The organism is Pseudarthrobacter sp. RHLT1-30-1, from assembly GCF_059383415.1.
On sequence record NZ_JBWZCG010000004.1, the window covers coordinates 112,872 to 168,252 of the forward strand.

Below are 55,381 nucleotides of genomic sequence, written 5' to 3' on the forward strand. Positions count from 1 at the left end.
GTGTGCAGCTCCTCCAGCGAGGTGTCCGAGACCAGATGCGAGAAGTGTGTTCCGTGCGCGGGCCAGAGCGGAGGATCAACATAGATGGCCATGGGGGAATTCTAATCCGGCCGCGGACGGCGCCGGATCAGCCCTGGCCGGCGTCGCTGGCGGCGGTCTCGGACTGCTCCTCCTGCTGGCTCCGGGCCTGGTGCGGCGTGGAGCGCACGCCTTCGCCTATTTCATTCAGCCGGGTCTCATGCTCGGCCGCCGCGATGTGCGCGGGAGTGATGCCGTTTGCCGAGTTCCAGGCCTTGATCGCGGCCCAGCCCACCGCCACGAGGGGGACCGCAAGGATCGCACCGACGATGCCGGCAAGGATGGTGCCGGCCGTCAGGGCCAGCAGGATAACTAGGGCGTGAACGTTCAGCGCCTGCCCCATCACAACGGGCTGCAGGAAGTTGCCCTCCAGTTGGTTCACGACGATCACGACGATGATGACGATCAGGGCCGCGAGCGGGCCGTTGGCGACGAGTGCGACGAGCGCCGCGAGGATGCCGGCCAGGGTGGCGCCGATCAGCGGGATGAAGGCGCCGATGAACGTCAGCGCGGCCAGTGGCAGGGCGAGCGGGACCCCCATGACGACGAGCGCCAGGCCGATGAAGAACGAATCCACCAGGGCCACAATGGAGGTGCCGCGCACGTAGCCGCCCAGCACGTTGAGGCTCCGCTCCCCGGCGCGGCGTGCCTTCACGAGCTTCTGGCCCTTGAACGCCCTCAGCACAAAGGCCCAGATGCGTTCGCCGTCCTTCAGGAAGAAGAACAGGATCACGGCCATCAGGAGGGCGCCGGTGATGAAATTGCCGGCCGCGCTGAGCCCGGAGATGGCGCCGGCGCCGACCGTGCTGGACGTGGCAAAGTCGATGGCGGCGTCGCGCGCCTGCTGGATCTGCTGGTCATCGACCGGGATGGGGCCGGTGAGGATGAAGTCGTAGACCCGGTCGAAGCCCTCCGTGGCCTTACTCGCCAGTTCATCGGCCTGGCTCATGACGGCGACGACGATGCCGGTGATCACGGCACCGAACGCCAGCAGGAGCGCCACGAACGAGAAACCCGTGGCTGCGGTGCTCGGCCAGCCGCGGCGGCGCAGCCAGTGGACGAAGGGTGCGATCGCGGCGGCCAGGATCAGGGCCAGCAGCGCGGGAATCACCACGAGCCGGACCTGGATCAGGGCATAGACCACCACCACCGTCAGGACCAGCAGCAGCAGGACCTGCGCGGTTCTGATGCTGGCTCGGCCCAGGCTGTCGCCCCAGGGGGTGGTCTTCTCGGGACTGCCCATGCTTGTTTGTCTCCCACTCTCGGATGGTCATGCTACTTACCAACCGTCTCACAGCAGGAGGTGCAGGCCCCGGAGGGACAGGCCCGCCGCTTACGATGCGGCGGGCCGGATGTTCTGGTTGCCGCGGAACGTGTTCTCCGGATCGAACTCCCGTTTCACCCGCGCCAGCCGGCTGTAGCTCTCCTCGCCGAAGGCGGCCCGGACCCGTTCCTGGCCTTCGTCGCCGATGAAGTTCAGCCACACGCCGCCGGTCGCGTAGGGCGCGATGTCCTGGCGGAACCTTTTCACCCAGGACTTCGCCTCCTGGCCGCCCTGTGGTGTGTCGCCCAGCCCGAACGGATGGGTCACCCAGCTGGCGTTCCGGTTCAGCAGCGGGGTGGTGGCTGCGCCGTCGCCTCCCACCGCGCCGCCCCAGTGGGGCACCAGCATCTGGGAACTGGGGCCCGGCAGGTTGCGGGCGGAGTCGATGATGACGTCGAGGGCATCGTCAGAGAGCTCGTCATGATAATCCGCGCTCCAGTAGTTGTACTTGCCCGGCGGGTCGTCGAGGGAGCACTGGAAGTCTGCATACCCGGTGTCCCCGAGGAGGTCCACGGCGGGTCCCAGCGCGCGGTAGGGCTTGGCATGCTCGGCGCCTTCCGCGGCGTCCCCGGCGTAGACGTAGACGACGCCGACCGCCATCTTGCCGACCATCTCCGGAGGCACGAACGGTTCGGGCGGGGCGGTGAGGTAGGCAATCGTTGCGGACACCTCGTTCGGCGCCGTGAGCGCCAGTTCCCGGTAGCCGCGGCTGACCTCGGGGGCTGCGTCGCCGGGCCAGAGCATGATGCCCGCATGGACCGTCGGCCCAAGCCGGTGCAGGCCAAAGGTAAAGGACGTGGCGACGCCGAAGTTCCCGCCGCCGCCGTGCAGCGCCCAGAACAGCTCGGGGTTCTCGGTTGCACTGGCCGTCACCGGTTCCCCGGAAGCGGTCACCAGGTCCACGGAGATCAGGTCATCGCAGGCGAAGCCGAAGGCCCGCTCGAGCCAGCCGGAACCCCCGCCGAGGGTGAAGCCGGCCAGGCCGGTGGTGGAGACGCGGCCGCCGGTGAGCGCGAGGCCATGCTGCTGGGTGGCCCGGTCGAATTCGCCGCAGGTCAGCCCGGCCCCGGCCGTGACCGTGCGGGCCTCGGGGTCCACACTGACGGACTTCATCGGCCGCACGTCGATCACCAGGCCGCCGTCGTTCAGGGACATGCCGGCGACGGAGTGGCCGCCGGCGCGGACGGCGACGGCCAGGCCCTGGTCCTTGGCGTATTGCAGCGCTTCGGCCACTTCTGCCGGCGTGCTGCAGGGTGCGATCACCGCGGGTCGGCGGTCGATCATGGCGTTAAACAGCGTCCGGGATTCGTCGTAGCCCGGGTCTTCAGGTTTGATCCACTGCACAGCGGCGCTCCTAGGCCACCGAGGCTCCGCCCCTCGCAGAAAGTTTAAGTCGAAGGACCTATCCGGGGCTACAACAATCGGGGCGGGGCCGGCCGGGCGGCCCGGGGCGGGAGCCAGCAGCATCTTTCCGATTTGCAGGTCAGAAGACCAAAATCATCCGCGGATGCGGGCTACAGTTTCCCTATGCCTAATATTCGCGTTTCCGAGGCGGCCCGTCTGCTGGGCGTCAGCGACGACACCATCCGGCGCTGGACCGAGAACGGCAGCCTGACCCCGCACCGTGACGACGCCGGACGGCTCGCCGTCGACGGGCTGGAACTCGCCCGGCTCGCCCGGGAGCAGGCCCAGCTCCCGGAGGACCCGGCCAAGGCAGGCAGTTCGGCCCGCAACCGCTTCGTCGGCCTGGTCACCGCCATCACCGCGGACACCGTGATGGCCCAGGTGGAACTGCAGTGCGGGCCGTTCCGGGTGGTGTCCCTGATGAGCAGCGAGGCCGTGCGCGAGCTCGGGCTGGAACTCGGCTCGGTCGCGACCGCCGTCGTCAAGGCCACCACGGTGATCATCGAAACTCCCAAAGGCAAGGGCATCATATGAGGCCCGGCCTGGGGGTGGGCCGGAGGGCGGGCGCCCGGCTGGCAGCGGGCTGCCTGGCTGCCGCCCTGGCCGTCGGCCTGGCCGGCTGCGGCGCGCCGGGGGAAGCCCGCAGCGACGGCAGGGCCATCACGGTCTTTGCCGCGGCCTCGCTCAAGGCCCCGTTCACGGCGCTCGCCGAGCAGTTCGAGGCCCGGAACCCGGGAACCACCGTGACCCTCAGCTTCGCCGGGTCCTCCGACCTGGCCACCCAGATCAGCCAGGGCGCACCGGCGGACGTTTTTGCCTCCGCCGATGCCCGGAACATGGCCAAGCTCTCCGCGGCCTCGCTCGTGGAGGGATCGCCCCAAGACTTCGCCACCAATGTGCTGACCATCGCGGTGCCCCCGGTGAACCCGGCGTCGATCGCCGCTTTCGCCGATCTCGCCAGGCCGGGGGTGAAGGTTGTCATGTGCGCGGCCCAGGTTCCGTGTGGCGCGGCCGCGCAGACGGTCGAGAAGGAAGCCGGCATCACGCTGACGCCGGTGAGTGAGGAATCGTCCGTCACCGATGTCCTGGGCAAGGTCGTTTCCGGCGAGGCCGACGCCGGGCTGGTCTACGTCACGGACGTTCTGGCCGCCGGCGGCAAGGTGAAGGAGATCCCCTTCGCCGAGTCCGCGACGGCAGTAAACACCTATCCGATCGCCGCGCTGCGGACCAGCAGGAACAAGGACCTCTCGGCCGCCTTCATTGCGGCGGTCACGGGCCCCGCAGGCCGGCAGCTCCTCAGCGGCGCCGGCTTCGGAACCCCCGGAAACCCATGATGCACCGGAGTCGCAGTGCCTACCACGGCGTCCCGCGCTGGGTCATGGGCGTGGCCGCCGTCGGGGCGCTGCTGGTGCTGCTGCCGCTCGCGGCCATGGTTTCCCGGGTCAACTGGCCGCAATTCATCCCGCTGGTCACCTCCGAATCCTCCCTCACGGCCCTGGGCCTGAGCCTGCGCACCGCCGCTGCGAGCACCGCGCTGTGTGTGCTGTTCGGAGTGCCGCTGGCGCTGGTGCTGGCCCGCGCCGACTTCCCGGGCCAGCGGCTGCTGCGTTCCCTCGTCCTGCTGCCGCTGGTGCTGCCCCCGGTAGTGGGCGGCATCGCGCTGCTCTACGCGTTCGGCCGCCAGGGCCTGCTGGGCCGGACCCTCGAGATCGCCGGGATCCAGATCGCGTTTTCAACGACGGCGGTGGTGCTCGCCCAGACCTTCGTGGCCTTGCCGTTCCTCGTGGTCAGCCTGGAAGGGGCTCTGCGCTCGGCCGGAAGCCGGTACGAAGCTGTCGCGGCAACGCTCGGCGCGAGGCCCAGCACCGTGCTGCGCCGGGTCACGCTGCCGCTGGTCTTGCCCGGGCTCGCGTCCGGGGCGGTGCTGTCCTTTGCCAGAAGCCTCGGCGAATTCGGCGCCACCCTCACCTTCGCCGGAAGCCTGCAGGGCGTCACGCGCACGCTGCCGCTGGAAATCTACCTGCAGCGCGAGACCGACGCCGACGCCGCCGTCGCGCTCTCCCTGCTGCTGGTCGTGGTCGCCGTCGTCGTCGTCGGACTGTCCTACCGGGGACCCGGGCCGGGCAGTCCCGCCCGCAGTAAGGCCCGGGCCGGCACGCCCGAACGGGCGCCGTCATGACGTTCACTTTCGACGCCTCCCTCGCCGACCGCCGCTTCGAGGTGTCGCTGAGCCTGGCGCCCGGCGAGACGGTCGCCGTTCTCGGCCCGAACGGCGCCGGAAAATCCACCTTGCTCGCCGTGATCGCGGGCCTGCTCCGCCCGGACACCGGCCGCTCCGAGGTGAACGGCCGGATCCTGTTCGAACTTGGCGCAGGCGTGCACAGCTGGACCGCGCCGCACCGCCGCGGAACCGCCCTGCTGGCCCAGGATCCGCTGCTGTTTCCGCACCTGAGCGCACTGGAAAACGTTGCCTTTGGGCCCCGGAGCGCGGGGGTTCCCCGACGGGAAGCGCGGGAGTCCGCCCGGCATTGGCTGGCCGAGGTCGACGCCGCGGACCTCGCCGAGCGGCGGCCGGGGGAGCTGTCCGGCGGGCAGTCGCAGCGCGTCGCGGCCGCGCGTGCCCTGGCCGTGAACCCGGACGTCCTGCTGCTGGACGAGCCGCTGTCCGCGCTGGACATCCATGCGGCCCCCCTGCTGCGCCGGCTGCTCAAGCGGGTCCTGGCCGGGCGGCGTGCCATCATCGTCACGCATGACGTGCTGGACGCCTACATGCTCGCGGACCGGGTGATCGTCATGGAGGAGGGCCGGATCACCGAGGACGGACCCACCCGTGACGTCCTCCGGCGGCCGCGCAGCCGCTTCGCCGCCGGGCTGGCCGGCCTGAACCTGGTGTCGGGGACCGCGACGTCGGCCGGGATCCGGTCCGCCGAGGGTCTTGAGTTCGCCGGCCAGCATGACGCCCCGTTGCTCGCCGGTCAGGCGGGCGTGGCCGCTTTCCCGCCGTCGGCCGTGTCGGTGTTCCTGAGCGAGGCGCATGGCAGCCCGCGGAACTCTTTCCGTGTCAGGGTGACCGACCTCGAGCCGCACGGGGACCAGATCCGGGTCCGGGCCGGCGAGCTGTCCGCGGACGTCACCCCGGCCGCCTCCGCCGACCTCGGCCTGGTTCCCGGCCTGGAGGTCTACTTCGTGGTCAAGGCGGCGGCGGTGTCGATCTACCCGGCGTGACGGCGTCAGGGGTGCAGGGCCGGGCCGGGCGGGCTAGCCGCGGTCCTTGCGGACCGGGTGCTGGCTGACGATGGAAACGCGGTTGAAAGCGTTCATGGTGATCACCAGCCAGCTGACGGCCGAGAATTCACCGTCCGTGAGGTGCCTCCGGGCTGCGGCACCCTCGTGCTCGCGGGCGGTGGCGTCCGAGATGTTGGTGATGGCCTCGGCCAGGGTCAGGGCGGCTCGTTCCTTTTCGGTGAAAAGGTCGGTGTCCCGCCAGGCCGGGAGAACGGCCAGACGCTGGGCGGTTTCACCATTCTTTACGGCGTCCCCCACGTGCAGGTCCAGGCAGTACGCGCAGCCGTTGATCTGCGAGATGCGGACATTCAGCAGTTCGATCAAGGTCCGGTCAATGCCGGCCTCTTCCGCGGCCTCTTTCGCTTTCAGGCCCAGCCCGTTGAGGGCGCGCCAGGCGGCCGGGTGCTCCTTGTCCAGAAAGACGGATCGGGTGGTGGGGTGCTGCGCTGCCGCTGTCTCGTTCATGATCAAAGACTACCCACGGGAAACATTGCGAGAGCGCGTGACAGATTTGTCATATGTGTGACATGATGCACGAACAGCTAAATTCCCTGCAGGAGCGGTCTCCCGACCGCTTCGTGGAGTTGGTCCGCCGACATCGGACCGGCACCCATCATTCGACGGTCGGCTCCTTGGGGGGGCCGACCGTCGAATGGGTTTAACGGGACATGTCCACTCCTGCGCCCCACCCCCCGGGGGACATGTCCAGTCCTGGGCCCCGCCCCCGGCCCCCGGGGGACATGTCCAGTCCTGGGCCTGCGCAGTGGGCATATTTGGACTATGTCCAGTGCTCCACGGGAGCGGAGGGCATGTCCAGCCTCGCGCCGCCACCGCGCCCGCGCGAGCGGAGGGCATGTCCCCGGGGGGATGCGCCGGCCGCCGCGGGGACTCCGGCCCTAGACAGCCGTTTCGCTGTCGGCAAACATGGAGCCAAAGGGCCCACCTGCAAAGTTGAGCGGAGTAGACTCAACTTTAGTATCAGCATGTTCCCGGAAGGAGCTCTCTTTGGACGCCAAATTCACCACCAAGAGCCAGGAGGCGCTTGCGGCTGCCGCCATGAACGCCTCGACGGCGGGCAACCCCCAGCTCGAGCCTGCCCATCTGCTCAAGGCGCTCATGGACCAGCGCGAGGGCGTCGCCGTAGCGCTCCTTCGTGCCACGGGGGCGGACCCGGATTCCGTCAGCGTCCAGGCCAGCACCGCCATCAAGGCCCTCCCGGCCACTTCAGGCACTTCGGTGCAGCAGCCACAGATGTCCCGCACCGCGCTCCAGGCACTCAAAAACGCCCAGAATGAGGCCGAGCGGCTCGGCGACAGCTACGTCTCCACCGAACACCTGCTGCTGGGCCTCGCGTCCGGAAGCGACGCCGTCGGCAAGCTGATGCGCGAATCCGGCGCCTCGCACGAGGCCCTGCTCGCCGCCCTGCCGGGTGTCCGCGGCGACCGCAAGGTCGACAACGCGGACCCCGAAAACTCCTTCCAGTCACTGGAGAAGTACGGCACCGACCTCACCGCGATGGCCCGCTCCGGAAAGCTGGACCCGGTCATCGGCCGGGACGCCGAGATCCGCCGCATCATCCAGGTGCTGAGCCGCCGGACCAAGAACAACCCGGTCATCATCGGCGAGCCCGGCGTTGGCAAGACCGCCGTCGTGGAAGGACTTGCCCAGCGGATTGTCGCCAACGACGTCCCCGAGAGCCTCCGCGGCAAGACCCTTATCGCCCTGGATCTGGCCTCCATGGTGGCTGGCGCCAAATACCGCGGCGAATTCGAAGAGCGGCTCAAGGCAGTCCTCGCGGAAATCAAGAGCTCCGAAGGCCAGATCGTCACCTTTATCGATGAAATCCACACCGTCGTCGGGGCCGGCGCCAGCGGGGACAGCTCCATGGATGCCGGAAATATGCTCAAGCCGATGCTGGCCCGCGGCGAGCTCCGGCTGATCGGCGCGACGACGCTGGATGAGTTCCGCGAAAATATCGAGAAGGATCCCGCGCTGGAACGCCGCTTCCAGCAGGTCTTCGTCGGGGAGCCGAGCGTGGAGGACACGATCGGCATCCTGCGCGGACTGAAGGAGCGCTACGAGGCGCACCATAAAGTCTCCATCTCGGACTCGGCCCTCGTCGCCGCCGCCACCCTCTCCAACCGCTATATCTCCGGCCGCCAGCTGCCGGACAAAGCGATCGACCTCGTGGACGAGGCGGCGTCCCGGCTGCGGATGGAAATCGATTCCGCCCCGGAGGAAATCGACCAGCTCCGCCGCCAGGTGGACCGCCTGACCATGGAGGAGCTGGCCCTGACCGGCGAGAGCGATCCCGCGTCGGTGGAGCGCCTGGCCGCCCTTCGCGCGGACATGGCGGACAAGAAGGAAGAGCTGGCGGCCCTCAACGCCCGTTGGGAAACCGAAAAAGCCGGCCTGAACCGGGCGGGCGACCTCCGCGCAAAGCTTGATGAACTGCGGTCCCAAGAGGAAAAGGCTGAACGAGAAGGCGATCTGGACAAGGCATCACGGCTGCTCTACGGCGAAATCCCCGCCCTGGAGCGGGAACTGAATGCTGCCGCCGCGGCAGAGGCAGCGGTGTCGGACAAGTCCGGGCAGATGGTGGCCGACCAGGTGACCGCCGACGACATCGCCGAAGTAATTTCGGCCTGGACCGGCATCCCCGCCGGCCGCATGCTGCAGGGCGAGAGCCAGAAGCTGCTGGAAATGGAGCAGGTGTTGGGCCAGCGGCTGATCGGCCAGAGCAAGGCTGTCACCGCGGTGTCCGACGCCGTCCGCCGCGCCCGGGCCGGGATCAGCGACCCCAACCGGCCCACCGGCTCCTTCCTGTTCCTCGGCCCCACGGGCGTCGGCAAGACCGAGTTGGCGAAGGCTCTGGCGGACTTCCTGTTCGACGACGAACGGGCCATGGTCCGGATCGACATGTCCGAATACTCGGAGAAGCACTCCGTGGCCCGCCTCGTCGGTGCCCCTCCCGGCTACGTGGGCTACGAGGAAGGCGGCCAGCTCACCGAGGCCGTCCGCCGCCGCCCGTACTCCGTGTTGCTGCTCGACGAGGTCGAGAAGGCCCACCCCGAGGTCTTCGACATCCTCCTGCAGGTGCTCGACGACGGCCGGCTCACCGACGGCCAGGGCCGCACGGTGGACTTCCGCAACGTGATCCTGGTCCTGACCTCCAACCTGGGCAGCCAGTTCCTGGTGGACCCGCTGCTGGACGCGAACGCCAAGCGTGAAGCCGTGATGGCCACCGTGCACGCGTCCTTCAAGCCGGAGTTCCTGAACCGGCTCGATGAAGTGGTGTTGTTCGACCCGCTGAGCGTCGAGGAGCTGTCCCGGATCGTGGAACTGCAGGTCAAGGAGCTGGGCGAACGGCTGAAGGGCCGCCGGCTCAACCTGGAGGTGACTGAGGGTGCCCGAGCCTGGCTCGCGCTGACCGGATTCGACCCCGCCTACGGCGCCCGGCCGCTGCGCCGGCTGGTGCAGCGCGAAATCGGCGACCGGCTGGCCAAGGCCATCCTGGCCGGCGAAATCGTGGACGGCGACACCGTGCTCGTGGACACCGCCCCGGACCTCACGGAACTCACCATGGGCGGCGCGCCGGCGACGGACCGGCCCGACGGCGGCGCCGCTACCGGCAGCGGGCTTTCCGTCAGCCGCAAGGGGTAAGGGGCCCCACGTCAAATACGAAACTGCCAGCCGGACGATTGTCCGGCTGGCAGTTTCTTTGGTGCAGAAATCCGAGGGCTCGCCGGCACGTCCTACGAAACCAGCGATTCCATGATGACGTTACCGGTGTCCGCGGTGACGTAGCAGTCCACCCGGCGGTCGCCGTTATCCCAGCTCGAGGAGCTCGGGTAGGCGAGCTTGTAGCTCAGCACGTAGTCTGCGGACTTGTCCGTCAGCGGCGCTCCTTTGCACACGTCCAGGGCCTTCTCTTTGAGTGGATCCCGGCCGGGGTACGAGTCGGCCGCGGCGTAGCTTTCGATCGCTATCAGCTGCGCCGAGTGCCCTGCGGTGCAATCCACGATGGTGGACTGCGGCGCCTCCGGGTCAAAATCCTTGAAGCAGTCGCCGAGCTGGAAGTCCAGTGGGCCGACGCCCTCCAGCGGTAGCGGCCCGCGGCTCGCGGGAGCGGACGCCGGCGCGGCGGCAGCGGGGGAGGCGTTCGCGGCAGGCTGCGTGGTGCTGCCACCGCCCAACGACGTCAACCACCAGATCAGTAGACCCATTACGACGACGCCGGCGACGGCGCCGATGATTCTGGTAGGTGTCTGGCGGCGGACCAGACCGCCAAGCTGCGAGGCCTTTTCGGAAGCTGCCTTCGTGGCCCCCGCCAGGGCAACGCCGGCGGCACCCGTGGCGGCCCCCGCTGTGGCTCGGCCGCCTCGACGCTCGCGGGTGCCGGGCTGCGCGGCGTCGGGCCGGACAACGGGAGGGATGGACGGGCGAACAGGCCGCGGGGCGGCTGGGGTGACCGGCGTGGCAGGCTTGGCCGGTGTAGTCGGTGTAGTCGGTGTAGTCGGTGTAGTCGGTGTAGTCGGTGTAGTCGGGGTGGACGGGGCGGCCGACGGCACAACCGGCGTCGCGGACGTCGGCGGCGTCGAAGGTTTCGGCGGGACGGCAGGCGGCTCAACGGGCCGTCCTGCCGGGGCGGACCGCTCGCCGGATCCGCCGGCAGGGCGAACCCCGGGCCAGCGGGTACCGCCGGGCCTCTCGTTCTCTTCGGTCACTGGGACTTCACCACTTCCGTGCATTTTTCCGCGGCTGAGCGCCCGCCGGAGGGACCCTTTTCCGGGGGTCCACTACGGAACTCTATCGAAGATGCCGGGCGGGCCGCACGCCGCGGCGACGCCGTCCCGGGCAGTGCCGCGTGCGACTCTGCCCACAGCGGCCGTCCCAGGGAGCAGTTACCGCTGAAAGCATGTAATCTAGGTGTACGACAAATTGACCAAACATTCCGGGGCCTCACTAACGCCAATGGTGACCACCTCCGGTCCGAGTACAAAAGGGGGTCACGCCATGGGGCGCGGCCGTCAAAAGGCAAAAGCTACCAAGCAGGCTCGGGACATCAAGTATTACTCCCCGAACACTGACTACACTGCGCTTCAGCGTGAGCTCAAGAGTTCTGAGCTTCGTGCACCGAGCCGTTTCTCGAGCGAGCCGGTTGAGCCAGATTATTCGGCTTATGTGGACAAGTACGCGGACGATGTGGAAGAGGACGACGACGAGGTTAATTCCCGTCGGATAGGTTAGTCGGACTTCTTCCCGGCATGTTCTTCCGTTAGCGGATTGCCGACCACATGATTTCAGGCCCGCCGGCCGCTCCCGATTCGGGCGTGGACGGCGGGTTTTTTGCTGCCCGCGGATCACCGCCCGGCCAATCACCCGCAGCTGTCCAGTCCGTCCGGAGATCAGGCCGACCGCAGTTGTCCCGGCCGGACCCTCAGGCTAGGTTGAAGCTGCCGGATTCACCGGCCCGCACCAACTTTCCGGAGGGATGGCCATGACCACGCGCACGGGGTTCACCGAAGGGGAGGTCTGCTGGACGGACCTCCAGACCAGCGACGTCGGGGCGGCCAAGACCTTCTACTCCGCCATCTTCGGCTGGCGCTACGAGGACCTGCCCACCCCGGACGGAGGAAGCTACGCGCAGGCCTTCCTGGGTGCGGACCTGGTCACCGTGATCGCGCCGCAGAATCCGCAGCAGACGGCCGCCAGAGCGCCCGGGCAGTGGAACGTCTACCTCGCCTCCGCCGACGCCGAAGGGCTGGCCGGGAGCCTGGCGGACGCCGGCGGCACCCTGGAATTCGGCCCGGAGGACGTGGCCGGCACCGGAGTGATGGTCTTCTTTGCCCCGCCCGGAGGCGGTACCACCGGCGCCTGGCAGGCCGGAAGCCACTTCGGCACTGCCCGCAGCGGGGAACCCGGGTCCCTGGCGTGGGCGGAACTGCTGACACCCGACCCGCAGGCCGCCGTCGGGTTCTTCCAGCAGCTCTTCGGGCACGACGTGACGGAATACCCGCAGGACGACGGCGGAAAATACACCACGCTGGTGGTGGACGGCGCGGAAGTGGCCGGGATCGCGTCGGTCCCCGGGGAGGCCGAAGACACACTCAAGCCGGGATGGCAGGTGTACTTCGGGGTGTCCAGCGTCGCCGACGCGGTCGCGGCCGCGGTGGCTGCCGGTGGTACCGTGCTGATTGAACCGGACGAGGACGAGGAAGCCGGCACTATCGCCACCCTCGAGGACCCGCAGGGCGGCGTCTTCAGCGTGCTGGAGGTCTAAGCCGGCTGAAACACAGATCGAGTGCTCCACAAGCGCCGTTTTGACGCTTCAAAACGGCACTTATGGGGCACTCGATGAGGGTTGCGGGAGGGGTCAGGCGTAGGCGTTGACCAGCCGGACGGCACCGCCGTCGACGCCCTTGGCGCCCTGCACGTAGTCCGGGCCGGTCTTGATGATCGAGTCGGAGTTTTCCTCCACCGTACCCATGACCCAGGCCGGCAGCCCGCGTTCGTTCAGGCGGTCCACGGCGGCGTCGGCTGCCTCGGGGGAGACGATCGCGACCATGCCCACGCCCAGGTTCAGGGTGCGCTCCAGGTCGGCCAGCGGCACGTTGCCCAGTTCGGCGACGAGCCGGAAGATGGCCGGGAGCTGCCAGGTGGCGCGGTCCACGGTGGCGATCAGGCCCTGCGGCAGGACCCGGGCCAGGTTGGCGGCGAGGCCGCCGCCGGTCACGTGGCTGAAGCCGTGCACGGCCCGGCCGCCGGCGGCGCCGTTCACCGGGAAGGTGCGGGCCAGGTCCAGGCAGTCGGCGGCGTAGACGCGGGTCGGTTCCAGGAGTTCCTCGCCCAGCGTGCGGCTGAACTCGGAGACGTGGCGGTCCAGGGCCCAGCCGGCGTGGTTGATGACGCGGCGGACCAGGGAGTAGCCGTTGGAGTGCAGCCCGGAGGAAGCCATGCCGATCACCACGTCGCCGGCGCGGACACGGTCCGGGCCCAGCAGGTCGGCGGCTTCGACAACACCGGTGGCGGCGCCCGCGACGTCGTACTCGTGTTCGCCCAGCAGACCGGGGTGCTCGGCGGTCTCGCCGCCCACCAGGGCGGTGCCGGCCACGGAGCAGGCGGCAGCGATGCCCCGGACGATGTCCGCGATCCGCTCCGGGACCACCTTGCCGCAGGCGATGTAGTCGGTCATGAACAGCGGCTCCGCGCCCACCACCACGATGTCATCGACCACCATGCCGACCAGGTCGAAACCGATGGTGTCGTGGATGTCCATGGCCTGCGCGATGGCGACCTTGGTACCGACGCCGTCGGTGGAGGTGGCCAGCAGCGGGCGCTTGTAGGTGAGCAGCTTCGAGACGTCGTACAGTCCCGCGAAGCCGCCGACGCCGCCGATCACCGAGGAGTTGTGGGTGGCCTTGACGGCATCCTTCATGAGTTCGACGGCGCGGTCGCCCGCTTCGACGTCGACGCCGGCGGAGGCGTAGGTGATGCCGACGGTGTTCTGGGCGGCGTTCATGTCAGCGGCCGGGGAGGCGGAAGTCATACGGGCTCTTTCTTGTCGGCAGCGATGGGGCGATCAATACGATCGGCATCGGTGAGCAGTTCTTCGAATTCAGCGTCCGGACCCGGGTCACAGCCGGTGGCACCGACTTTGTCCGCCGGGTCGTCAGCCAGGGTGGTGCCGGGGTCGACGTCGGGGGCGTCCCCGGCGGGGCCGGCAAGGACAGCGGCGGCCGGGGCAGCCGCGAGCGGGGCCGCGGCGCCGGCAGTCGCGGGGAGGCCTCCCAGATCCGTGCGCTCGAGCAGGTTCTTGCCCAGCTTGTCGGCGCCCGGCAGTTCGATCGGGTACTTGCCGGTGAAGCAGGCGGTGCACAGGCGTTCGCGCGGCTGCTGGGTGGCGCCGATCATGCCTTCTTCGGAGATGTAGGCCAGCGAGTCGGCGCCGATGGCCTGGGTGATCTCCTCGACGGTGGCGCCGTTGGCGATCAGTTCGGCCCGGGAGGCGAAGTCGATGCCGTAGAAGCACGGCCACTTGACCGGCGGGGAGGAAATCTTGATGTGCACGGACTTGGCGCCGGCTTCGCGGAGCATCCGCACGATCGCGCGCTGGGTGTTGCCGCGGACGATCGAGTCGTCGACGACCACCACACGCTTGCCTCGGATCACGGATTCGAGGGCGTTGAGCTTGAGCCGGATGCCGAGCTGGCGCAGGGTCTGCGAGGGCTGGATGAACGTCCGGCCCACGTAGGCGTTTTTGACGAAGCCGTGGGCGAACGGGATGCCGGATTCCTCGGCGTAGCCCACGGCCGCGGGGGTGCCGGATTCCGGGACCGGGATGACGATGTCCGCTTCCTGGGTGTTTTCGCGGGCCAGCTGGCGGCCCATTTCCACGCGGGACTCGTACACGGAGCGGCCGGCGATGGAGGCGTCCGGGCGGGCGAGGTAGACGTACTCGAAGACGCAGCCGGCTGGCGTCGCCTCGGCGAAGCGCTGGGAACGGACGCCGTCCTCGTCGATCGCGATGAACTCGCCGGGCTCGATTTCGCGGATGAAGCTAGCGCCGACGGTGGCGAGGGCGGACTGCTCGGAGGCAACCACCCAGCCGCGTTCCAGCCGGCCCAGGCAGAGCGGGCGGATGCCGTACGTGTCGCGGGCCGCGTAGAGGGTGCCCTCATCCATGAAGACGAAGCAAAAGCCGCCCTTGATCTTGGGCAGCAGGTCCATCGCGGTCTGTTCCAGCGACTTGCCCTCTTCGCCCTCCAGCAGGGCGGTGACCAGGGCGGTGTCCGAGGTGTTGCCCTGTTTCATTTCGCCGGTGAGCTGGCCGCCGTTGCGGTCCACGATCATGGCCTTGAGCTCGGCGGTGTTAGTCAGGTTGCCGTTGTGGGCCAGCGCCACGGTGCCGGTCGCCGTCGCGCCCAGGGTCGGCTGCGCGTTGGCCCAGTGGCTGGCGCCGGTGGTCGAGTAGCGGCAGTGGCCAACGGCCAGGTGCCCGGTCAGGGTATTTAGCGTTGTCTCGTCGAAGACCTGGGATACGAGCCCCATGTCCTTATAGACGTTGATCCGCTTGCCGTCGCTGGTAGCAATACCAGCCGACTCCTGACCGCGGTGCTGCAGTGCATACAGCCCGTAATAGGTGAGTTTTGCAACCTCTTCGCCGGGAGCCCAGACCCCAAAGACGCCACATGCGTCCTGAGGGCCTTTTTCGCCAGAGAGAAGGTCATGAGAAAGTTTTCCATCGCCGCGTGCCACTGGTCGATTATCTCACGTTGTGGGCTAGGACTTTCCCGGCGGCCGGTTTATGACCTGCGGCCCGCTCAGGCCCCGTGCTGGTCGCCGGAGTCCGGGACGGAGTCCGGGACAGATTCGACGACGGCGCGCTTGGCCCGGCGGACGCTCAGACGGTCCAGAATGAGCGCCGCCAGGCCACCCAGAATCACACCGCCCGCACCGCACAGGATTATAAAGAACCCGAACACGGTGCTTGCGTCGTAGCTTTCGTCGCCCGGGAGGCCGTAGGCGAGGAAGGCCGCCACGCCGAAGCCCAGGAGCCCGCCCAGGACGAGGAACGGCACGTATTTCGGCGCCCGGCGTACGGTGACGTCGCGCCGTTCGGGGACGTGCTGCTCGCCAGCGGTGCCGGGGTTTTCGGGGGTAGACATGCCGTTAAGCCTACTGCCCCGGCAACCATTGCTACCGCCGCGGCGGTGGGAGCAAACTAGTGGGGGGAGGGCACGGAACAGCCAAGGAGCGGCCATGTCAGCCTCGGCAGACTGGATCAGGGACCAGCAGCGCACCACCTGGGATGAGTTCTCCACTGGATGGCGGAAGTGGGATGCAGAAGTCCTCGGCTGGCACGCCCCCTTTGGCGATGCGGTCATCGAGGAGGCTCGGTTGCGCCCGGACGCCGCCGTCCTCGACGTCGCAGCCGGAACCGGCGAACCGGGTCTCACGGCCGCCGCGCTCGTGCCGCGCGGCAGCGTTACCTTGCTGGACATCTCCGAAGGAATGTTGCGGGTCGCGGCCGAGAAGGCCGTTGCCCGCGGGCTGGCAAACGTGCACACCACCGTCGGCTACGCCGCCAAGCTGCCCTTCGATGACGCGGTTTTCGATGCGGTCCTCTGCCGCTTCGGTTTTATGTTCTTTCCCCGGGTGTCCACCGCGGTGGAGGAAATGACGCGCGTGGCCAAGCCGGGCGCCCGGATCAGCGCCGCCGTCTGGGGCCGGGCCGCCGAGAACCCTTGGGCCACCCTGATTCTCGGGACGATAGCCCGCCATACTGAGCTGCCGGTGCCGAAGACGGGCGCACCAGGCCTGTTCCGGTGCGCCGCGCCGGGGTACATGGCCCGGGTCTTCCGGGAGGCCGGACTCGTTGAGGTGAGCGAGCGTAAGGTCAGCACGGACCTGGTCCACGCGACACCGGAGCTCTACTGGGATTTCATGACCGAGATCGCGACCACCGTGGGTGTCGGACTGGCGGCGGCAGACCGGGAATCCCGGGAGCTGATCCGCTCCGACGTCTTCGCGCTGCTGGGCCGCTACGAACACGACGGCGCCATCCGGCTCCGCTCCACGGCCACCATCGTGGCGGGGACGCGGGTGTAGCCGGTTTTCGCGGCGCTTTCGGACCGGCGCGCCGGGGGATCTGGGGGTAGCCAGTTTTCGCGGCGGTTTCCGACCTGCGCGCCGGGGATCCGGGGCGCGTGCGACCGAAACCGCCGCGGAAATGCAGCGGCCTAGACGCCCAGTGTTTCCTTCAGCGCGGCGACGTGTCCCTGCGCCTTCACCTGGTACTGCGCCAGCTTGACCTTGCCCTCGGGGTCCAGGACCACGGTGGAGCGGACGATCGCTTCGGTGACTTCGCCGTTGACCAGTTTCTCGCCCCAGGCGCCGTAGGCCAGCGCCACGGCGTGGTCCTCATCGGCAAGCAGCGGGAAGGACAGCGAGAAGTCGCCGCTGAACCGGGCCAGCGCCTCGGTGGCGTCGGGGGAGATGCCCAGCACCTCGTAGCCGGAGCCCTGCAGGGAGGCCAAGCTGTCGCGGAAATCGCAGGCCTCGGTCGTGCAGCCCGGGGTTGCTGCCTTCGGGTAGAAGTACACAATCACGTTCTTGCCGCGGTAATCGGCCAGCGAAACCTTGTGGCCGGTTGCGTCCGGGAGGGTGAAGTCCGGGGCGGGGGTTCCGGGTTGGAGCTTGATGGTGGGGTTGAGGCTCATGGGGATCCTTCGGGTTCGTCGGAATTTAGCTACGGGTATGGCCGTCTTCCGTTGCACAACCACTGGGTCGGATGCTGTATTCCACCGGGGCCCTCAGCTTCCACCGGTCCCTCAGCTTGCGCCGAGGCGGAGCAGTCTGCCGTGCGGTGTGCGGCCGTCGATCTCCTGCCCGCGCAGGAAGGTTCTGCGGACGACGCCGGAGAGGGTTTTGCCGTCGTAGGGGGTAATGGGGTTCTTATGCTTGAGCCTGGCCGCGTCCACCACGTAGGCCTCGTCGGGCGCGAAGATGGCGAAGTCGGCGTCGAACCCCGGCGCGAGCCGGCCCTTATTAGTCAGCCGGGCCAGTTCGGCGGGCTTCCGGGCCATCCAGGACACCACCTGCTCCAGCGCGATGCCGCGCTGGCGTGCCTCAGTCCAGATCAGCGACAGGCCGAGCTGGAGCGAGGAGACGCCGCCCCAGGCCACGGCGAAGTCGCCGTGTTCCAGGTCCTTGAGGTCCAGGGTGCTGGGCGAATGGTCGGAGACGATGCAGTCGATGGTGCCGTCCTGGAGGCCCTGCCAGAGCAGTTCCCGGTTGGAGGCCTCCCGGATGGGCGGGCAGCATTTGAAGGCCGTGGCCCCGTCGGGGATTTCCTCGGCCATCAGGGTGAGATAGTGCGGGCACGTCTCCACGGTGAGCCGGACGCCGTCGCGCCTGGCGCTGGCGATCATGGGCAGGGCGTCAGAGGATGACAGGTGCAGGATGTGGGCGCGGGCACCGGTCCAGCGGGCGCGTTCGATGACCTCGGCGATCGCCTTGTTTTCGGCGCCGCGCGGCCGGGACGCCAGGAATTTGGCGTACTCGGCACCGGCCGCGTGCGGCGCCCGGTCGATCGCGCGGGGGTCCTCGGCGTGGACGATCATCAGCGCGTCGAAGGACTGGAGTTCGGCCAGGTCCTCTTCCAGCTCCTCGGCGTCCAGCTGGGGGAACTCGTCGACGCCGGAGTGCAGCAGGAAACACTTGAAGCCGAAGACGCCCTCGTCGTGCAGCGGGCGGAGATCCGCCTTGTTGCCGGGAACGGCGCCGCCCCAGAATCCCACGTCAACGAACGCCTGGTCCTCGGCGACCTCGCGTTTAAGTTTGAGGGCTTCCACCGTCGTGGTGGGCGGGATGCTGTTGAGCGGCATGTCGATGATGGTGGTCACGCCGCCGGCCGCCGCGGCCCGGGTTGCCGAGGCGAAGCCCTCCCAGTCGGTGCGGCCCGGTTCGTTGACGTGGACGTGGGTGTCCACGAGCCCGGGAACCAGGGTTTCATCGTCCGCGAGTTCAATGACCCCGGCACCGGAGAGCCCGCTGCCGAGCGGTTCGAGGGCAACGATCTTGCCGCCGCGCACCCCCATCTCGCGCGGCGCGATCCCGTCCGGCGTCAGGACGCGCCGGCCCCGGATGACAAGGTCGAAGGTCTCTTCAGGCATTCAGGCTCCTTGCTTTCCGCTGCGGTTCTGCAGCCGGGGTCCGCGCTGCCGGGCCGAGATACTGCCCGGTCCCTAGCGGTGCCGTTTCCGCTATAGATGTGTCTACCTTGCTTTCGGGCTCCGTCAAAGTATGCGCCGCGAGGACATCTGATTTGACGAGGTCGCCACGCCGGTGCGCAGCCGTGACCCGTCGACGCCGGTCCGCGGCGGTGAACTGACGGGCGGTGGACCGTCGAGGGGCACTTTGCGGGCGTCGACGTCGAAAATCAGGCTGGCGCCCGGCGTGTCCGCGGCAACGTGCCCCCGGACCGCAGTCGGGGCAGGCCCGGCGGCCGGCGGACGTGAGCAACGGTGCGGGCCGATGCCTGCTGCCTGTTGCCTGGGCTGGCGCACCGGTGCGGTGCCGTCACAAGGGCGGTCAGGCGGGCAGGCGCTCGCGGGTGATCCAGTCGAAGGCGGTCGCCGCGGGTGCCTTGTACTCAAGCGCGATGTAGCCCGCGTAGCCGAGTCGGCGGCTGTGCGCGATCCATTCGCCAAGGGGCAGCCCGCCGGTTCCGGGAGCACCGCGGCCCGGGCTGTCGGCGATCTGGATGTGGCCGAAGTCGGGGGCGTGCTTTTCGATGACCGCTGCCACATCGCCGCCGTTGACGGAGAGGTGATAGAAGTCGGCGAGGAACTTGATGTTCTCCGTCCCCGTTTCCTCCTCCACGCGGGAGATGGTCCGGAGGGCGTCCTCGGCCGTAAGCAGCGGGTACCGCGGGGCACCGCTGACCGGTTCGATCAGTACGGTGCCGCCAATGCCGGCCACGCCGGCAGCCGCGGCCGCGAGGTTGGCGACCGCCAGTTCATCCTGGGACTCCGGGGTGTGCCCGTCCTGCCGGTTGCCGTAGAGGGCGTTGAAGAACGTGCAGCCGAGCCGTCCGCCGATGCCGGCCACGACGTCGACGTTGTCCTTGAACTCGGAGCTGCGGCCCGGCCAGGACACCAGGCCCCGGTCTCCGGCGGGCATGTTCCCGGCATTGAAGTTGAGGGCGGCGAGCCGAACACCCGCATCGGTGATCGCCCGCTCGAAGCGGGTGAGCTCGGCGTCGCCAGGAACCGACGACGCGAAGGGCCACCAGAACTCGACGGCGTCGAAGCCGGCGGCTTTGGCCGCGGCGGGCCGCTCGAGCAGGGGCAATTCGGTCAGCAGGATGGAGCAGTTCACGGAATACGTCATGGCGGATTCTTTCCGGGTGTGGGCGGCTTGGTCCTGGACTTACCCCTTGGTGGGGTCCTTCCGGGCCGCCAGGCCCACCAGCGCGCCGACGGCAAGGCCGATGAACAGGCCGGTGAACGGCTTGTCGACGGTGGCCACACCGACGGCAAAACCGATGGCGGCGCCAACGAGCATTCCAATCCACAGGGACTCGTATTTCACACCCTCAGGCTAGCAAGCCCCGCCAAGCAGGTTCGGCGGTCGGCCGGCGTCCTGCGGCAGGCAGACTGCTCAGGTGAGGCGGATCTGGCGGTTGACGTCCTTGTAGAGCAGGTAGCGGAACGGGCCGGGCCCGCCGGCGTAGCAGGCCTGCGGGCAGAAGGCGCGGAGCCACATGAAGTCCCCGGCCTCGACTTCCACCCAGTCGTCGTTGAGCCGGTAGACAGCTTTGCCCTCCAGGACAAAGAGCCCGTGTTCCATCACATGCGTTTCGGCGAACGGGATGGTTCCGCCGGGCTGGAATGTGACGATGTTGACGTGCATGTCGTGGGCCAGATCGTCCGGGTCCACAAAACGCGTGGTTGCCCAGACGCCGTTGGTGTCCGGCATGGGCCGCGGCTCGACGTCCTGGTCCCGGGTCACGAAGGACTTCGCCGTATACCCCGCAAGCGGCTCATAGGCCTTGCGGATCCATTGGAAACTGGCAGCCCCCGCGCTGTCGCCCCTGGCCGCATCGTCTGCGGTGTCGCCTGCGGCGCCACCGGCCCCAGGGCCGATACCGTCGGCATCGTTGGAGACCTTCCAGTCCGAGCCCGCTGCGAGGTAGGCGTAGCCACCAGCCTCCAGGTGGTGGACGTCGCCGTCGAGCGTCAACGTCAGCTCGCCCTTGGTGAGGAAAATGACGCCTTCGACGCCGGCCTCCGCCTCAGGCTTCTGGCTGCCGCCGCCCGGGGCGACCTCCACAATCAGCTGCGAAAAAGTGGTGGCGAATCCGGCGATGGGCCGGGCGATGATCCAGGCGCGGGTCCTCGTCCAGCCGGGCAGGTTGGACGTGACGATGTCGCGCAGCACCCCCTTCGGGATGACCGTGTAGGCTTCCTTGACCACGGCGCGGTCGGTGAGGAGCTGGGTCTGCGGCGGCAGGCCGCCGTCGGGGGAGAAGTAGTTGCTCATGGGTGCGTTCCTTTGTGAAAAGGTCAGGGACGGGGTCAGTGGTTTGCGGAATCGGCGGCCTGTGCCAGCCGGGGGTGTGCCAGGACGGTCAGCCCGGGCAGGCCGAGGCCGGTCAGTTCGTGGACTTCCGCCGCGTCCGCGGCGCCGCACTGGAGGCCGCGCAGGATGAAGGCCGCCAGCGCCCTGGCCGTGGCCGGTTCGTCCAGCACGCCGCCCGCCGTGCGCTCCACGTAATGGCGGAGCCTCGCGGCCGCGGCCGGGAGGCCCTGCCGGTAGAACGCGTAGGTGGCGGCGAAGCGGCTGGGCAGCTGGGCGGGGTGCAGGTCCCAGCCCTGGTAGTAGCCGCGTTCCAGCGAGCGTCGGACCAGCCGGCCGTGCAGCCGCCAGGCGTCCAGCACGGCGTCGCCGACGGGCAGGACGTTGCTGGACCCGTCGGAGAGCCGGATGCCGGTGCCCGCGACGGCCAGCTGCATCACCTCCTTGGCGTAGTCCGCCACCGGGTGTTCCATCGACTGATATTCCGCGGCGATCTGCAGGGATGCCGAGTAGTCGTAGGTGCCGTAGTGCAGGGCGCTGATCCGCCCGGGGACGGTGTGCGGCAGCTGCGCCACCGGTGACGTGCCGTCCGGGCCCAGGATCAGCTGCGGCGTTTCGACCTGGACCTCAAACCGCAGCCGGCCGGCCGGCAACGCGTGCAGTTCCTCCAGCCGGGACACGGCGAACGCCATCGCCTGCACCTGCGCCACCGTGGAGACCTTCGGCAGCGTCAGGACCAGGCCTGCCGGGAGCTCGCCGGCGGCGGCCAGGCCGGAGACGAACAGATCCAGCGTGCGCAGCCCGCGGGCCCGGGTAGGCGCCTCGAAGGATTTGAACCTGATCCCGATAAACGGCGGGGCGCTGCCGTCCGCCACCGCAGCGGCGACGGCGGCCGCAGCCGCGACGGCGTCGGCGTCCTCTGCGTCGTCACCCCGGTTCCCGTAGCCGTCCTCAAAGTCCAGCCGCAGATCCTCGATCGGCTCGCTGCCCAGCTTCGCGGCCACCCGGGATGCGACGGCGGCGGCCAGGGCGGCGTCCTGGCCGAGCAGGGCGCCCAGCCGTTCGAGGCCGCCGTGGGCGTCGGCGGCAGCCAGCGCCTGGGCACCCCAGTCGGCGGCGAAGCCCGGAGTGAACCGGTCGGCCGGGACATAAACGGTGTGCACGGGCTGCCGGGTGCCGTCGTCGCCCGGATAGTTCCGCGCCAGCAGCAGGTCCGTCGCCGCCAGCTGGGCATCGATCCTGCCCAGGTCGGCGCCCGTCAAGGACCCCGACGGCGGCAGGGCCACGGCTCAGCCCACCAGTTCGTAGGCCGGGGTGGTGAGGAAGTCGGTGTAGTCCTCGGAGAGGCACAGGACGCCGATGAGCTTGCTGGCGGGCGCGTAGTGCGTTGCGAAAGCCTCCTCGCCCACCTCGCCGCGGAGCTTCCCAGTCTCCTCGGCCAGGATCGCGGAGACCAGCTCGCGCGTCACGGTCCGGCCGGTGTCGGCGAGGACCACCTGATTGCGGATCTGCTGCCAGACCTGCGAGCGGGAGATCTCCGCCGTCGCGGCGTCCTCCATCAGGTTGTGGATGGCGACGGCGCCGCTGCCCGAGATCCACACCGCGGTGTAGGCGACGGCGACGTAGAGGTTCAGGCGCAGGCCCGCCTCGGTGACCGTGCCGCCGGCGGAGGCGATGTCCAGGAGCTGGTCCGCGGTGACCGAAACCTCCGGGCGCTGCCGGTCCAGCTGGTTCGGCCGATCGCCCAGGACGGCGTCGAAGACTTCCTGGCAGACGGGGACCAGGTCCGGGTGGGCCACCCAGGAGCCGTCAAAGCCGTCGTTTGCCTCCCGGGTCTTGTCCGCGCGGACCTTCTCGAAGGCCTGGGCCGTGACCTCGGGTTCGCGTCGGTTGGGAATGACGGCCGCCATGCCGCCCATCGCGAAGGCACCGCGGTGGTGGCAGGTCTTGACCAGCAGCTCGGTGTAGGCGCGCATGAACGGCGCGGTCATGGCCACGGTGGCTCGGTCCGGCAGCACAAAGCTTGGGCCGGCGTCGCGGAAGTACTTGATGATGCTGAACAGGTAGTCCCAGCGTCCGGCGTTCAGGCCGGCGGCGTGGTCGCGGAGCTCGTAGAGGATTTCGTCCATTTCGAACGCGGCGGGGATGGTCTCGATCAGGACGGTGGCCCGGATGGTGCCTTGCGGGAGGCCGAGGTAGTCCTGCGCGAAGACGAAGACCTGGTTCCAGAGACGGGCCTCGAGGTGGCTCTCCATTTTGGGCAGGTAGTAGTACGGGCCCTGGCCGTTTTCCACCAGCTGCCTCGCGGTGTGGAAGAAGTGCAGGCCGAAGTCCACCAGGGCGCCGACCGTGTGTTCGCCGTCGATCAGCAGATGCTTTTCGCCCAGGTGCCAGCCGCGCGGGCGTGCGACGACGACCGCCAGCGGGGCATCGGTCCGGAGCCGGTACTCCTTCCCCTCCGGGGACGTGTAGGACAGGGTGCCGACCGCGGCGTCGCGGAGGTTCAGGATCGACTCGATCACGTTGGGCCAGGTGGGGGTGCTGGCGTCCTCGAGGTCAGCGAGCCAGATTTTCGCACCGGAGTTGAGGGCATTGATCGCCATCTTGGCCGGGGCGGCCGGGCCCGTCATTTCCACCCGGCGGTCCTGGAGGGCTGCCGGAGCGGGCGCGACCTTCCAGTCGTCCTCACGGATGGCGCGGGTCTCCGGCAGGAAATCGAGCCGGCCGGTGCGGGCGACTTCGTCGCGTTTAACCGCCCGGGCCCTGAGCAGCTCCCCGCGGGTGGCGGCGAAGCGCTGGTGCAGTTCCTCGATGAACGCCAGGGCCTCCGGAGTGAGGATTTCCTCCGCACGGTCAACAGGGCTGTGGGCTGAAATGGTGAGAGCCATTGTGGTCCTTTCCTAGGCTGTGATCGTGCTGCGGTTCATGCCTCGAACCTGGCCGTGTATCAGGCCGCGAACCGTGCGGCCCATCAGGCGTGAGGCGATGACCGGGACGCTTTTCCGGCGCGGTGGCCATGGCGAACACACTAGCGCCCCTGGCCTTGGATGCCACCCATTGGGATTCCTCCGTGCTGCGGCGGAGCCCGTTCCTAGCAGAAGCCGGCGATGCCGGACCAGGCGGCCTCGGCGGGTACGGCGTCCTCGCGCTGGACCGTCGCCTCGATCAGGCCGTAGGGGCGGTCGGCGGCAAAGAACACCTCGTTCGGGTTGTCGAGACCGTACGGCGAAAGGTCCACCAGGAAGTGGTGCTTGTTCGGCATTGAGAACCGGATTTCATCGATCTCGGTATGTGCTTCCAGGACCTTGGCGCCCATGTCGAACAGGGTCTGTTGCAGGGCATGGGAGTACTTCTCGGTGAAGGCCTCCAGCAGAAGGGCCTTGACGTCGCCATAGCTCCTGTTGAAATCGAGGGAACTGAAATCCGTCCCGGTTTTGAAGCGCCAGCGGGCGGCGACGTCGGTGGCGAGGATCCGGTCGGCGGTCTCGGGCAGGGTGGTGTACTTGTCCCGCGGGAAGCCGGCGAAGCCTGACTGCGTGGACTTCAGCACAGTGAGGTCCTTGAGCCCAGAGATGAGGTGCCGGTCGGCGCCGTCGCGGACCAGCACTGCGGTCCGGACTTCCTGGCCGCTGCGCACGAAGGAATGATCGTGGGCCGCGCCGTGCGCCTGGATTCGGTCCCAGCGGTAGGACTCCGCCTCCCAGCGGCCGCCGGACACCCAGTCGAAGCTCGACGTGAAGTGCTCGCCCAACCGGAGCAGGAAGGCCTCCGGGGAACCGATACCGTCCCGGGCGAAGGCGTAGATGGTGTTTTTCTGGGTATCCGTTGCCACCACGTGGCTGTTATCCCCGGCGAGGTGGGCTGCGGCAAAGTCGCCGCGGAGTTGCGAGGTGACGTTGAGGTCCTCGATTTCGTGGCGCGCGCTGTCGCGGGTGATCTTGACGACGCGGACTTCGGCCTTGCCGAACTGGTTCTGCCCGAGGATGATCCTGCTGTTCATGTGCGGTTCCCAACTTCCGGTAGGTGGAATGAAAATCCCACAAAGAAATTTCCTGCGCATTACGCGTCTGTTGCTTTCTCCGCCGACCCACAAAAAAGAGCCGACGCCAATTGACGCCAGCTCATTACGACCCTGCCTGCTGCTCCCAGGTTACGTGGCCGCGGCCACGAATTATCCCAAGGCTAACCCGGCCGGGCTGCCGTGTACACCGAAATCCGGCGGCGCGGTAAAACGTGGAAATACGAATCCCTTGTCGCAGAATTGTTCTTTTCCAAACCATGGCGCAGCCCGCGGTGCGCTGTTAGTCTCGCTGGTGTCAAAGGCGAGCACCCGGACTCGGGAGGCTGTCTACCAGGCACAACTGAACCGTCATCGCACGCGTTGAAGCCTGGTAACCGGCGGAACTGGCATTTCGTTTTTCGACAGGTGGTACCGGCTTCCACAGCACCAGGGAGTGTCATCATGACTGTCATCGTCACCGACCAGGCGTATCTTGTCCGGTCCATCGAGCTTGCCACGGCCAACGTGATGAACCGCGGAGGGCCCTTCGGTGCCATTATCGTGACCGCGGACGGAAGATCGTTCGACGGCGTCAACCGCGTCACCGCCACCAACGATCCGACCGCCCACGCCGAGGTCACAGCGATCCGCCTGGCCTGCACTGAACTGGGCCGGTTCGTGCTCAGCGGAGCCACGCTCTACAGCAGCTGCGAACCGTGCCCCATGTGCCTGGCCTCCGCCCTGTGGGCCCGCGTGACCCGGGTGGTCTTCGCCGCCGACCGCCACGACGCGGCTTCTGTCGGATTCGACGACGCCGCGTTCTACGAGTACTTCGAGAACAACCGGCCCGAGTCCGTCCTGCGCGTGCACCAACTGGTGCTCGACGGTCCGGAAGCGCCGCCCGTGCTGCAGCCCTTCACCACCTGGCACAGGCTGAAGACCCGGACGGACTACTAGCCCCGGCGGCCGGTGCGTGCGGCGGACGGTGCGTGCGGCGGACGGTGTGCCGATTCCGCTACGCATTCAGACCGGCGCGACGGGGATCCGGTGCGCAAAGGTCCGAAACCGCAGCGATTTCCGGCGCACCGGGGCCGGGCGGTTCTTTCCCCGGCCGCGGTGAGGGGCGAGAATGTGCTCACCACCGCCGCAGCACCACGACACGCAGCATCAACGCCCCGATAGGCCTAGCCCCGCAGCACTCGGCAGCAGCAGTCCCGCAGCACCAGGAGATGCCAATGGACATGAACACCATCGAGGCCGTGGTCCGCACGACGGATCCGGCCGACTGGCAGGCCGGCGACGCCTGGCTGGCCGGCGGCACCGTGCTGTTTTCCTACGGCAGCTTCGCTTTCGGCGCGGAACCGCTCCGGCGGCTGCTCGACCTCGGCTCCGCGGGCTGGCCGGCTGTCACCGTGTCCGAAGCCGGGATCGAGCTCGCGGCCACCTGCACCATCGCCGAGCTGTATGCACTGCCCGGCAGCGAAACAGGCCGGACGCACGCGGGCCCCTGGCCTGCGCTGGAGCTGATCCGGCCGTGCTGCGACTCGTTCGTGGCGTCATTCAAGGTCTGGAACATGTCCACCGTGGGAGGCAACCTCTGCACCTCCCTGCCGGCCGGACCCATGATCTCGCTCTGCGTGGCACTGGACGGCGAGGCCACCGTGCTCGGTCCGGGCGGCACCCGTCGCACCGTTCCTGTGCTCGACTTCGTCACGGGGGACGGACGCAACTGCCTGGCACCCGGGGAGCTGCTGCGCAGTGTCCACCTTCCGGCGTCGGCCCTTGCCTCGCGGGTGGCCTTCCGCCGCTTGTCGCTGAGCAACCTGGGCCGGTCCGGCGTGCTGCTGATCGGCCGGCTCGACGCCGACGGCGGACTGGTCCTCACCGTCACCGCCGCCACCAAGCGCCCCGTGCAGCTGCGTCTGGGGGATGCTGCCGCCAAGGCAGGCGAAAACGCTGCGGGCCCCAGGGCAGTACCCGCACCCGCCGCACTCTCCGCGGCGCTGGACGCCGCCATCCCGGACGACCTCTATCACGACGACGTCCACGGGTTGCCGGCCTGGCGCAAGGACATGACCTACCGGCTCGCCGAGGAAATCCGCGCCGAGCTGGCGGTCCCGGCGGGGACCGCAGCACACGTGTCCGGCGACTTCTGGCCGCCTCGTCGCACACCAGCGCCGGCCCGGCCGCCGCAGGAAGGGGCCTGAGCATGGCTATCGAGATCAACGGCGCCGCCGCCCAGGCCGACCCGAGACCCGGGCAGTGCCTGCGGACGTTCCTGCGGGAGCAGGGCAACTTCGGCGTGAAAAAAGGCTGCGACGGCGGCGACTGCGGTGCCTGCACCGTCCACGTGGACGGCGTGCCCGTGCACAGCTGCATCTACCCCGCGGTCCGCGCTGAAGGTCGGGCCGTTACCACGGTGGAGGGCCTCGCCGGCGCCGGAACCGCCGCCGCCCTGCACCCCATGCAGCAGCAGTTCCTGGACCGGCAGGGCTTCCAGTGCGGTTTCTGCACTGCCGGCATGGTGATGACGGCGGCCACCTTCGATGAGGAACAGAAGGCCGACCTGCCACGGAACCTCAAGGGCAACCTCTGCCGCTGCACCGGCTACCGGGCCATCGCGGACGCCGTCCGCGGCGAGGCCGAGCACGGTGAATCCGGGCATCCGGATCCGGAAGGCCCGGGATCCGGGATCGCGGGGCCCGGCCAGCCCGGGCCGGGGCCCGGGCAGCTCGGGCCGGGGCCCGGCCTGCCCGAGCCGCGTCCCGGGCAGCTCGGCGACGACGTCCCGGCGCCCGCCAGCCGGGGAATCGTCACCGGCGCGGCGCGCTACACGCTGGACGTCCCGGCGTCGGAGCTTCCCGGGCTCCTGCACCTGAAACTCCTGCGCTCGCCGCACCCGCACGCCCGCGTGCGCTCCATCGATTCCACCGACGCCCTGGAGGTTCCCGGAGTTGAGGCCGTCTTCACCCACGAGGACGCACCCGCGCAGCTGTTTTCCACCGCGCAGCACGAGCTCTTCACCGACGACCCGGACGACACGCGGGTGCTGGACGACGTCGTCCGCTTCGTCGGACAGCGGGTCGCCGCCGTCGTCGCCGACACCGTCGCCGCGGCGGAAGCCGGCGTCCGGGCCCTAAAGGTGGAGTACGAGCTGCTGGACGCCGTGTTCACCCCGCAGGAGGCGATGCGTCCCGGGGCCCCGCTGGTCCACGGGGACAAGGACGCCGTCACCGCCCGGATCCGCCGGCCCGAACAGAACGTCGTGGCCGAGTTGCACTCCGAACTGGGCGACGTCGCCGCGGCCTTCGCCGCCGCGGACTTTATCCACGAGCAGACCTACCGCACGCAGCGGGTGCAGCACACCGCGCTGGAAACCCACGCCGCCATCGCCTCGGTCGACGACGCCGGCCGGCTCCAGGTGCGCACCTCCAGCCAGGTGCCGTTCCTGGTCCGGCGCACCCTCGGCCGGGTTTTCGGCCTGCCGGAGGACCGGATCCGGGTCGTCGCGGGACGGGTCGGCGGCGGCTTCGGCGGCAAGCAGGAGGTCCTGACCGAGGACATCGTCGCGCTCGCCGCACTGAAACTTCGGCGCCCGGTGCAGCTCGAATTCACCCGCACCGAGCAGTTCACCGCGTCCACCGTCCGGCACCCGTTCACCATCCGGCTCAAGGCCGCCGCCAGCGCGGACGGCAGGCTGACGGCCCTGCAGCTGGAGGTGCTGACCAACGCGGGCGCCTACGGAAACCATTCCGTGGGCGTGATGTTCCACGGCTGCGGCGAGTCCCTGGGCGTCTACAACTGCGCCAACAAGAAGGTCGACGCCCATGCGGTCTACACCAACACGGTCCCGTCCGGGGCCTTCCGCGGCTACGGGCTGAGCCAGATGATCTTCGCGATCGAGTCCGCCGTCGACGAACTCGCCACCGGAATCGGCATGGACCCGATGGAATTCCGCCGCCGCAACATGGTCCGCGAGGGCGACGACATGCTCTCCACCCAGCCCGACCCGCAGGAGGACGTGCTCTACGGCAGCTACGGGCTGGACCAGTGCACGAAGCTGGTGGAGGACGCCCTGGCGCGCGGCCGGGAACGCTACCGCGACGCCGGGCTGGCGGACCTCGGCCCGGACTGGGTCACCGGGGAGGGCTCGGCGCTGTCCATGATCGACACCGTCCCGCCGCGCGGCCACTTCGCGCATTCCAGGATCCGGGTCCTGCCCGACGGCAACTACCAGGTCGACGTCGGGACCGCGGAGTTTGGCAGCGGCACCACCACGGTGCATGTCCAGCTCGCCGCCACCGCCCTGTCCACCACCGCGGACCGGATCACGCTCCGTCAGTCCGACACCGACCTCGTGGACCACGATTCCGGCGCTTTCGGCTCGGCCGGGACCGTCGTCGCCGGGAAGGCGACACTGGCCGCGGCCGAGGAACTGGCCGTGCGGATCCGCGCCTTCGCCGCCGGCACCCGGCAGGTCCAGGTCTCCGGCTGCGTGCTCGACGGCGACGCCGTCGTCTGCGGGGGAACCCGGGTGCCGCTGGCGGAACTGTTCGACACCGCCGCCGCGGCCGGCGTCGAGCTTTCCGGCGAGGGGCGCTGGGGCGGGACGCCGCGGTCGGTGGCGTTCAACGTTCACGGTTTCCGGGTGGCCGTGAACACCGGGACCGGGGAGCTGCGGATCCTGCAGAGCGTCCAGGCGGCCGACGCCGGCGTGGTGGTCAACCCGAGGCAGTGCCGCGGGCAGATCGAGGGCGGCATCGCGCAGGCGCTGGGTGCCGCGCTGTATGAGGAAGTCAGGGTCGACGACGCCGGCCGGGTCACCACAGACATCCTCCGGCAGTACCACATCCCGACCTTCGCCGACGTGCCACGCAGCGAGGTGTACTTCGCCGACACGTCCGACAAACTGGGCCCGCTGGGCGCGAAGTCCATGAGCGAAAGCCCGTTCAATCCGGTGGCGCCGGCCCTGGCCAACGCCATCCGGAACGCCACCGGGGTGAGGTTCGCGGAGCTGCCGATCGCCCGGGACACGATCTACCTGGCCCTGCAGGAGGCCCGCCGCCAACTCCCCTCCGACTGACACCAACCAACACCAACGCGGGGTCAGCTACGGCCCATGTTGAGGGGTTTTTTGGGCGCTAGCTGACCCCGCGTTTCCGTCCCGGCCTATAGTCGGATGATGGAACAGCGAATCTTGGGCAAGACCGGACGGAACGTCTCCATTGTCGGGCTGGGGACCTGGCAGCTGGGCGCGGACTGGGGCAATGTGGATCCCGCACAGGCGCAGGTCATCCTCGCCGCGTCGGTGGAGGCCGGTGTCACGTTCTTCGACACCGCGGACGTCTACGGCGACGGCCGCAGCGAGCAGGCGATCGGGGCGTTCCTGGCGGACAACCCCGGCCTGGAGCTCACGGTGGCCACCAAGATGGGCCGCCGGGTGGAGCAGCGGCCGGAGCACTACAACCTCGCCAACTTCCGCGAGTGGACGGACCGGTCCCGGCGCAACCTGGGCGTCGAGCGGCTGGATCTGGTCCAGCTGCACTGCCCGCCCACCGCCGTGTACAGCAGCGCCGAAGTGTACGACGCGCTGGACACCCTGGTGGCGGAGGGGGCGATCCGGAACTACGGCGTCAGCGTGGAGCGGACCGACGAAGCCCTCGAGGCGATGCGGCACGTAGGCACGGCGACCGTGCAGATCATCCTCAATGCCTTCCGGCTCAAGCCGCTGGACGAGGTGCTGCCCGCGGCGGAGGCTGCCGGCGTCGGCATCATCGCCCGCGTGCCGCTCGCCTCGGGGCTGCTCTCCGGCAAATACACCGAGGACACGTCGTTCGCGGCGGACGACCACCGGAACTTCAACCGCACCGGCTCGGCGTTCGACGTCGGGGAGACCTTCTCCGGCGTCGACTTCGCGCAGGGCCTCAAGGCGGCGGCCGAGTTCGAGGAATTAGTGCCCGACGGCGTCACTCCCGCCCAGGCGGCCATCGCCTGGATCGCGGCGCAGGACGGGGTCAGCACGGTGATTCCCGGTGCGCGGAACATGGACCAGGCGCGCGCCAACGCCGCCGCGGCGGAGGTCCGGGGCATTGACGCAACGTTCGACGTCGGCGTCCACGAAATCTACGACCGCTACTTCCGCGAGTCGATCCACCCGCGCTGGTAGCCCCTCCCACACCGCAACGCGGGGTCAGATCGGGCCCATCGTGGCGGGTTTTATCGGCCGAAAGTGACCCCGCGTTGTGGTTGGGCTGGCGGGCGTTACGGTTCTGCGGGATACCAGATCCGCTGTCCTTCAACCCGGGCAAAGGGGGTCAGGGTGTGGGGTTTGGCAGACTTCTCCGTCATGATGTCCAGAACCTCGACGTTCCGGACCAGCAGCGCGTCACCGATCAGCGACCGGTGGCAGCGCCAGGGGACAGCTTCAGCGCACATGATCGCCGAGTTGTTGGTCCGCCCGCGTTCCACCAGCTGGCCGATGGCCCTGGCGAATTCTTCGGTCTGCATGTAGTCCGCGTATCCGCGGAAGGACGCGTTCCGCCAGGCACCGTTGGGGCTGTCTTGCCGGGCGTGCCGGAGGCCGCCGAGGGACTCCATCCGGCGGTAGGTGATGCCGTGGGAGCGCACGCTCGCGGCCAGGGCGTCGCCGTTGAACTGCGGATTGTGCCGGGACTTGGGGATGGTGCGGACATCGATCAGTTTCCTGATGCCGTGGGCTTTCAGGAGGCCGATGAATTCGTCGATGGCGTGAGTGGAGTGCCCCACCGTGAAGATGGTCATGTCCGTCATGCCCCAATGCTATGGCGGCACCGCCGCCTGTGCCGGAGGCGGAGAAGGGTACCGCGGCGGGGCAAAGCGGCCGGGATGATCTGATTGACCTACCCACTGGGACTTATGAGCTGCGAAAGGGGACGGGCCGGAATGACCTCATCCTCCATTGATCGCTTTGTGGACCGGCTCGCGGCCGTGGCAACAGGGCCCGGGTGCACCAACTTCTTCGATCACACCGTGCCGGGTAATGCGCAGCGCCGCCGGAACCTGGCCATCTATTTGCAGGAAATGCTGGACCGCTCCCCGAAGGTGCTGCTGCTGGGGGAAGCCCCCGGTTTCAGGGGCATGAGGATCACCGGGGTTCCCTTTACCAACCGCACGATGTTCGAGGGTCCGGCCAACAGTTTCGGGCTGTTCGGGCCAGGCAAGGCCTATGTGCTGCCGGCCGAAGCTGCGGGAGTTGCGGCGGAGCCGACGGCGACGGTGATGTGGGAGGTGCTGGCGGAGTTGGACTTCCTTCCCCTGCTCTGGAGTGCCTGCCCTTGGCATACCCACGTGCCCGGGCGGCCGCTGTCCAACCGCACCCCGGCGGCGGCCGAAGCTGCGCTGGGAACCCCGTTCTGGCAGGCGCTGATTGAGGAGTTCGCCATCGAAACGGTGGTGGCGGTGGGCAATGTGGCGCACCGCAGCCTGCAGCGCAGCGGCCTGGACGCAAGGAAAATCAGGCATCCCGCCCATGGGGGTCGGTCCGGTTTCAAGCGGGGACTGCAGGAGCTGCTCGCGGCCGGCGTCGTGCCGTAAGTCGTTTGCGGAGTTGCCGGGGTCAGGCGGAGCTGCCGTGCGACACGGGTCCGATGTCCGGGTTCATCGTCTCGACGTCCAGCGACTTCTCCGACGCCGAGGTTCTGTCCGTGTACGCGTCGGTGGGCTGGTCCGCTTACACTGCGGACCCGGAACTGCTCATCAGGGCGGTCCGAAGCTCCTCGTTCGTCGTCACGGCCCGGAACGACGGCGGTGGGCTGGGCGGACTTGCCAGCGCGCCTTCTACGAAGCGATGGGATTCACCGAGGGCTCGGACTTCAGCCCGGCACCAATCCGTGTCTTGGCGCAGTTTCGTTAGTCGAGACTCTTTCGTCCAACGCGGGGTCAGACCGGGCCCATCCGGAGGGGGCTAATGGGCCGGAGCTGACCCCGCGTTGGGACTGGCGTGGCGTCCGGGCGGGGCTAGCCGAGCAGGTGCAGCTGGTCGGGGGAGTCGAGGTCCTCGCCGCCGGAGAGGTCGCTGCAGTCCACGAGGTCGATCAGTTCCGGGTGCGCCTGGAGGAAAAAGCGCGCGCCGGCGTCGCCGGTTGCCGTTTCTGCGGCTGCGGCGCGGAGGGCGGAATCCAGCAGCAGCGGATGCCCGCGCAGGAGTTTCCCGCCCGGTCCGCGGTAGGCGGCAGCCGTGACCCGGCCCGACCGGTGGGCTGCCAGCAGGCGGGCGACAATCTCCGGGGCCAGACCCGGCTGGTCCACCAGCGCGATAAGCACATCGTCCGTCCGGGCGGCCGCGGCAACTCCCAGCCGGAACGAGCTGCCCATCCCGGAGTCCCAGTCCGGGTTGTCGATAACCCGGTGCCGGCTGAGGTCGGTGGCGGCCCGGACCCTTGCCGCGTCCGCACCGAGCACCGTCACCACTTCGCGGCAGCCGCCGGCGAGCAGGACATCCGCCAGGACTTCCACGAGCGTGCGGCCGCGGAACCGGAGCAACGCCTTGGGCCCGAGCCCCAGCCGCGTCCCGGCGCCGGCGGCCAGCAGCACCGCCGTCGTGCGTGGTGTTGCAGTCTCGCTCATTTGCCCACCCTAACGCCCGACGGCGGTGCGCTCAGCTGCCGCGGTAGGTGGAGTAGGCGAACGGGCTGAGCAGGAGCGGCACATGGTAGTGCGCCTCGGTCTCGACCACGCCAAAGGTAAGCGTCACTTCCGGGAAGAACGTCTCGGTGCCTTTGGCCGCGAAGTACCTTCCTGTGTCGAAGGCCAGGCGGTAGGTACCCGAGGGCAGCCGCTCCGGGCCGAGCTGTTTGATGCGCCCGTCGGCGTCGGTGGTGCCCTCGGCAAGCTGGACCCACCGCCCGCCGTCGAGCCCGGAGAGGGTTACGGGGACGTCCGCCGCGGGTTTGCCGGTGCCGGTGTCCAGCACATGGGTGGTGACGTGGGACATGCTCATTCGCCGATCAGCCCTTCCAACCGGAGCACTGCGATTTCCCGCAGCTGCTCGCCAATGATTTCCTGCTCTTTGCCCGGCGTGTGGGCGAGCCGGGTCCTGAGCGCGGCCAGGATCTCCCCGCGGCTGCGGCCGGCCGCGCGGATCAGGAAGACCTGCCCGAACTTCTCCTCGTAGGCCCGGTTGCCTTCCGCCAGGGCCTGCGCGACGGCGGCGTCAGCCTCGCCGAGTCCGGCCTGTTCCGCCTGGGACAGCCTGGCTTCGATGCTGCTTCCCCTTGCACGCTCGCCGATCCGCGGGTGGTGGGACAGCGCTGCGTCGACTTCCGCCGGGGTGAACGGGTTGGCTGCCGTGCGGGACGCCTGGAGAAGTGCGTCGCGGCTGGAATAGGGGCGCCGGTCGACGAGTTCGTCGATCCAGCGCTGGATGCCCAGGCAGGGGCGCAGGGCCTCGGCAGCCTCGGCGCGGCCTGCCGCGTTGAACTGTGACAGATGCATAAACAGGTCCTCGGGTTTCGGTGCCGGCGTCCGCGGAGCCGGGTTTTGCCGACATCTCGCAGCCATTCCGCTCCCCACGTTAGTGTGGGAAGGACCTGATCCGCGGATGAAAGGCAGTGTTGTGAGTGAACCGATAGAACCCGGCACCGATCCGGCCGGACTGCGCGGCCCGGGCGACCCGGACGCCGTCGAATCCCGCGAAGCCGTCGAAGTCCAACAACCGCACGCCGAACCCGGCCGCACGGGGAACATCCGTGAGGAACAGCTGACCCAGGCCGCGGGGACGGTTCCCGCCGGCTATGTCGGGTCCGGGGATCCGGAGGCGGAGGACAAACCGGAAGACGCCGCGGACACCGGCATGTGGGACGAGTAGACCTAGCCGCACTGCTGGGTGGTTACAGCTCTTTCATAGCTCCGGCATAGCTGGCGCGGCTAGCTTGGACAGCTATGGAAGAGCGCACGCCACAGCAGCCCAGTGACCGTCAACCCGGGAACCCGGGCTTACGGCCGCGCTCCCGGGCCTTCCGCCGGACCCGGGCGCTCCTGATGGCGCTGTGTGCCGCGGCTCTAGCGGTGGCGCTCGGCGCCGGTGTCCATTCCGCGCAGGCCGGTTCGACGGCGGCTGTCCAGCCGGCGGGCCAGACGCTCGGCTCGTCGTCGTCGTCGGCAACGTCGGGGACGGACGGCCAGGTACCGAGCAGCCAAACGTCGGTGTCGGCTGCCGCCGCAACGGCCGTTGCGCCTGCCGGGGGAGCCATCGATGCGGAACTCGCGGCCGACATCAACGTCATCATCGACGCCAACTCGGAATACCAGATCGGCGTCGCGCTCCTGGACCTGTCGGACGGCGCCGACGCGGACGCGGCTGTCCACCGAATACGGTGTCCCGGCCGCGTTCGTCGCTGCCAGCACGGCCAAGGTTCTGGCCGCCGAGGCCTATTACCACCTTGTGGAAACCGGGGCAGCCTCGCTCGACGATCCGCTGGGGGCCTACACCGCGGAGTTCCAGCTGCGCGCGATGATCAACCAGAGCGACAACGACTCCTGGACCCTGATCATGGACGCCGTGGGCCACGCCGAGCTCACGGAGTACGCGGCCTCCCTCGGGGTGGACTACGCCCCCACCAGCAACACCCTCACCCCCGCGGAGATGGCCCGCGTCCTGGCCGGCCTCTACTCCGGGACGCTGCTCAATGCGGAGCACACCGCGCAGCTGCTGTCCCTCATGCAGGACACCAACTATGAAACCCTGATCCCGGCCGCCGCCCCCGCAGACATCACCGTCTTCCACAAGTACGGCCTGCTGGGCGGGGAACTGCACGACGCCGGCATCCTCGCCAGGGACGGCCACGCCTACGCCCTCGTGGTCTACACCAAGGGTGACGACCTGGGCAGCGTCCCGGAGCGGACCGAAGTCATCCGGCAGATCACGACGGTCGTGGCGGACGCCTTGTTCTAGGTCCCGCCGGCCCCCAAGGAGAGCCAGGGGACATGCCCCCTGGCTCTCCTGTCCGACTGCCCTGCGGGCCGCCGGAGCCGGCCCGGTCCAGGGGGAAGCCAGCCCGATCCGGGGCTCCGCTCGGCAGTCAGGGAAACCGGTCTGCGGTCCGGGGGCACTTCGCGGCAGGCGGGCGGCGACCTGGACGGCTTTCGCCCGGCAGTTCGTGTCGAAGTGCCCCCGGACGGTATGGGGCAATGCCGCGACGGCGCCACTCCCGCCGCGTGCCGGTGCCTCGGCGCAGCGGACGGAAACGCATACAAAAGGAGAGCCAGGGGACATGTCCCCTGGCTCTCCTGTCCGACTGGCCTGCGGACCGGTCAGTGACCGACCCTGGCCGTGTCGCTCTCTTCCCAGCGGGTCCAATCGGACCAGTTGTCGCTGTTGCCGCTACGGACGCGGAAGGAAACCAGCTGGTAGACCTCGTCGAGGCCCCGGCTCCAGGCGTAGCCGTGCAGCGTCGCGGAGTCGTCATGGCGGTCGAAGGACTCCTCGAACTTGGTCTTCCCGAGCAGGTCGTCACGTCCGCGGTGGTCGTCTTCGAAGCGCAGTTGCCGGACCTGAAGGTTTTGTTGCCATTGCAGTCCACGCGGATCCGGAAGTCCACCCTGTCGTTGTGTTTGGTGGGCTTCAGCGGATCCACTGTGCAGCCGCGTTCGGAGGTTGATGCGGTGGCTGGTCCGGCCAAGGCAACAGGGCCCCCGATGAGCCCCAGGGTGACGGCCGGGATCAGTACGATCTTGGCCGCGATGGGGCGGGATTTTTTTGGTGAATTGATGATGGACATTGTTTTCGTTCTTCTGCCGAGGGATTCGAATCTGCAGCGCTGGGCAGAGTCTGCCCGCCATGCTCACACCGCGGCACACCGCATTCACGGCGGCGGCATCCCCTCCAGCGTCAATTTGCTCGCCCGTGCTTTGCGGGGAGTCGGCGCCCGCCCACGGAAAGTGGGGGACCCCGTTCCTCAATCCTCCGCCCGCGGTGACGCATGAGCAAGAGGCACAGGCGTGGCTGTACGACGGCGGCCGGCGTTTCGTGGCGTAGTGCCCTCGGACGGCCCAGGCCCGCTCTGGCCCCGGCCCCGGCCCCGCCCCGCCCCTAGCCCCGGCCACGGCCAGGACAGCCCCAGCCGAGGGGCGCTATTTCGCCAGGAACCCCAGCAGCGCTTCGTTGACCTCGGCGGCGTGGGTCCAGATCATGCCGTGCGGGGCGCCGTCGATCTCCACGTACTCGGCACTGGGCAGGGCCTTGGTGAACGGCCGCCCCGTGACGTCGATCGGCAGGATCTGGTCCGCGGTGCCGTGCACGATCAGCGCGGGGACGTCGATCTTGGGGATGTCGGCGCGGAAATCGGTCAGCCAGGTCGGCTGCGCGGCTGCCGACGCGGTGGCGCCGCCCGAGGTCGCGAGGTTCCAGCCGGCCCGCATGACTTCCTCGCTGAGCCGGGGTGTGCCGAGGAAAGTGTCGCTGTTGTAGAAGTTCTTGAAGAATTCGGTGAAGAACGCATACCGGTCGGCCGTCACGGCTTCCAGCAGGCCGTCGAACACCGACTGTGGGACGCCGCCGGGGTTGTCGTCGGCCTGCAGCACGTAGGGCTCCAGGGAGGCGAGGAACACGGCCTTCGCCACCCGGGCCGAACCGTAGGTGCCAAGGTACCGGCCCACCTCGCCGGTTCCCATCGAGAAGCCCACGAGGACGGTGTCGTTCAGGTCCAGGCTCGTGAGCAGGGAGTTTAGGTCGGCGGCGAAGGTGTCGTAGTCGTAGCCGTCGGTGGGCTTGCTGGACTGGCCGAAGCCGCGGCGGTCGTAGGTGATGACCCGGTATCCGGCGCCCAGCAGGGCGGTGGTCTGCTTCTCCCACGACGATCCGTCCAGCGGGTACCCGTGGATCAGGACCACCGGCTGCCCGCTCCCGTGGTCTTCGTAGTACAGCTCGATGTCGGTGCTGTTCTCGGTTCCAACTTTGATGTAAGCCATGTCAGCAGTCCTCTCGGTACGGTTCGGAAAATAAGTTCGTGCAGGAGCGGCCCGGCCCTCGTGCCACTGTACGGAACCAACGCGGCCACGCAACAGGGTGTTCCCGCCAGCCGGATTTCTCGCGAGCATACCCCTGGGGGTATAGTTCTAATTACCGACCGACCAACCAAGGAGAACCAGATGTGCCGACAGGTTGCATGCAAGAAGTGCGGGAAGACCACCTGGGCCGGCTGCGGCCAGCACGTTGACCAGGTCATGCGGGGCGTCAAGAGCGCCGACCGCTGCAAGGGTCACGAGGGTGAAGTCAGCACCAAAACGGGCTTCTTCGCCAAGCTCTTCGGCCGCTAAGACCCGGCTCTCCAGTTCGGACGCAAGCCCCCGCTGCACCTCGTGCAGCGGGGGCTTTGCCCATTAACGACGACGCCGGCAACGATCGCCGCTTGCTCCCGCCTGCTTCAGCAAAAAATCCGGCAGCTACTCCAGCAGGTCCCGGCCCACGACGTCCGCCAGCTCGTGGATCATGGCCAGGCGCGCCTCGCTCTCGCCGTCCTCGCCCCAGGTGTAGATGGCCAGTGAGTACGAGCGCTCGCCGGAGGTCAGCAGGGCCGCGTCGTGGACATAGCCCCCCAGCTCGCCGTACTTGTGCTGCACCGTGATCTCCGGGGAGATGCCGGCCGGGATGAGGCGTTCGTTGTTGGTCTTCTGCATGTAGCCCAGCAGCTCCTCCGTGTGCTCGGCGTTGAGCAGTTTCCCGGTGGAGAGCTGTTTGAGCAGGCCCGACATCTCGGCCGGGGTCAGCAGGTTCTGTTCGGGGTCGTAGCTGATCCCGATGGACGCGGCGTATTCGATCAGCTTGGGGTAGCCGATGTCCTGCATCAGCAGCAGCCAGGCGTCGTTGCTGCTGGCGTTGACCATGGCCTTGACCTGGAAGGCGGCGTCGTAGCTCCCCAGCGGCACGTCCAGCGACTTCTCGCCGGATTCCACCAGATGGTAGTAGGCGGCCGCCGTGATGATCTTGGCGGTGCTGGCGGCGACGAACTCGGTGCCGTCGCCGTAGCTGCGCAGCTCGCCGTCGTGCGTATCCGCCAGCGCGACGCCGATCCGGTAGTTGGGGTTCGCGGCCAGGATCCGTCCGATCTCGGCGTCAAGGTCGACGGCGGCCCGCGGGGCCTGCGTCTCCTCGGCTTTGGTGTCCCGGGCAACGGCGGCCTCCTGCCACGGGTCCTGCGGGCCTGCGATGAAGTCCGTCCCGGTGGCCGGCATGGTGCGGACGACGGCGACGCTAGCCGCGCCCAGCAGCACCAGGGCAGTGGCCGCCCAGACCAGGAGAAGCTTCCCCCTGGCGTTCAGGGAGCGGGCGGCCGGACGGGGTGAACCCGAGGTGTTCATGGTGCAGGACCTTTCACGTCACAGAGAGGGTTTCCTGCAATCTATGCCCGGCCGGAGGGCATGTCCAAAAGCCGCGCGGGGCAACACAAAGCTGAGGGAAAACTCCCGGCCGGGACCGGACCGGATCGGTGACACGGACTGCCCCGTAAGCAGCACCAGACGGCCCAAGCACCATTAGGCTGGCAGCTATGCCGAGGAAAATTACTGTCAGCCTGCCCGACGCGACCCTGCGTGAATACCTCCAGCCCCACCCCGACGTCACCGTCCTGGAATGGGACCTGTCCGGGGAACCGCCCACGCCGCGGCTCGACATCGTGGTCCCGCCCTACATGGGCGGCATGCAGGTCCTGCGCGGCCTGACAGGCGTGGAAACCGGGCTCGTGCAGAGCCAGTCGATCGGCTACGACGGCGTCACGGAGTGGCTGCCCGCGGGCCGGGTGTACGCCAACGCCGCCAGCGTCCACGAAACCTCCACCGCCGAGATGGCCCTGGCGCTGATCCTGGCCAGCCAGCGCGAGCTCCCGCGGCTGATGCAGAACCAGCAGGAGGGCCGCTGGGAGACCCGGCCCACCGCCAGCCTGGCGGACCGGCGTGTGCTGATCGTCGGCTACGGCGGCGTCGGCAAGGCGATCGAGGACCGGCTGCTGCCCTTCGAAACCACCGTGACCCGGGTGGCCAGCCGGGAACGGACGGACCCGCGGGGCCACGTCCACGGCATCGCGGAGCTGCTTACCCTGCTGCCGGAGCACGACATCGTGGTCGTCGGCGTGCCGCTCAGCGACGCCACCCGCCACCTGATCGACGACGCGTTCCTCTCGGCCATGCCCGACGGCGCGCTGGTCGTCAACGTGGCCCGCGGACCGGTCGCGGACACCGAGGCCCTGGTCCGGCACACCGCCAGCGGCCGGGTCCGTGCCGCCCTGGACGTCACCGATCCCGAGCCGCTGCCGCAGGACCACCCGCTGTGGGGAATTCCCGGCGTCATCATCAGCCCGCATGTGGGCGGGGCGAGTTCGGCCATGCGTCCGCGGATGGGAAAGCTCGTCCAGCGGCAGATCGAGCTCATGCTGGCGGGCGAACCGCCGGTGAACGTGGTGCTGGGCGGCTAAGCGCCGGGCTGCTGCGACGCGGCCCGGAGTTGTCGCGCGCGGTGTCCACGACGCAGAAGCGGTTGCCTTCCGGGTCGGCAACGATCACGTAGTCCGCATCCGCCGGCCGCTTGCTCCACTCGACCCGGGTGGCGCCCAGGGCCAGGAGCCGCTGGACCTCGGCGTCCTGCTGGTCCGTATATAGGTCCAGATGCAGGCGCGGGGGAACCTGGACGGCAGCTGGGACGCGGTCCAGGGAGACGCACGTGCCGGCGCCGCCCGGCGGCTGCAGGATGGCAAAGTCGTCGATTGGCTCGTGCCGCAGTTCGTAGCCCAGTGCGGCCTGCCAGAAACGCAGTTGGCGTTCGAGGTTGTCCACCCTGATGACGATCGAGCCAATGGTCAGCATCAGGCCAAGCTACACCCGGCGCCGGGCCTGCCAGAACGCTAAAACGACGTTGTCACCACCCGGTAGTGCCCGGGCCGCCCTTGAACGGACCGACGATGTTCTTGGTGATCCAACCGCCGTAAAAATCACCATCCTGGGAGGTCACCCGCTCGCCGTTAATTTCGCAGGAGTCCATGTGAGCCGGGTAGAGGGCCACCCGGGTACTGAGCGCCTCGAAGCCCCGGGTGGGTTCCGGGTAGGTCCACCCGGCACGGGGAACGACGACGCCGCCGGCTACGACGTCGAAGTACCGCGCTTCTCCCTTGAACTCGCAGAAGCTGGTGCCCTCGACCGGGACGAGTGCACCGGCAGGGAATGAGTCCAAGGGCAGGTAGTAGACCGGCGGGTGGCTCGTCTCCAAAACGCGCACTGAATCGGTCGTGTCGGCAATCACCTGCCCGCCAAGCCGCACGACGACCCGTTCGGACCGGAGCTCTACCCGTGGCGGCCGCGGGTAGTCCCATACCGATTCCTGGCCGGGCTCGGGTTTGATGGGCTGCGGACGCCGGAAGAAGCCGGAAACACCGTGGACAGGGTTCATGTCTCCATGGTGCCACCTTCCGCTGGGATGGACTGCGGGCGCTGGCATCCGCGGTGGACCGCCGGGATCTTGCGCGGTACGGATGGAATCGGCGAGGATGAGTGCCATTCCCCGTGCTGCGAAAAAGGAGTCGACACGATGACCAAGTATCTGATCTCGTTTCCGAGTGCCGCCATGACCTTCCCCGAGGAAGAGCTGCAGGCTGTTTCGGATGCGTCGCACGCGGTCGTTCAGGAGGCGAAGGACGCCGGAGTTTGGGTCTTCGGCGGCGGCATCGATGAGAGTATCCCGCCCGTCATGGTCGACGGCGACGGGACCGTACGCGAGGGCACCTACCCGCAGACGACGCAGCTCGAAGGCGGCTACTCGGTGTTGGAGCTGCCCTCGTACGATGCGGCCTTGGAGTGGGCCGCGAAGATCGCAGTCTCCTGCCGTTGTGCGCAGGAGGTGCGCGCTTTCCAGTACGACCCCGCCAGTTAGGTTCCGGACCCGGCCGGAGGCCGACCGCCGTTGCTCCCGACTGCTCCAGCGTTTGTTCGATCGAGTCCCGCACTCTGGTGCTGTTCGGTCCGGCTCGATAGCGTGTAACGCATGGCCATCAAACTCGAGAACGTCGGCATTGCGGTTCGCGACCTCGAAGCGACAATCGCCTTTTTCACCGACCTCGGCCTCACAGTCGTCGGCCGTGACACGGTCAGCGGCGAGTGGACCGACACTGCCGTCGGACTCGACGGCAACCACGCCAACATCGCGATGCTCCAAACACCAGACGGACACGGTCGCCTGGAGCTGTTCGAGTACATCCACCCCGAAGCGATCGAGACGGAGCCCACCCGTCCGAACGAGATCGGGATGCACCGCGTCGCGTTCTCAGTCGACGACATCGACGAAGCCCTGGAGATAGCCGCGAGGCACGGCTGCCGTCCGCTACGCGGGGTGGCAACGTACAAGGACGTCTACAAGCTCACCTACGTCCGTGGTCCCAGCGGCATCATCGTGATGCTCGCCGAGGAACTGAAGAAGAACTGACGGCCGGATCGCCGCTCGCCCTCGCCGCACCTGCATTCGCCCTGAGAGGAACCGGTTTCACTCCCAGCATCCGGACGTAAACTGACGTCCGAATAACAGTGCGTAAGAGGCCAGTGAAGTGGAGACCGGATGCTCTGGAAACTGCTCGTTGAATACCTGCGGCCGCAGCGCCGGCTGCTGCTCGCCGTCGTCGTCTTCCAGCTGGCGGCGTCCATCGCCTCGCTGTACCTGCCCACCCTGAACGCGGACATCATCGACCAGGGTGTGGCGCGCGGGGACACGGACTACATCCTGCGCACCGGCGGCGTGATGCTCCTGGTGACCCTGCTGCAGATCGCCTGCACCATCGCCGCCGTCTACTTCGGGGCGAAGGCCGCGATGGCACTGGGCCGGGACGTCCGGGGCGCGATCTTCACCCGGGTCGCTGAGTTCTCCGAGCAGGAAGTGACCAGGTTCGGCGCCCCGAGTTTGATCACCCGGTCCACCAACGACGTCCAGCAGATCCAGCAGCTGGTGCTCATGTCCGCCACGCTCATGGTCACGGCGCCCATGCTGAGCATCGGCGGCGTCATCATGGCCGTGCGGCAGGACGTGCAGCTGTCCTGGCTGATCGCCGTCAGCGTGCCCGTGCTGCTGGTGGCCGTGGCGCTCATTCTTACCCGGATGGTGCCGCTGTTCCGGCTGATGCAGACCCGCATCGACACGGTGAACCGGGTCCTGCGCGAACAGCTCACCGGCGTCCGCGTGGTCCGTGCCTTCGTCCGCGAGGACGTCGAGACCGCCCGCTTCACCTCTGCCAACGAGGACGTCACGGACACCGCCCTGCGCGCCGGCCGGCTGATGGCGCTCGCGTTCCCCACCGTGATGCTGGTGCTGAACGTCTCGTCCGTGGCCGTGATCTGGTTCGGCGCGTTCCGGATCGAGGACGGCTCCATGCAGGTGGGCACCATGATCGCGTTCCTGAGCTACCTCATGCAGATCCTGATGTCCGTCATGATGGCCACCTTCATGGCCATCATGATCCCGCGCGCTGCCGTCTCCGCGGACCGGATCGGCGCGGTGCTGGGGACCGAATCGAGCGTCCGGCCGCCCGAGCACCCGGTCAGCTTTGCCGGCGGCACCGGCCGCGGCGAGCTGGAAATGCGCGACGTCGGGTTCGCCTACCCGGGTGCCGAGTCCCCGGTCCTCTCGGACGTCAGCTTCACCGCGCGTGCGGGGCAGACGACGGCGATCATCGGTTCGACCGGCTCCGGCAAGACCACCCTGGTGAACCTGATGCCCAGGCTCTTCGACGCCACCTCCGGCTCGGTGCGGATCGATGGGGTGGACGTGCGGGAACTGCATCCGGACCTGCTCTGGGGGCACATCGGCCTGGTCCCGCAAAAGCCCTACCTGTTCTCCGGCACGGTCCGCAGCAACCTGCTCTACGGCAAACCCGACGCCACCGAGGACGAGCTCTGGCGGGCGCTGGCCATAGCGCAGGCGGAGGACTTTGTCCGCGAGATGGAGGGCGGGCTGGACGCGCCGATCTCGCAGGGCGGCACCAACGTCTCCGGCGGGCAGCGGCAGCGGATCGCGATTGCCCGGGCGCTGGTGAAACGGCCCGAGCTCTACATCTTTGACGACTCGTTCTCCTCGCTGGACACCGCGACGGACGCCCGGCTGCGGCAGGCGCTCCAGCGGCACACCGCGGGGGCCACGCTGGTGATCATCGCCCAGCGGGTGTCGAGCATTGCGGACGCGGACCAGATCCTGGTGCTCGACGACGGCAGGATCGTCGCGCACGGAACGCACGAGGAGCTGCTGGAGACCTCGGAGACGTACCAGGAGATTGTGAATTCCCAGCTCGCGGCGGAGGAGGCGGCATGAGCAAGGTCGAGTCTCAGACGCCCGGCACCGCGGGTGGCGCCGCGGGCGGCGGACCTGCCGGCGGAACCGGTGCCGGCGCCGGCAAGGAGGCCCCGCTGCGGATCCCGCGTCCGGCCGGCGGCCCCGGCCGCGGCGGACCGTTCGCCGGGATGAACATCCCCGCGGAGAAGGCGATGAACTTCGGCCCCTCCGCCAAGCGGCTGCTGGGCGAGCTCCGCCCCGAGCGGCTCTGGCTGATGCTGGTACTCATCCTCGCCGTCGTGAGCGTGACGCTGTCCGTGATCGGCCCGCGGCTGCTGGGCGAGGGCACCAACCTGATCTTCTCCGGCGTCGTGTCCAAGCAGCTGCCCGCCGGGGTGAGCAAGGCGCAGCTGATCGCGCAGCTGCGGGCGGCGGGGGAAGACCAGAAGGCGGACATGCTCAGCGCGATGGCGCTGACGCCCGGGACCGGGATCGACTTCGCCGCGCTGTCCTCCGTGCTGCTCTGGGCGCTGGTGCTGTACGTGCTGGCCTCGGGCTTTATGTGGATCCAGGCGTACATCCTCAACGGCGTCGTGCAGCGCACCGTGTTCCGGCTGCGCGAACGGATCGAGGCGAAGATCAACCGGCTGCCGCTGCGCTACTTCGACACCGTGCAGCGCGGCGAGCTGCTCAGCCGGGTGACCAACGACGTCGACAACGTCTCGCAGAGCCTGCAGCAGTCCATCAGCCAGGCGGTGACGTCGGTGCTGACCGTGGTGGGGGTGCTGGTGATGATGGTCATCCTCTCGCCGACGCTGGCCATCATCGCCCTGGTGACCATTCCGCTGACCCTGGTGACGACCGCGGTGATCGCCAAGCGCTCGCAGAAGCTGTTCGTGGCGCAGTGGAAGCACACCGGCGAGCTGAACGGGCAGATCGAGGAGACCTACACCGGGCACGCGCTGGTGAAGGTCTTCGGCCGGCAGCGCGAGGTGGAGGAGACGTTCCGGCAGAAGAACGCGGAGCTGTACCAGGCCAGCTTCGGCGCGCAGTTCATTTCCGGCCTGATCATGCCGGCCATGACGTTCATCGGGAACCTGGTCTACGTGGGGATCGCCGTGGTGGGCGGGCTGCAGGTGGCGTCCGGGGCGATGCAGCTGGGCGACGTGCAGGCGTTCATCCAGTACTCGCGGCAGTTCACCCAGCCGCTGGCCCAGCTGGGCTCGATGGCGAACCTGCTGCAGTCCGGCGTGGCGTCGGCCGAGCGGGTGTTCGAGCTGCTGGACACCGAGGAGCAGTCGGCTGACCCGGTGCCCGGTGAGGCGCCCGACGGCGGCCGCGGGCGGCTGGTGTTCGAGGACGTGTCCTTTGCCTATTCGGCAGACAAGCCGCTGATCTCGGACCTGAGCCTGGTGGCGGAGCCGGGGCAGACGGTCGCGATTGTGGGGCCGACCGGGGCCGGGAAGACCACCCTGGTGAACCTGATGATGCGGTTCTACGAGCTCGACGCCGGGCGGATCACGCTCGACGGCGTGGACGTCACCGCGATGACCCGCAACGAGCTGCGCTCGCGGATGGGCATGGTGCTGCAGGACACGTGGCTGTTCGGCGGGACCATCCGGGACAACATCGCCTACGGCCGGCCCGGTGCTACCGAGGCGGAGATCCAGGAGGCGGCGAAGGCGACGTACGTGGACCGGTTCGTGAAGTCCCTGCCGCAGGGCTACGACACCGTGCTCGACGACGAGGGCTCCAACGTGTCCGCGGGCGAGAAGCAGCTGCTGACGATCGCCCGGGCATTCCTGGCCCGGCCGTCAGTGCTGATCCTGGACGAGGCGACCAGCTCCGTGGACACCCGCACCGAGGTGCTCGTGCAGAAGGCCATGAGCGCGCTGCGCTCGGACCGGACCAGCTTCGTGATCGCGCACCGTCTCTCCACCATCCGTGACGCCGACCTCATCCTGGTGATGGAATCCGGGCAAATCGTGGAGCAGGGGAACCATGCCGAGCTGCTGGCGGCAGGCGGGGCGTATGCGCGTCTCTATGAGGCGCAGTTCGCGGCGCCGGTGGCGGAGGTTTAAGGGAGGCAAGACGTTTTTTGTCGCACTGAAGGTGTGGAGGTCGTCAGTTCGGGCCTCTCGACCCCGACACCAAACCTGACGGCGGGGAATCGCGTGACCATTCTGTATAGGTCCGTCTGCTGTATCGCAACCGGGATTGGGTAAAACCCGACGGCGTCGGCTCCGGAAACCGGGGCCGACGCCGTCGCAGCTCAGTACGTAAGGCCAAACCCGAAGGGGAAAAGCTCTCCGTCCTTTGTCTCCTTGTAGCCGGGAAGGTCGCTGTACTGTTCGAGGATCGCGTCAGCGGTCCCCGCCAGCGCAAACGGCATGCGGCCCTGAGGTGCTACCTTGCCCGAGAGGATATCCATCAGTGCGGTGTCGCTCATGCCGAATCCGGCAACGATGGCGCCGGCGTCGCGCAGCCCGCTTGCTTCGTCCATGACGAAGGGCTGGCGGAAGTACACGTGCAGCACAACCTTCTCGGGGTCCTCAACCTCGGCCATGACCTGCTTGATCGTGTCCAGTGACGGGGTGATCTTCCAGGACTCCGACTCGGCCATGGATGTGAAGTCGAGGATGCTTGACTCCCACGGTAGTGAACCGCCGAAGCGCAGGCCGTTGTCCGTGCACGACGCCGCGCCCTGGGTTACGCACGCATCCGCCGCGCCATAGGGGCTCTTCCCGTCGAGTCCTGCCACACCCTCAAGCGTGATCGGGTTGATGTGTTCGGGGTTCATCCCCGAGGTTGGGGAGTCGCTGACGTACGACGAGGTGTTCGTGTTGTTCACCATGACCGAGATCAGTGCGTAGTCGCTGCCCGCAGCACTCGGACGGTCGGCGGGGTTCTTCACGTTCCCGTTGGTGACGTTGTAGCCGTAGCTCTCCACGGTCTTTTGTGTGAAATCGCCAAGGATATAGACGTCGGAGCCGTCTTTCAGCGGCAGGGTCTTGTCGCCGTCGTCTGTGTCCTTGTTCTGCAGCAGAACCGCCGATTTGCGCTGGAGGTCCAGCCCCACCTCGCGGTGAGCAGCATTGCCCACGACGGCGCCCGCCGCCTCCGGATCTACGTATGGGTTTTCGAAAAGACCCATGCTGAACATCGGCTTCAGCAGGCGGGTTGCCGCTAGCGTGACCCGCTCCTCGGAGACGAGCCCGCTGACCACCAGGTCGGTGATGGTCTTGACGTCGTGGAAGCCGGAGAGGGTGTCGGTTCCGCCATTGATCGCTGCGGCGACACGCTCGGGGACCGTCTTGTTCTCAAGGCCCCAGGCGCGGTCGTTGATGATGCCGGTGTCGGAGTTGACGTAACCGGCGAAGCCGAGCTTGTCGCGCAGGAGGTCGTTGACGATCTGGTTGGAGAACGCCATGCCCGTCTGGTCGTACGTGACGCCGTCGTGCGTGACGTCAAGGGGAGCGCCGTAGTACGGCATGATCGATGAGACGCCGGCTTTGATTGCCGCTTCGAAGGGTTGCAGGTGGTAGCCGAAGCCGTCACCGGGATACACCTGCGTCTTGCCGAAGGAGTAGTGCGCGTCCAGGCCAAGCTCCTGCGGCCCGCCGCCCGGGAAATGCTTCATGGTCAGCGCCACGGAAGTATCCGGGCTGAGCGAGTTTCCGTCGTCGTCGACCGGTCCCTGCAAGGTTTGCACCAGCTGGGTCATGATGTTGGAGTTGAGGTCCGCGTCCTCGGTGAAAGTTTCATGGGTGCGGTACCAGCGAGGCTCAGTGGAGAGGTCTGCCATGTAGCCGTACATTCCGCGCAGCCCGATCGCCTCCCATTCCTCACCCATGACTGTGGCGAAGTCATCGACGACGGACATGTCACCGGTGGTGGGGTCCTGGCCGGTCTGCCGTGCTTCCTCGCCGAGCGCGGCAGCGGCGATGCCCGCCTCCTTCGGGAAGGCGGTCAAGGCGCCAGCTGATTCGTTGATGCCTGCGCGCGCGTTGGGGTCGATGTGGTTGCGAGCGTTGGACTTGTAGAGCATTGGGATGCCCAGACGGGTTGCCTCGCCCAGTTCCTGGACGGTGTTCATGTAGCTCGCGGCTTCCTGCGGGGTCAGCGCCGTACTCGCCGCTAGGCCGCCGGATCCGCCGCCGCAGGTTGCCTGGTCCTCACTGGTCACGACGTTGCGGAAGATGAACCGGTGCATCTGCTGGTTGTTGATGAAGTCGGTTGCCGTGGGGCCGAGGGTGCCGCGGGTTTGGGTTTCAGCGTCGCACGCGGCGTTGAGGGTGTCGATCAGCATGAGGCCGGCCTTCTCGTCCAGCGTCATAAGTGACACGAGGTTCGCGGTGCGGTCCTCGGCGGGAAGGCGCCAGTCCTCATAGGGGTCGAGGGTGCCGTTCGCGTTGAGGTCCTTGAAGGTTCGGCCCTTGATCTTGAGCGTGTCTTTGACGCGTGCGCCGAGCACCGGGGGCTTGCCGTGGTTGCCTTCGTCCTTGTTCGCGGCCGCTGGGGTCCCTTCGGGAGACTTTGCCTGAAGCGGCAGCGCTCCGGCGGTCACCCCCAGCGTAAGGGTCAGGGGAACGGCCACCGCAGCGGCAAGGCGCTGGCGCGCGGACAATCGTTTTAATAAACGAGTCATTTCGTCTGCTCTCCATTGAGTGTAGGAATAATGATCGGCGCCCCGGATATAAACAGGGTCAGGCACTAAGTGCCTCTCCCACTCTTCCCGAATGTCACCCGGTCGCCGTAGGAGTTGCCACAAGTTGCCAGTCGACTTTCCTCCCGGAAAAGGGGGCACTGTTGGTGGCGCGCGTTCGCTACGGCGCCGGAGTGATGGCTCAATTCGCGTGCCAGACGACGCCCCGAGATGCACTTCGCAGCGAAAAGTCCATGGAGAGCTACCCGGTTAGGCCTTCGAAACTGCGCGTCGTGAGGTGGATGCTGCTTCCATAAGCCAATAGAGGGCTTCCAGGTTCAAACAGTTACCAAAAACTTGCCCTCGCCGGTCTATGGTTGCCATCGGAGGTCATCATGGTTGATTCACGAGGTTTACCCTCGATCTACGACGTCGCCCGTGTCGCCGAGGTGTCGGCATCGACCGTCTCCCGTGCCTTCGCCCGGCCAGGGCGGGTCAGCCACCATACGGCACAGAGGATCTTCGCCGCGGCCATCGATGTGGGATACCGCTCCGCCCATGTGGCCGGAATCCTGCATCCCGGCGGGCAGCGCACTTCGATGATCGCCCTGGTCATCGCTGACATCCGGAACCCTGTGTACGCGGAGATGGTGCGTGGGGCTGAATCCGCGGCATCAGAAGCGGGGTACACCTTGCTGCTCGCCCACACACAGGAGTCGGAGCGCAAGGAACGTGAGGCGCTTGAACGTGCTCTGACGTCGGTGGACGGTATTGTCCTATCAAGCTCCCGCATGTCTGACTCAGCAATCCGCATGATAGCCAAGCAGAAACCACTTGTCGTCATGAACCGCGCTGTCAAGGACGTGGCCAGTGTGGTGACCGATAACCCCCGCGGCATCCGCCGCGCAGCCGAACACCTCGGGGAGATGGGACACCGCACCATCACCTACCTGGCCGGACCTGAGGCGTCCTGGGCCGACGGCATGCGGTGGCGCTCACTGCGCGAAGCGGCCATGGAGCTGGAGCTCTCGGTACGCCGGACAGGGTCGCAGTCGCCGACGATTGAAGGCGGTGAGGAGGTCGCCGCAGAGTGGCTGCGCCATCGGACCCCCGGTGTCATCGCCTACAACGACCAGATGGCCATCGGCTTCATCCGTGCCCTGCAGCAGAAAGGACTATCCGTTCCCGGCGACGTCAGCGTAGTAGGGCATGACAACAGCTACGGGGCCAAGCTCATCACTCCCTCGCTGACCACCATCGAGGCCCCCCTGTACTCGCTCGGGGCTACGGCCGTGAACAACCTGATGGCCTTCGCCGGGGGCGCCCGTTCCCGATCCAACCATCCGGTGGTTCTCCCCACGAGGCTGGTCGTCCGCGACTCTACCGGGCCTGGATATTTGGCGGGTGGAGACCTGCATTCTTCAAGACCGGATCGGGCACTTAGGCTGAGCTCTCGGTTCGAACGCCCATAAGCTTGTCAAGGACAAGCTTCAACCGCAACCACAATGTTGCGGTCCAATGGTCCGCTTTCCACGCAGGTTTACAGGGTCACCAGCGGCCACCTAACCGCCGAATTCGGCACAGATGAAGTGTTCAGTTCCACTGGACAACGCGCTGGCAGAGGCTCAACCTTAAAGTAACAGCCGACGGCGCATCTGACCTCGGACGGTCGCGTGCCCCCCCGGTGTCGCGCACCCATGAGGTGTCGACTCCCTCTGGTTCGCTAGAACATGGCTCCGTTGCGATTGGAGGACCGGCGAAATGACGAACAGCAATGCTTACGACTATCACAGGCGATCTTCAAGGACTTCGAGAAACGGTGCGCGCCGGTGGGCGCTCTGCTTGATCCCGGCACTGACCGTCGCACTTTTTGTGCCGGGAGTGTCGAGCGCCGGCGCCTCGAAGGCTCGGAACGCGGAGCCGACGAACACGGACGTCCTCATCGAGTGGAGCACCATCGCCCAAGACCACGTCATCCCATTGCGTCCCACGGCTCACGGCCAACTCCGCGGCATGGCGATGGTTCAAGGCGCGGTGTACGACGCAGTGAACGCCATCGACCGCGGGTATCAGCCGTATCTGCTCGACGTCGACTCGGTCGGCGTCGGGCCGGAGGCATCGTCCGATGCGGCGATCTCGACCGCCGCACACCACGTACTCGTCACCCTGGTCCCGGCGGACCGAGTAGCTGGGCTCGACGCTGCATACGAAGCGACGCTCGCGGGGGTCACCGACGGCCCGAACAAGGACGAAGGCGTCGCCGCCGGTGCGGCCGCCGCGGCGGCGATGATCCTCGCGCGCACCGATGACGGGTTCATGGACCCGTTCGAGTTCGTCATCGGACCCGATCCCGGCGACTGGCGGCCCGTCGTGCCCGGTGCGCTCGATCCGGACGCCTGGGTGGCCAATCTCCGACCGTTCGTGATCGAGAGTCCCGACCAATTCCGCTCGGATGGACCCAACCCGCTGACGAGTGCCGAGTACGCAGCGGACTTCAACGAGGTCAAGGAGATCGGGGCGCTCGCGAGTACCACCCGAACCGACGACCAGACCACTGCGGCCATCTCTGGCAAGCAACGCCGGTGGCACTCTGGAACGGAGTGTTCCGCAGCCTCTCCGTGGAACACGGACTCGACGTGGCCGACGCGGCTCGGCTCTTCGCGATGACCAACCTCGCCGCCGCTGATGGCGCGGTCGCTTGCTGGAGCGACAAGTACTACTGGAACTTCTGGCGTCCGATGGCGGCAATCCGCGAAGCCGAGACCGACGACAACCCGGAGACGGAAGCCGATCCGACATGGAAACCGCTCTTCGATCCATCGACAGCGACCGTCCCGCCGCTCGGCACACCGCCGTTCCCGGAGCACCCGTCCGGTCACGGCTGCGTCAGCGGCGCCATTCTCCATTCGGCGCAGGAGTTCTTCGGCACGGACGAGGTCGCCTTCGACGTGAACTCCGGTCGCTTCCCCGGCGAGCCACGGCACTTCGACGGATTCCCAGCGGCGATGCAAGAGATCGTTGATGCTCGCGTGTGGGGCGGCATCCACTTCCGGGCCGCCGATGTTCAGGGCGCCGAGCTTGGCAACGAGGTGGCGTCGTGGCTGAGCGATCACTACTTCCAGCCGGCGCCATGCCAGTAGAAGGGTCCTGCGGTTGACCCGGGATTTCGGGTGTTGCAGACGACCAGTCTTGCCACTTGGGTGACAGCATTTGTGCCACTCGAATCGGATGGGGGCAGCCCGCTAGGCCGATTAGTCCACCTCTCCGAGCCTGGAGGAGGATTTTCATCGTCTCCAATTTACTGGCCGGGGACGTGAACTATATTCGGAGAGGGGAAGGGCCGGATTGTAGGGCAGGACACGGAAGGTGGAGCTCTGAATGGCGCGAATGCCGCCAGCCACGATGGAAGTGGATAACGCCGTCGTCCAGCGCCTCGTCCGCGACCAGCGGCCCGATCTCCCCGACCGTCCTCTAATACGGGTCACGAACGGCTGGGACAACGCGACCTTCCGGCTCGGCGACGACCTGGCCGTCCGGCTGCCGCGCAGGGCGGAGGCCGTTCCGCTGATACTGCATGAGCAGCGCTACCTTCCCGACATAGCCCGCCGCTCCCCGGTTGCGGTTCCTGCCCCGGTCCATGCCGGCCGGCCGACGTCGGACTTTCCCTGGCCGTGGAGCATCGTGCGGTGGGTCCCCGGAGCCGCCGCGGCCGACGTCGGCCCGGCGGTCCGCGGGCCTGCCGCTGAAGGCCTGGCCGAATTCCTCCGCTCCCTGCACGTGCCCGCCGACACCGGCGTGCCCGTGAATCCCTTCCGCGGCGTGCCGCTGCTGGACCGTGACGCCGCGGTAGTGGAACGGCTCCGGGACCACGAACGCTACCCGCAGGCAGCAGCGCTGGGAGCAGTGTGGGCGCAGACCTGCGCCGCCAAAGCCTGGGACGGCCCGCCGATGATGCTGCACGGGGACCTTCACCCGGGCAATGTCCTGCTGGCCGACGGTGGCTCGCTGGCCGGCGTCATCGACTTCGGCGACGTCGGGGCAGGGGACCCGGCCGTCGATCTTGCGGTGGGATGGCTGATGTTCGACGCCGGCGCACGCCACCGCTTTATGGACGCCTTTGGCCCCGCAGTGGAACGGGACACCTGGCTGAGGGCCCGGGGCTGGGCCCTCATCCTGTCCACCGCCCTGCTGAGCAACTCCGACGACAATCCGCGGATGTTCGCCGTAGGGAAGTTAGGGATCAGGCAGATCCTGGAAGGCTGACTTAGGGAAACACTGGCAGGGCCCTCCCCCAGCCCCACCAGGCCAATGATCCTTCCCGGTTCACCCGCCAGCAACCAACACGCCCTCCAGCGTTCTCCCGCGACCAGCAGTCTTTTCACGTCCCCTTTTGCCCGGCAGGTTCCATGTCCCCGGGCGGAGAATCCCCCGTCTCAGGAGTACTCCGTGTTCGTGAAAAGCACCCTTGCCGCCGTCGCCGTCCTTGCCTCCCTGGCCGGGACAGTAGCAGCGCCTGCCCAGGCAGAGGCGACCCAGCCGGCTCCCGTCGTCGTCGGCCAGCCGCTCGCCCAGGCGCATGCGCACAACGACTATGAGCATGACCGTCCCCTGTTCGATGCGCTGGAGCATGGCTTCACCAGCGTGGAAGCGGACGTATGGCTGGTCGACGGCGAGCTGCTGGTTGCCCACGACCTGGCGAATGTCCAGCCCGGCGTTACGCTCGAGAGCCTCTACCTCGATCCGCTCCAGGACCTGGTCCGCGGCCAGGGCCACAGCGTCTACCCGAACTGGGATGGCAGCCTGCAGCTTCTGATCGATATCAAGAGCGACGGTGAATCCACCTACGCCGCAATCGAGCAGGAACTGGCCGAGCACCGCGACATCATGAGCCGCTACAGCCACGGCGACACCAAGACCGGCCCGGTCACCGCGGTCATCAGCGGAAACCGCCCGCTGGCCACCATGCAGGCGCAGGAGAAGCGCTTCAGCTTCTACGATGGCCGCTCCGCAGACCTCACCTCCGGAACGCCTGCCGGCCTGATGCCGCTGGTCAGCGACAACTGGACCAAGCTCTTCACCTGGCAGGGCGTGGGCCCCATGCCGGAGGCCGAGCGCGCCAAGCTGCGCGCCTACGTGGCCGAGGCGCACGCCAACGGCTACCGCGTCCGCTTCTGGGCCACCCCGGACATGACCGGCAGCGCACGCGACGCCATCTGGAACGAACTCTTCGACGCCGGCGTGGACCACATCAACACCGACGACCTCGCCGCCCTGCAGCAGTTCCTGACCGCCCGCGCGGCCTAAGCCGCCCACCTCAAGCCCCGACCCCGCAAAGAAGAGGAACACCGTCATGCCTTCAAAGACCATCAAAACGACGACGGCGGCGGCAGCCGTCCTGGCGCTCGGCCTCCTTGCGTCCCAGCCCGCGGCTGCCGCCGACAACACCGCCGACAACACCGCCGACAGCCGGGCGTTCACGTTCGGCGTGATCGGCGATATCCCCTACGGCGAGGCCGAAATCGCGAAGTTCCCCGCCCGCATCCAGGACATCAACGCCGACAGCGCGCTGAAGTTCGTCACCCACGTGGGCGACATCAAGAACGGCTCCTCGGTCTGCTCGGACGAGTACTTCGAGAACATCCGCACGCAGTTCGACACCTTCGAGCACCCGCTGGTCTTCACCCCGGGCGACAACGAATGGGTGGACTGCCACCGCACCAACAACGGCGCCTACAACCCGCTGGAACGGCTCGACAAGCTGCGGGATGTCTTCTTCGACGAGCCCGGCAAGACCCTGGGCGCCACCATGCCTGTCAAGACCCAGGCCGGGCTCGGGCTGCCGGAAAACGTCCGCTTCACCCAGAACCGGGTGGCGTTTTCCGTGCTGAATATCCAGGGCAGCAACAACTCGCTGCAGCCGTGGACCGGCCTGGGCGAAACCACAGCCACGCCCGAGCAGCTGGCCGAAGTCGAGCACCGGACGGACGCCGTCCTGGCCCAGATCCGCAACACCTTCGCTGACGCCGGACGGCGCAACGACCGCGCCGTTGTCCTGATGACCCAGGCCGACATGTTCGACCCGTCCCTGCTCGCCGCCGCCACCGCCAACCCGGACACCATGTCCGGCTTCCGCGAAATCGTGCAGGCCGTCACCGACGAGACCAACAGCTTCGACGCCCCGGTTTACCTCATCAACGGCGACAGCTTCGCCGAGAACCAGCCGCTCGCGGAGGGCTCACCCTGGCTGGACATCTACGGCCAGCCCGCCGCGGATGACCTGCAGCGCATCAC

At 68.0% G+C, this 55,381-nt stretch carries 54 protein-coding genes (2 of these 54 only partly in view); 28 read left to right on the top strand and 26 right to left on the bottom strand.

Going from position 1 to position 55,381, the window contains the following annotated elements:
• From AC50YM_RS05150 to AC50YM_RS05160, 3 genes are all read right to left on the bottom strand, one after another.
• A protein-coding gene (locus AC50YM_RS05150; RefSeq protein WP_494955900.1) for a DUF4031 domain-containing protein crosses the window boundary here: on the bottom strand, positions 1-92 show its beginning. 778 nt of this gene lie to the left of the window's left edge; only the first 92 of its 870 coding nucleotides appear in the window; it begins with the start codon at positions 90-92; its stop codon lies beyond the left edge, outside the window.
• 35 nt (positions 93-127) lie between these two features.
• The gene (locus AC50YM_RS05155; RefSeq protein ID WP_494955901.1) at positions 128-1,321 is read right to left on the bottom strand and encodes an AI-2E family transporter; all 1,194 of its coding nucleotides are present in this window, start codon (positions 1,319-1,321) and stop codon (positions 128-130) included.
• A 90-nt stretch (positions 1,322-1,411) separates the two neighbouring features.
• A complete protein-coding gene (locus AC50YM_RS05160; protein WP_494955902.1) occupies positions 1,412-2,746 on the bottom strand; it encodes an FAD-binding oxidoreductase in 1,335 nt (444 codons plus the stop codon).
• Positions 2,747-2,929: 183 nt separating this feature from the next.
• On the opposite strand from AC50YM_RS05160, the gene AC50YM_RS05165 reads away from it, so the two are divergent.
• The 4 genes from AC50YM_RS05165 to AC50YM_RS05180 are packed head-to-tail and all read left to right on the top strand — an operon-like array spanning position 2,930 to position 6,031.
• On the top strand, positions 2,930-3,340 hold the full coding sequence (locus AC50YM_RS05165; protein WP_494955903.1) for a TOBE domain-containing protein: 411 nt from the start codon (positions 2,930-2,932) through the stop codon (positions 3,338-3,340).
• Entirely contained in the window at positions 3,337-4,140 is an 804-nt protein-coding gene (modA, locus tag AC50YM_RS05170; protein ID WP_494955904.1) for a molybdate ABC transporter substrate-binding protein, read from the top strand. The genes AC50YM_RS05165 and modA overlap by 4 nt, the downstream gene beginning before the upstream one ends.
• Positions 4,137-4,985, top strand: coding sequence for an ABC transporter permease (locus AC50YM_RS05175; protein WP_494955905.1), 849 nt, complete (start codon positions 4,137-4,139; stop codon positions 4,983-4,985). The genes modA and AC50YM_RS05175 overlap by 4 nt, the downstream gene beginning before the upstream one ends.
• Positions 4,982-6,031 (top strand): sulfate/molybdate ABC transporter ATP-binding protein, encoded by a 1,050-nt coding sequence (locus AC50YM_RS05180; protein ID WP_494955906.1) that lies wholly within the window; start codon positions 4,982-4,984, stop codon positions 6,029-6,031. Before AC50YM_RS05175 ends, AC50YM_RS05180 begins: the two co-directional genes overlap by 4 nt.
• 33 nt (positions 6,032-6,064) lie before the next feature.
• Here AC50YM_RS05180 and AC50YM_RS05185 read toward each other — a convergent pair whose 3' ends face one another.
• Positions 6,065-6,556 carry a carboxymuconolactone decarboxylase family protein gene (locus tag AC50YM_RS05185; protein WP_494955907.1) on the bottom strand — a complete coding sequence of 164 codons (492 nt, stop codon included), beginning with the start codon at positions 6,554-6,556 and terminating at the stop codon, positions 6,065-6,067.
• A gap of 540 nt (positions 6,557-7,096) precedes the next feature.
• Here AC50YM_RS05185 and clpB point away from each other — a divergent pair.
• The gene (gene clpB, locus AC50YM_RS05190) at positions 7,097-9,754 is read left to right on the top strand and encodes an ATP-dependent chaperone ClpB (RefSeq protein ID WP_494955908.1); all 2,658 of its coding nucleotides are present in this window, start codon (positions 7,097-7,099) and stop codon (positions 9,752-9,754) included.
• A 92-nt stretch (positions 9,755-9,846) separates the two neighbouring features.
• Here clpB and AC50YM_RS05195 read toward each other — a convergent pair whose 3' ends face one another.
• On the bottom strand, positions 9,847-10,818 hold the full coding sequence (locus AC50YM_RS05195; RefSeq protein ID WP_494955909.1) for a hypothetical protein: 972 nt from the start codon (positions 10,816-10,818) through the stop codon (positions 9,847-9,849).
• Positions 10,819-11,107: 289 nt separating this feature from the next.
• Between AC50YM_RS05195 and AC50YM_RS05200 the strand changes: the two genes are divergently transcribed.
• Positions 11,108-11,341, top strand: a complete 234-nt coding sequence (locus AC50YM_RS05200) for a DUF3073 domain-containing protein (protein WP_494955962.1) — start codon at positions 11,108-11,110, stop codon at positions 11,339-11,341.
• Positions 11,342-11,591: 250 nt separating this feature from the next.
• Positions 11,592-12,374 carry a VOC family protein gene (locus AC50YM_RS05205; RefSeq protein WP_494955910.1) on the top strand — a complete coding sequence of 261 codons (783 nt, stop codon included), beginning with the start codon at positions 11,592-11,594 and terminating at the stop codon, positions 12,372-12,374.
• Between the two features lie 93 nt (positions 12,375-12,467).
• Here AC50YM_RS05205 and purM read toward each other — a convergent pair whose 3' ends face one another.
• The 3 genes from purM to AC50YM_RS05220 form a co-directional block, all read right to left on the bottom strand.
• Entirely contained in the window at positions 12,468-13,640 is a 1,173-nt protein-coding gene (gene purM, locus AC50YM_RS05210) for a phosphoribosylformylglycinamidine cyclo-ligase (RefSeq protein ID WP_494955911.1), read from the bottom strand.
• On the bottom strand, positions 13,637-15,349 hold the full coding sequence (gene purF, locus AC50YM_RS05215; protein ID WP_494955912.1) for an amidophosphoribosyltransferase: 1,713 nt from the start codon (positions 15,347-15,349) through the stop codon (positions 13,637-13,639). Before purF ends, purM begins: the two co-directional genes overlap by 4 nt.
• A 65-nt stretch (positions 15,350-15,414) precedes the next feature.
• Positions 15,415-15,759 carry a hypothetical protein gene (locus AC50YM_RS05220; RefSeq protein ID WP_494955913.1) on the bottom strand — a complete coding sequence of 115 codons (345 nt, stop codon included), beginning with the start codon at positions 15,757-15,759 and terminating at the stop codon, positions 15,415-15,417.
• 94 nt (positions 15,760-15,853) lie between these two features.
• Here AC50YM_RS05220 and AC50YM_RS05225 point away from each other — a divergent pair, with 94 nt between their 5' ends.
• Positions 15,854-16,702: a class I SAM-dependent methyltransferase gene (locus tag AC50YM_RS05225; protein WP_494955914.1), complete on the top strand. Its 849-nt coding sequence runs from the start codon at positions 15,854-15,856 to the stop codon at positions 16,700-16,702.
• Between the two features lie 131 nt (positions 16,703-16,833).
• Here AC50YM_RS05225 and bcp read toward each other — a convergent pair whose 3' ends face one another.
• From bcp to pucL, 8 genes are all read right to left on the bottom strand, one after another.
• Positions 16,834-17,313 (bottom strand): thioredoxin-dependent thiol peroxidase, encoded by a 480-nt coding sequence (gene bcp, locus AC50YM_RS05230; protein ID WP_494955915.1) that lies wholly within the window; start codon positions 17,311-17,313, stop codon positions 16,834-16,836.
• A gap of 111 nt (positions 17,314-17,424) precedes the next feature.
• Positions 17,425-18,768 carry an allantoinase AllB gene (gene allB / locus AC50YM_RS05235; protein ID WP_494955916.1) on the bottom strand — a complete coding sequence of 448 codons (1,344 nt, stop codon included), beginning with the start codon at positions 18,766-18,768 and terminating at the stop codon, positions 17,425-17,427.
• Positions 18,769-19,186: 418 nt separating this feature from the next.
• The gene (locus tag AC50YM_RS05240) at positions 19,187-19,987 is read right to left on the bottom strand and encodes a hydroxypyruvate isomerase family protein (RefSeq protein WP_494955917.1); all 801 of its coding nucleotides are present in this window, start codon (positions 19,985-19,987) and stop codon (positions 19,187-19,189) included.
• Between the two features lie 39 nt (positions 19,988-20,026).
• The gene (locus AC50YM_RS05245; protein ID WP_494955918.1) at positions 20,027-20,188 is read right to left on the bottom strand and encodes a hypothetical protein; all 162 of its coding nucleotides are present in this window, start codon (positions 20,186-20,188) and stop codon (positions 20,027-20,029) included.
• Positions 20,189-20,257: 69 nt separating this feature from the next.
• Positions 20,258-21,139: a (S)-ureidoglycine aminohydrolase gene (allE, locus tag AC50YM_RS05250; protein ID WP_494955919.1), complete on the bottom strand. Its 882-nt coding sequence runs from the start codon at positions 21,137-21,139 to the stop codon at positions 20,258-20,260.
• Between the two features lie 35 nt (positions 21,140-21,174).
• Positions 21,175-22,461: a DUF6986 family protein gene (locus AC50YM_RS05255; protein ID WP_494955920.1), complete on the bottom strand. Its 1,287-nt coding sequence runs from the start codon at positions 22,459-22,461 to the stop codon at positions 21,175-21,177.
• A gap of 3 nt (positions 22,462-22,464) precedes the next feature.
• Complete coding sequence (gene aceB / locus AC50YM_RS05260; RefSeq protein WP_494955921.1) at positions 22,465-24,063, bottom strand: malate synthase A; 1,599 nt, start codon at positions 24,061-24,063, stop codon at positions 22,465-22,467.
• A 203-nt stretch (positions 24,064-24,266) separates the two neighbouring features.
• Entirely contained in the window at positions 24,267-25,175 is a 909-nt protein-coding gene (pucL, locus tag AC50YM_RS05265) for a factor-independent urate hydroxylase (protein ID WP_494955922.1), read from the bottom strand.
• Between the two features lie 462 nt (positions 25,176-25,637).
• Here pucL and AC50YM_RS05270 point away from each other — a divergent pair, with 462 nt between their 5' ends.
• The 4 genes from AC50YM_RS05270 to AC50YM_RS05285 all read left to right on the top strand — a co-directional run bounded on the left by AC50YM_RS05270 (position 25,638) and on the right by AC50YM_RS05285 (position 31,341).
• The gene (locus tag AC50YM_RS05270; RefSeq protein WP_494955923.1) at positions 25,638-26,132 is read left to right on the top strand and encodes a nucleoside deaminase; all 495 of its coding nucleotides are present in this window, start codon (positions 25,638-25,640) and stop codon (positions 26,130-26,132) included.
• A gap of 278 nt (positions 26,133-26,410) precedes the next feature.
• A complete protein-coding gene (locus AC50YM_RS05275) occupies positions 26,411-27,382 on the top strand; it encodes an FAD binding domain-containing protein (protein ID WP_494955924.1) in 972 nt (323 codons plus the stop codon).
• Between the two features lie 2 nt (positions 27,383-27,384).
• Positions 27,385-30,258, top strand: a complete 2,874-nt coding sequence (locus AC50YM_RS05280) for a molybdopterin-dependent oxidoreductase (RefSeq protein ID WP_494955925.1) — start codon at positions 27,385-27,387, stop codon at positions 30,256-30,258.
• A gap of 99 nt (positions 30,259-30,357) precedes the next feature.
• Positions 30,358-31,341 (top strand): aldo/keto reductase, encoded by a 984-nt coding sequence (locus AC50YM_RS05285; protein WP_494955926.1) that lies wholly within the window; start codon positions 30,358-30,360, stop codon positions 31,339-31,341.
• Positions 31,342-31,436: 95 nt separating this feature from the next.
• On the opposite strand, the gene AC50YM_RS05290 is transcribed toward AC50YM_RS05285, so the two are convergent.
• The gene (locus tag AC50YM_RS05290) at positions 31,437-31,964 is read right to left on the bottom strand and encodes a DUF488 domain-containing protein (RefSeq protein ID WP_494955927.1); all 528 of its coding nucleotides are present in this window, start codon (positions 31,962-31,964) and stop codon (positions 31,437-31,439) included.
• Positions 31,965-32,096: 132 nt separating this feature from the next.
• On the opposite strand from AC50YM_RS05290, the gene AC50YM_RS05295 reads away from it, so the two are divergent.
• Positions 32,097-32,747, top strand: a complete 651-nt coding sequence (locus AC50YM_RS05295) for a uracil-DNA glycosylase (protein WP_494955928.1) — start codon at positions 32,097-32,099, stop codon at positions 32,745-32,747.
• 423 nt (positions 32,748-33,170) lie between these two features.
• On the opposite strand, the gene nboR is transcribed toward AC50YM_RS05295, so the two are convergent.
• The 3 genes from nboR to uraD are packed head-to-tail and all read right to left on the bottom strand — an operon-like array spanning position 33,171 to position 34,646.
• Positions 33,171-33,779, bottom strand: coding sequence for a nicotine blue oxidoreductase (gene nboR, locus AC50YM_RS05300; protein ID WP_494955929.1), 609 nt, complete (start codon positions 33,777-33,779; stop codon positions 33,171-33,173).
• Positions 33,780-33,810: 31 nt separating this feature from the next.
• Positions 33,811-34,152 carry a hydroxyisourate hydrolase gene (uraH, locus tag AC50YM_RS05305; RefSeq protein WP_494955930.1) on the bottom strand — a complete coding sequence of 114 codons (342 nt, stop codon included), beginning with the start codon at positions 34,150-34,152 and terminating at the stop codon, positions 33,811-33,813.
• Positions 34,149-34,646: a 2-oxo-4-hydroxy-4-carboxy-5-ureidoimidazoline decarboxylase gene (gene uraD / locus AC50YM_RS05310; RefSeq protein ID WP_494955931.1), complete on the bottom strand. Its 498-nt coding sequence runs from the start codon at positions 34,644-34,646 to the stop codon at positions 34,149-34,151. Before uraD ends, uraH begins: the two co-directional genes overlap by 4 nt.
• Before the next feature lie 121 nt (positions 34,647-34,767).
• Between uraD and AC50YM_RS05315 the strand changes: the two genes are divergently transcribed.
• Complete coding sequence (locus AC50YM_RS05315) at positions 34,768-35,019, top strand: hypothetical protein (protein WP_494955932.1); 252 nt, start codon at positions 34,768-34,770, stop codon at positions 35,017-35,019.
• A 109-nt stretch (positions 35,020-35,128) separates the two neighbouring features.
• Here the strand turns inward: AC50YM_RS05315 and AC50YM_RS05320 are convergent, their stop codons facing one another.
• Positions 35,129-35,404 (bottom strand): hypothetical protein, encoded by a 276-nt coding sequence (locus AC50YM_RS05320; protein WP_494955933.1) that lies wholly within the window; start codon positions 35,402-35,404, stop codon positions 35,129-35,131.
• Positions 35,405-35,406: 2 nt separating this feature from the next.
• On the opposite strand from AC50YM_RS05320, the gene AC50YM_RS05325 reads away from it, so the two are divergent.
• Both AC50YM_RS05325 and AC50YM_RS05330 read left to right on the top strand, forming a co-directional pair.
• Entirely contained in the window at positions 35,407-36,105 is a 699-nt protein-coding gene (locus tag AC50YM_RS05325) for a serine hydrolase (protein ID WP_494955934.1), read from the top strand.
• Between the two features lie 512 nt (positions 36,106-36,617).
• The gene (locus AC50YM_RS05330) at positions 36,618-37,136 is read left to right on the top strand and encodes a hypothetical protein (RefSeq protein ID WP_494955935.1); all 519 of its coding nucleotides are present in this window, start codon (positions 36,618-36,620) and stop codon (positions 37,134-37,136) included.
• 147 nt (positions 37,137-37,283) lie between these two features.
• On the opposite strand, the gene AC50YM_RS05335 is transcribed toward AC50YM_RS05330, so the two are convergent.
• Entirely contained in the window at positions 37,284-38,120 is an 837-nt protein-coding gene (locus tag AC50YM_RS05335; protein WP_494955936.1) for an alpha/beta fold hydrolase, read from the bottom strand.
• 180 nt (positions 38,121-38,300) lie between these two features.
• Between AC50YM_RS05335 and AC50YM_RS05340 the strand changes: the two genes are divergently transcribed.
• Positions 38,301-38,468, top strand: coding sequence for a DUF8730 family Cys-rich protein (locus AC50YM_RS05340; protein WP_192815714.1), 168 nt, complete (start codon positions 38,301-38,303; stop codon positions 38,466-38,468).
• A gap of 126 nt (positions 38,469-38,594) precedes the next feature.
• Here AC50YM_RS05340 and AC50YM_RS05345 read toward each other — a convergent pair whose 3' ends face one another.
• Positions 38,595-39,509: a serine hydrolase gene (locus AC50YM_RS05345; RefSeq protein ID WP_494955937.1), complete on the bottom strand. Its 915-nt coding sequence runs from the start codon at positions 39,507-39,509 to the stop codon at positions 38,595-38,597.
• Between the two features lie 188 nt (positions 39,510-39,697).
• Here AC50YM_RS05345 and AC50YM_RS05350 point away from each other — a divergent pair, with 188 nt between their 5' ends.
• Positions 39,698-40,618: a 2-hydroxyacid dehydrogenase gene (locus AC50YM_RS05350; RefSeq protein WP_494955938.1), complete on the top strand. Its 921-nt coding sequence runs from the start codon at positions 39,698-39,700 to the stop codon at positions 40,616-40,618.
• Here AC50YM_RS05350 and AC50YM_RS05355 read toward each other — a convergent pair.
• Positions 40,572-41,006 carry a VOC family protein gene (locus AC50YM_RS05355; protein ID WP_494955939.1) on the bottom strand — a complete coding sequence of 145 codons (435 nt, stop codon included), beginning with the start codon at positions 41,004-41,006 and terminating at the stop codon, positions 40,572-40,574. The two genes, AC50YM_RS05350 and AC50YM_RS05355, sit on opposite strands and share 47 nt — an antisense overlap.
• Positions 41,007-41,058: 52 nt before the next feature.
• A complete protein-coding gene (locus AC50YM_RS05360) occupies positions 41,059-41,586 on the bottom strand; it encodes a DUF427 domain-containing protein (protein WP_494955940.1) in 528 nt (175 codons plus the stop codon).
• 138 nt (positions 41,587-41,724) lie between these two features.
• Between AC50YM_RS05360 and AC50YM_RS05365 the strand changes: the two genes are divergently transcribed.
• The 4 genes from AC50YM_RS05365 (at position 41,725) to AC50YM_RS05380 (ending at position 46,526) form a co-directional block, all read left to right on the top strand.
• Complete coding sequence (locus AC50YM_RS05365) at positions 41,725-42,066, top strand: YciI family protein (RefSeq protein WP_494955941.1); 342 nt, start codon at positions 41,725-41,727, stop codon at positions 42,064-42,066.
• Between the two features lie 111 nt (positions 42,067-42,177).
• Entirely contained in the window at positions 42,178-42,615 is a 438-nt protein-coding gene (locus AC50YM_RS05370; RefSeq protein WP_494955942.1) for a VOC family protein, read from the top strand.
• Positions 42,616-42,744: 129 nt separating this feature from the next.
• Positions 42,745-44,484: an ABC transporter ATP-binding protein gene (locus tag AC50YM_RS05375; RefSeq protein ID WP_494955943.1), complete on the top strand. Its 1,740-nt coding sequence runs from the start codon at positions 42,745-42,747 to the stop codon at positions 44,482-44,484.
• Positions 44,481-46,526: an ABC transporter ATP-binding protein gene (locus AC50YM_RS05380; RefSeq protein WP_494955944.1), complete on the top strand. Its 2,046-nt coding sequence runs from the start codon at positions 44,481-44,483 to the stop codon at positions 46,524-46,526. Before AC50YM_RS05375 ends, AC50YM_RS05380 begins: the two co-directional genes overlap by 4 nt.
• A 191-nt stretch (positions 46,527-46,717) precedes the next feature.
• Here AC50YM_RS05380 and AC50YM_RS05385 read toward each other — a convergent pair whose 3' ends face one another.
• A complete protein-coding gene (locus AC50YM_RS05385; RefSeq protein ID WP_494955945.1) occupies positions 46,718-49,093 on the bottom strand; it encodes a glycoside hydrolase family 3 protein in 2,376 nt (791 codons plus the stop codon).
• 392 nt (positions 49,094-49,485) lie between these two features.
• Here AC50YM_RS05385 and AC50YM_RS05390 point away from each other — a divergent pair, with 392 nt between their 5' ends.
• The 6 genes from AC50YM_RS05390 to AC50YM_RS05415 all read left to right on the top strand — a co-directional run.
• Positions 49,486-50,562: a LacI family DNA-binding transcriptional regulator gene (locus AC50YM_RS05390; RefSeq protein ID WP_494955946.1), complete on the top strand. Its 1,077-nt coding sequence runs from the start codon at positions 49,486-49,488 to the stop codon at positions 50,560-50,562.
• Positions 50,563-50,851: 289 nt separating this feature from the next.
• Positions 50,852-51,757, top strand: coding sequence for a hypothetical protein (locus AC50YM_RS05395; RefSeq protein WP_494955947.1), 906 nt, complete (start codon positions 50,852-50,854; stop codon positions 51,755-51,757).
• Complete coding sequence (locus AC50YM_RS05400) at positions 51,754-52,230, top strand: vanadium-dependent haloperoxidase (RefSeq protein ID WP_494955948.1); 477 nt, start codon at positions 51,754-51,756, stop codon at positions 52,228-52,230. The genes AC50YM_RS05395 and AC50YM_RS05400 overlap by 4 nt, the downstream gene beginning before the upstream one ends.
• Before the next feature lie 238 nt (positions 52,231-52,468).
• A complete protein-coding gene (locus AC50YM_RS05405) occupies positions 52,469-53,353 on the top strand; it encodes an aminoglycoside phosphotransferase family protein (protein WP_494955949.1) in 885 nt (294 codons plus the stop codon).
• Between the two features lie 183 nt (positions 53,354-53,536).
• Positions 53,537-54,394 (top strand): phosphatidylinositol-specific phospholipase C/glycerophosphodiester phosphodiesterase family protein, encoded by an 858-nt coding sequence (locus tag AC50YM_RS05410; protein WP_494955950.1) that lies wholly within the window; start codon positions 53,537-53,539, stop codon positions 54,392-54,394.
• Between the two features lie 46 nt (positions 54,395-54,440).
• A protein-coding gene (locus AC50YM_RS05415; protein ID WP_494955951.1) for a hypothetical protein crosses the window boundary here: on the top strand, positions 54,441-55,381 show its 5' portion. It continues 109 nt past the right edge of the window; 941 of the gene's 1,050 nt are visible here — the first part of the coding sequence; its start codon is at positions 54,441-54,443; its stop codon lies off the right edge, out of view.

Bases quoted from the DNA above. Each gene is read 5' to 3' on its own strand.
- AC50YM_RS05325 (WP_494955934.1), top strand. From the start codon at position 35,407: ATGCGGAACTCGCGGCCGACATCAACGTCATCATCGACGCCAACTCGG.
- bcp (WP_494955915.1), bottom strand. From the start codon at position 17,313: ATGAGCCTCAACCCCACCATCAAGCTCCAACCCGGAACCCCCGCCCCG.
- AC50YM_RS05350 (WP_494955938.1), top strand. From the start codon at position 39,698: ATGCCGAGGAAAATTACTGTCAGCCTGCCCGACGCGACCCTGCGTGAA.
- purM (WP_494955911.1), bottom strand. From the start codon at position 13,640: ATGACTTCCGCCTCCCCGGCCGCTGACATGAACGCCGCCCAGAACACC.
- aceB (WP_494955921.1), bottom strand. From the start codon at position 24,063: ATGGCTCTCACCATTTCAGCCCACAGCCCTGTTGACCGTGCGGAGGAA.
- AC50YM_RS05165 (WP_494955903.1), top strand. From the start codon at position 2,930: ATGCCTAATATTCGCGTTTCCGAGGCGGCCCGTCTGCTGGGCGTCAGC.
- AC50YM_RS05360 (WP_494955940.1), bottom strand. From the start codon at position 41,586: ATGAACCCTGTCCACGGTGTTTCCGGCTTCTTCCGGCGTCCGCAGCCC.
- AC50YM_RS05380 (WP_494955944.1), top strand. From the start codon at position 44,481: ATGAGCAAGGTCGAGTCTCAGACGCCCGGCACCGCGGGTGGCGCCGCG.
- AC50YM_RS05365 (WP_494955941.1), top strand. From the start codon at position 41,725: ATGACCAAGTATCTGATCTCGTTTCCGAGTGCCGCCATGACCTTCCCC.
- AC50YM_RS05185 (WP_494955907.1), bottom strand. From the start codon at position 6,556: ATGAACGAGACAGCGGCAGCGCAGCACCCCACCACCCGATCCGTCTTT.
- AC50YM_RS05340 (WP_192815714.1), top strand. From the start codon at position 38,301: ATGTGCCGACAGGTTGCATGCAAGAAGTGCGGGAAGACCACCTGGGCC.
- AC50YM_RS05370 (WP_494955942.1), top strand. From the start codon at position 42,178: ATGGCCATCAAACTCGAGAACGTCGGCATTGCGGTTCGCGACCTCGAA.
- uraH (WP_494955930.1), bottom strand. From the start codon at position 34,152: ATGAGCATGTCCCACGTCACCACCCATGTGCTGGACACCGGCACCGGC.
- modA (WP_494955904.1), top strand. From the start codon at position 3,337: ATGAGGCCCGGCCTGGGGGTGGGCCGGAGGGCGGGCGCCCGGCTGGCA.
- AC50YM_RS05205 (WP_494955910.1), top strand. From the start codon at position 11,592: ATGACCACGCGCACGGGGTTCACCGAAGGGGAGGTCTGCTGGACGGAC.
- AC50YM_RS05280 (WP_494955925.1), top strand. From the start codon at position 27,385: ATGGCTATCGAGATCAACGGCGCCGCCGCCCAGGCCGACCCGAGACCC.
- pucL (WP_494955922.1), bottom strand. From the start codon at position 25,175: ATGAACAGCAGGATCATCCTCGGGCAGAACCAGTTCGGCAAGGCCGAA.
- AC50YM_RS05405 (WP_494955949.1), top strand. From the start codon at position 52,469: ATGGCGCGAATGCCGCCAGCCACGATGGAAGTGGATAACGCCGTCGTC.
- AC50YM_RS05320 (WP_494955933.1), bottom strand. From the start codon at position 35,404: ATGGCTCCCCCGGCAGGCGCAACGGCCGTTGCGGCGGCAGCCGACACC.
- AC50YM_RS05240 (WP_494955917.1), bottom strand. From the start codon at position 19,987: ATGACGTATTCCGTGAACTGCTCCATCCTGCTGACCGAATTGCCCCTG.
- AC50YM_RS05270 (WP_494955923.1), top strand. From the start codon at position 25,638: ATGACTGTCATCGTCACCGACCAGGCGTATCTTGTCCGGTCCATCGAG.
- allE (WP_494955919.1), bottom strand. From the start codon at position 21,139: ATGAGCAACTACTTCTCCCCCGACGGCGGCCTGCCGCCGCAGACCCAG.
- AC50YM_RS05295 (WP_494955928.1), top strand. From the start codon at position 32,097: ATGACCTCATCCTCCATTGATCGCTTTGTGGACCGGCTCGCGGCCGTG.
- AC50YM_RS05330 (WP_494955935.1), top strand. From the start codon at position 36,618: ATGGCGGTCGAAGGACTCCTCGAACTTGGTCTTCCCGAGCAGGTCGTC.
- AC50YM_RS05400 (WP_494955948.1), top strand. From the start codon at position 51,754: ATGACCAACCTCGCCGCCGCTGATGGCGCGGTCGCTTGCTGGAGCGAC.
- AC50YM_RS05175 (WP_494955905.1), top strand. From the start codon at position 4,137: ATGATGCACCGGAGTCGCAGTGCCTACCACGGCGTCCCGCGCTGGGTC.
- AC50YM_RS05225 (WP_494955914.1), top strand. From the start codon at position 15,854: ATGTCAGCCTCGGCAGACTGGATCAGGGACCAGCAGCGCACCACCTGG.
- AC50YM_RS05275 (WP_494955924.1), top strand. From the start codon at position 26,411: ATGGACATGAACACCATCGAGGCCGTGGTCCGCACGACGGATCCGGCC.
- AC50YM_RS05345 (WP_494955937.1), bottom strand. From the start codon at position 39,509: ATGAACACCTCGGGTTCACCCCGTCCGGCCGCCCGCTCCCTGAACGCC.
- AC50YM_RS05390 (WP_494955946.1), top strand. From the start codon at position 49,486: ATGGTTGATTCACGAGGTTTACCCTCGATCTACGACGTCGCCCGTGTC.
- AC50YM_RS05200 (WP_494955962.1), top strand. From the start codon at position 11,108: ATGGGGCGCGGCCGTCAAAAGGCAAAAGCTACCAAGCAGGCTCGGGAC.
- AC50YM_RS05395 (WP_494955947.1), top strand. From the start codon at position 50,852: ATGACGAACAGCAATGCTTACGACTATCACAGGCGATCTTCAAGGACT.
- AC50YM_RS05155 (WP_494955901.1), bottom strand. From the start codon at position 1,321: ATGGGCAGTCCCGAGAAGACCACCCCCTGGGGCGACAGCCTGGGCCGA.
- AC50YM_RS05290 (WP_494955927.1), bottom strand. From the start codon at position 31,964: ATGACGGACATGACCATCTTCACGGTGGGGCACTCCACTCACGCCATC.
- AC50YM_RS05355 (WP_494955939.1), bottom strand. From the start codon at position 41,006: ATGCTGACCATTGGCTCGATCGTCATCAGGGTGGACAACCTCGAACGC.
- AC50YM_RS05335 (WP_494955936.1), bottom strand. From the start codon at position 38,120: ATGGCTTACATCAAAGTTGGAACCGAGAACAGCACCGACATCGAGCTG.
- AC50YM_RS05285 (WP_494955926.1), top strand. From the start codon at position 30,358: ATGGAACAGCGAATCTTGGGCAAGACCGGACGGAACGTCTCCATTGTC.
- AC50YM_RS05180 (WP_494955906.1), top strand. From the start codon at position 4,982: ATGACGTTCACTTTCGACGCCTCCCTCGCCGACCGCCGCTTCGAGGTG.
- AC50YM_RS05375 (WP_494955943.1), top strand. From the start codon at position 42,745: ATGCTCTGGAAACTGCTCGTTGAATACCTGCGGCCGCAGCGCCGGCTG.
- nboR (WP_494955929.1), bottom strand. From the start codon at position 33,779: ATGAGCGAGACTGCAACACCACGCACGACGGCGGTGCTGCTGGCCGCC.
- AC50YM_RS05220 (WP_494955913.1), bottom strand. From the start codon at position 15,759: ATGTCTACCCCCGAAAACCCCGGCACCGCTGGCGAGCAGCACGTCCCC.
- AC50YM_RS05385 (WP_494955945.1), bottom strand. From the start codon at position 49,093: ATGACTCGTTTATTAAAACGATTGTCCGCGCGCCAGCGCCTTGCCGCT.
- uraD (WP_494955931.1), bottom strand. From the start codon at position 34,646: ATGCATCTGTCACAGTTCAACGCGGCAGGCCGCGCCGAGGCTGCCGAG.
- allB (WP_494955916.1), bottom strand. From the start codon at position 18,768: ATGCCTGAAGAGACCTTCGACCTTGTCATCCGGGGCCGGCGCGTCCTG.